This window comes from Synechococcus sp. KORDI-49 (assembly GCF_000737575.1).
Lineage (GTDB): Bacteria > Cyanobacteriota > Cyanobacteriia > PCC-6307 > Cyanobiaceae > Parasynechococcus.
The window spans coordinates 710,155-766,115 of the sequence record NZ_CP006270.1 but is presented as its reverse complement, the minus strand read 5'-3'; the positions used below and the strand labels follow the sequence as shown (position 1 = coordinate 766,115).

The 55,961-nt window shown below is 62.3% G+C and carries 56 protein-coding genes (2 of these 56 only partly in view); 30 read left to right on the top strand and 26 right to left on the bottom strand.

The features are described from left to right. From KR49_RS04115 to KR49_RS14260, 3 genes are all read right to left on the bottom strand, one after another. Positions 1–226, bottom strand: partial view of a hypothetical protein gene (locus KR49_RS04115; protein WP_043691929.1) — the 5' portion only. Its footprint begins 62 nt before the window's first position; the window shows 226 of its 288 coding nt (coding positions 1–226); it begins with the start codon at positions 224–226; its stop codon lies off the left edge, out of view. 124 nt (positions 227–350) lie between these two features. Further along, a complete protein-coding gene (locus tag KR49_RS04110; protein WP_043691928.1) occupies positions 351–563 on the bottom strand; it encodes a hypothetical protein in 213 nt (70 codons plus the stop codon). 61 nt (positions 564–624) lie between these two features. After that, positions 625–789, bottom strand: coding sequence for a hypothetical protein (locus tag KR49_RS14260; protein WP_173402126.1), 165 nt, complete (start codon positions 787–789; stop codon positions 625–627). 412 nt (positions 790–1,201) lie between these two features. On the opposite strand from KR49_RS14260, the gene KR49_RS04105 reads away from it, so the two are divergent. After that, positions 1,202–2,401: a hypothetical protein gene (locus KR49_RS04105; RefSeq protein WP_156957095.1), complete on the top strand. Its 1,200-nt coding sequence runs from the start codon at positions 1,202–1,204 to the stop codon at positions 2,399–2,401. Positions 2,402–2,427: 26 nt separating this feature from the next. Continuing rightward, entirely contained in the window at positions 2,428–2,721 is a 294-nt protein-coding gene (locus KR49_RS13770; protein WP_156957094.1) for a hypothetical protein, read from the top strand. 105 nt (positions 2,722–2,826) lie between these two features. Here the strand turns inward: KR49_RS13770 and KR49_RS14255 are convergent, their stop codons facing one another. The 5 genes from KR49_RS14255 to KR49_RS04085 all read right to left on the bottom strand — a co-directional run bounded on the left by KR49_RS14255 (position 2,827) and on the right by KR49_RS04085 (position 4,339). After that, positions 2,827–3,003, bottom strand: a complete 177-nt coding sequence (locus KR49_RS14255) for a hypothetical protein (protein WP_173402125.1) — start codon at positions 3,001–3,003, stop codon at positions 2,827–2,829. Further along, positions 2,984–3,196, bottom strand: coding sequence for a hypothetical protein (locus KR49_RS04100; protein ID WP_043691921.1), 213 nt, complete (start codon positions 3,194–3,196; stop codon positions 2,984–2,986). Before KR49_RS04100 ends, KR49_RS14255 begins: the two co-directional genes overlap by 20 nt. Positions 3,197–3,314: 118 nt before the next feature. Continuing rightward, the gene (locus KR49_RS04095) at positions 3,315–3,551 is read right to left on the bottom strand and encodes a hypothetical protein (RefSeq protein WP_043691919.1); all 237 of its coding nucleotides are present in this window, start codon (positions 3,549–3,551) and stop codon (positions 3,315–3,317) included. Between the two features lie 35 nt (positions 3,552–3,586). Continuing rightward, positions 3,587–3,856 (bottom strand): hypothetical protein, encoded by a 270-nt coding sequence (locus KR49_RS04090; RefSeq protein ID WP_253912814.1) that lies wholly within the window; start codon positions 3,854–3,856, stop codon positions 3,587–3,589. A gap of 21 nt (positions 3,857–3,877) precedes the next feature. Next, a complete protein-coding gene (locus KR49_RS04085) occupies positions 3,878–4,339 on the bottom strand; it encodes a L,D-transpeptidase (RefSeq protein ID WP_043691918.1) in 462 nt (153 codons plus the stop codon). An 82-nt stretch (positions 4,340–4,421) separates the two neighbouring features. Here KR49_RS04085 and KR49_RS04080 point away from each other — a divergent pair, with 82 nt between their 5' ends. Beyond that, positions 4,422–5,576 (top strand): hypothetical protein, encoded by a 1,155-nt coding sequence (locus KR49_RS04080; RefSeq protein WP_043691915.1) that lies wholly within the window; start codon positions 4,422–4,424, stop codon positions 5,574–5,576. Here the strand turns inward: KR49_RS04080 and KR49_RS04075 are convergent, their stop codons facing one another. Continuing rightward, a complete protein-coding gene (locus tag KR49_RS04075) occupies positions 5,577–6,050 on the bottom strand; it encodes a CBS domain-containing protein (protein ID WP_043691912.1) in 474 nt (157 codons plus the stop codon). It lies immediately after the preceding gene. A gap of 32 nt (positions 6,051–6,082) precedes the next feature. On the opposite strand from KR49_RS04075, the gene KR49_RS04070 reads away from it, so the two are divergent. After that, on the top strand, positions 6,083–6,619 hold the full coding sequence (locus tag KR49_RS04070) for a CDP-alcohol phosphatidyltransferase family protein (protein ID WP_156957093.1): 537 nt from the start codon (positions 6,083–6,085) through the stop codon (positions 6,617–6,619). Here KR49_RS04070 and KR49_RS04065 read toward each other — a convergent pair. After that, the gene (locus KR49_RS04065; protein WP_043696742.1) at positions 6,588–7,508 is read right to left on the bottom strand and encodes an NAD-dependent epimerase/dehydratase family protein; all 921 of its coding nucleotides are present in this window, start codon (positions 7,506–7,508) and stop codon (positions 6,588–6,590) included. The genes KR49_RS04070 and KR49_RS04065 overlap by 32 nt on opposite strands. A gap of 70 nt (positions 7,509–7,578) precedes the next feature. Here KR49_RS04065 and hisA point away from each other — a divergent pair, with 70 nt between their 5' ends. From hisA to fba, 19 genes are all read left to right on the top strand, one after another. Continuing rightward, positions 7,579–8,346, top strand: a complete 768-nt coding sequence (gene hisA, locus KR49_RS04060; RefSeq protein ID WP_043691906.1) for a 1-(5-phosphoribosyl)-5-[(5-phosphoribosylamino)methylideneamino]imidazole-4-carboxamide isomerase — start codon at positions 7,579–7,581, stop codon at positions 8,344–8,346. A 149-nt stretch (positions 8,347–8,495) separates the two neighbouring features. After that, the gene (locus KR49_RS04055; RefSeq protein WP_253912854.1) at positions 8,496–8,864 is read left to right on the top strand and encodes a transcriptional repressor; all 369 of its coding nucleotides are present in this window, start codon (positions 8,496–8,498) and stop codon (positions 8,862–8,864) included. Positions 8,865–8,909: 45 nt separating this feature from the next. Next, entirely contained in the window at positions 8,910–10,541 is a 1,632-nt protein-coding gene (locus KR49_RS04050) for a DUF3685 domain-containing protein (protein ID WP_043691904.1), read from the top strand. A 36-nt stretch (positions 10,542–10,577) separates the two neighbouring features. Beyond that, positions 10,578–11,123: a thylakoid membrane photosystem I accumulation factor gene (locus KR49_RS04045; protein WP_043691901.1), complete on the top strand. Its 546-nt coding sequence runs from the start codon at positions 10,578–10,580 to the stop codon at positions 11,121–11,123. Between the two features lie 66 nt (positions 11,124–11,189). After that, positions 11,190–12,365: a F420-0--gamma-glutamyl ligase gene (locus KR49_RS04040; protein WP_043691898.1), complete on the top strand. Its 1,176-nt coding sequence runs from the start codon at positions 11,190–11,192 to the stop codon at positions 12,363–12,365. 54 nt (positions 12,366–12,419) lie between these two features. Then, positions 12,420–13,445, top strand: a complete 1,026-nt coding sequence (locus KR49_RS04035; RefSeq protein WP_043691896.1) for a hypothetical protein — start codon at positions 12,420–12,422, stop codon at positions 13,443–13,445. Next, positions 13,445–13,948, top strand: coding sequence for a Holliday junction resolvase RuvX (gene ruvX / locus KR49_RS04030; RefSeq protein ID WP_043691893.1), 504 nt, complete (start codon positions 13,445–13,447; stop codon positions 13,946–13,948). Before KR49_RS04035 ends, ruvX begins: the two co-directional genes overlap by 1 nt. Continuing rightward, positions 13,941–14,492, top strand: coding sequence for a DUF3727 domain-containing protein (locus KR49_RS04025; protein WP_043691890.1), 552 nt, complete (start codon positions 13,941–13,943; stop codon positions 14,490–14,492). The genes ruvX and KR49_RS04025 overlap by 8 nt, the downstream gene beginning before the upstream one ends. Beyond that, positions 14,480–15,001 (top strand): YqeG family HAD IIIA-type phosphatase, encoded by a 522-nt coding sequence (locus KR49_RS04020; protein WP_043691887.1) that lies wholly within the window; start codon positions 14,480–14,482, stop codon positions 14,999–15,001. The genes KR49_RS04025 and KR49_RS04020 overlap by 13 nt, the downstream gene beginning before the upstream one ends. Next, positions 14,998–16,080 (top strand): glutamate 5-kinase, encoded by a 1,083-nt coding sequence (gene proB / locus KR49_RS04015; RefSeq protein ID WP_043691884.1) that lies wholly within the window; start codon positions 14,998–15,000, stop codon positions 16,078–16,080. The genes KR49_RS04020 and proB overlap by 4 nt, the downstream gene beginning before the upstream one ends. 43 nt (positions 16,081–16,123) lie before the next feature. Further along, a complete protein-coding gene (lpxD, locus tag KR49_RS04010) occupies positions 16,124–17,167 on the top strand; it encodes a UDP-3-O-(3-hydroxymyristoyl)glucosamine N-acyltransferase (RefSeq protein WP_043691878.1) in 1,044 nt (347 codons plus the stop codon). Positions 17,168–17,199: 32 nt separating this feature from the next. Beyond that, a complete protein-coding gene (gene leuB, locus KR49_RS04005; protein WP_043691877.1) occupies positions 17,200–18,273 on the top strand; it encodes a 3-isopropylmalate dehydrogenase in 1,074 nt (357 codons plus the stop codon). 64 nt (positions 18,274–18,337) lie between these two features. Further along, on the top strand, positions 18,338–19,240 hold the full coding sequence (locus tag KR49_RS04000; protein WP_043691875.1) for a phosphoribulokinase: 903 nt from the start codon (positions 18,338–18,340) through the stop codon (positions 19,238–19,240). A 147-nt stretch (positions 19,241–19,387) separates the two neighbouring features. Further along, the gene (locus KR49_RS03995) at positions 19,388–19,594 is read left to right on the top strand and encodes a hypothetical protein (protein ID WP_253912813.1); all 207 of its coding nucleotides are present in this window, start codon (positions 19,388–19,390) and stop codon (positions 19,592–19,594) included. Further along, on the top strand, positions 19,582–20,382 hold the full coding sequence (locus KR49_RS03990; protein WP_043691871.1) for an A24 family peptidase: 801 nt from the start codon (positions 19,582–19,584) through the stop codon (positions 20,380–20,382). The genes KR49_RS03995 and KR49_RS03990 overlap by 13 nt, the downstream gene beginning before the upstream one ends. 22 nt (positions 20,383–20,404) lie before the next feature. Continuing rightward, on the top strand, positions 20,405–21,286 hold the full coding sequence (accD, locus tag KR49_RS03985; protein ID WP_043691868.1) for an acetyl-CoA carboxylase, carboxyltransferase subunit beta: 882 nt from the start codon (positions 20,405–20,407) through the stop codon (positions 21,284–21,286). Further along, positions 21,283–21,657 carry a hypothetical protein gene (locus tag KR49_RS03980; RefSeq protein ID WP_156957092.1) on the top strand — a complete coding sequence of 125 codons (375 nt, stop codon included), beginning with the start codon at positions 21,283–21,285 and terminating at the stop codon, positions 21,655–21,657. Before accD ends, KR49_RS03980 begins: the two co-directional genes overlap by 4 nt. 1 nt (position 21,658) lies before the next feature. Continuing rightward, entirely contained in the window at positions 21,659–22,741 is a 1,083-nt protein-coding gene (locus KR49_RS03975) for a Gfo/Idh/MocA family protein (protein ID WP_043691865.1), read from the top strand. 57 nt (positions 22,742–22,798) lie between these two features. Then, complete coding sequence (gene fba, locus KR49_RS03970) at positions 22,799–23,872, top strand: class II fructose-bisphosphate aldolase (protein WP_043691862.1); 1,074 nt, start codon at positions 22,799–22,801, stop codon at positions 23,870–23,872. A 78-nt stretch (positions 23,873–23,950) separates the two neighbouring features. On the opposite strand, the gene KR49_RS03965 is transcribed toward fba, so the two are convergent. The 6 genes from KR49_RS03965 to purS all read right to left on the bottom strand — a co-directional run bounded on the left by KR49_RS03965 (position 23,951) and on the right by purS (position 44,498). Beyond that, positions 23,951–25,729: a tandem-95 repeat protein gene (locus KR49_RS03965; RefSeq protein WP_162176154.1), complete on the bottom strand. Its 1,779-nt coding sequence runs from the start codon at positions 25,727–25,729 to the stop codon at positions 23,951–23,953. A 631-nt stretch (positions 25,730–26,360) separates the two neighbouring features. Beyond that, entirely contained in the window at positions 26,361–37,385 is an 11,025-nt protein-coding gene (locus KR49_RS14525; protein WP_162176153.1) for a S8 family serine peptidase, read from the bottom strand. After that, positions 37,333–42,276, bottom strand: a complete 4,944-nt coding sequence (locus tag KR49_RS03955) for a cadherin-like domain-containing protein (RefSeq protein WP_162176152.1) — start codon at positions 42,274–42,276, stop codon at positions 37,333–37,335. The genes KR49_RS14525 and KR49_RS03955 overlap by 53 nt, the downstream gene beginning before the upstream one ends. A gap of 337 nt (positions 42,277–42,613) precedes the next feature. After that, positions 42,614–43,594, bottom strand: coding sequence for an LD-carboxypeptidase (locus KR49_RS03950; RefSeq protein WP_043691850.1), 981 nt, complete (start codon positions 43,592–43,594; stop codon positions 42,614–42,616). Further along, positions 43,594–44,247, bottom strand: coding sequence for a phosphoribosylformylglycinamidine synthase subunit PurQ (gene purQ / locus KR49_RS03945; RefSeq protein ID WP_043691846.1), 654 nt, complete (start codon positions 44,245–44,247; stop codon positions 43,594–43,596). The genes KR49_RS03950 and purQ overlap by 1 nt, the downstream gene beginning before the upstream one ends. Then, positions 44,244–44,498 carry a phosphoribosylformylglycinamidine synthase subunit PurS gene (gene purS, locus KR49_RS03940; protein ID WP_043696732.1) on the bottom strand — a complete coding sequence of 85 codons (255 nt, stop codon included), beginning with the start codon at positions 44,496–44,498 and terminating at the stop codon, positions 44,244–44,246. Before purS ends, purQ begins: the two co-directional genes overlap by 4 nt. A 198-nt stretch (positions 44,499–44,696) precedes the next feature. On the opposite strand from purS, the gene KR49_RS03935 reads away from it, so the two are divergent. Both KR49_RS03935 and KR49_RS03930 read left to right on the top strand, forming a co-directional pair. Continuing rightward, positions 44,697–44,966, top strand: a complete 270-nt coding sequence (locus tag KR49_RS03935) for a hypothetical protein (protein WP_253912812.1) — start codon at positions 44,697–44,699, stop codon at positions 44,964–44,966. Positions 44,967–45,002: 36 nt separating this feature from the next. Continuing rightward, positions 45,003–45,329 (top strand): hypothetical protein, encoded by a 327-nt coding sequence (locus KR49_RS03930; RefSeq protein WP_043696728.1) that lies wholly within the window; start codon positions 45,003–45,005, stop codon positions 45,327–45,329. Here the strand turns inward: KR49_RS03930 and KR49_RS03925 are convergent. From KR49_RS03925 to KR49_RS03915, 3 genes are read right to left on the bottom strand one after another with little or no spacing between them, the layout of a single operon-like run. Beyond that, on the bottom strand, positions 45,290–46,312 hold the full coding sequence (locus tag KR49_RS03925) for a mechanosensitive ion channel family protein (RefSeq protein WP_043691843.1): 1,023 nt from the start codon (positions 46,310–46,312) through the stop codon (positions 45,290–45,292). The genes KR49_RS03930 and KR49_RS03925 overlap by 40 nt on opposite strands. 37 nt (positions 46,313–46,349) lie before the next feature. After that, the gene (locus tag KR49_RS03920; protein WP_043691840.1) at positions 46,350–46,997 is read right to left on the bottom strand and encodes a DUF938 domain-containing protein; all 648 of its coding nucleotides are present in this window, start codon (positions 46,995–46,997) and stop codon (positions 46,350–46,352) included. 2 nt (positions 46,998–46,999) lie between these two features. Further along, the gene (locus KR49_RS03915) at positions 47,000–47,329 is read right to left on the bottom strand and encodes a helix-turn-helix transcriptional regulator (RefSeq protein ID WP_043691838.1); all 330 of its coding nucleotides are present in this window, start codon (positions 47,327–47,329) and stop codon (positions 47,000–47,002) included. 48 nt (positions 47,330–47,377) lie between these two features. Between KR49_RS03915 and KR49_RS03910 the strand changes: the two genes are divergently transcribed. The 3 genes from KR49_RS03910 (at position 47,378) to KR49_RS03900 (ending at position 49,957) form a co-directional block, all read left to right on the top strand. Next, on the top strand, positions 47,378–48,400 hold the full coding sequence (locus KR49_RS03910) for an ArsJ-associated glyceraldehyde-3-phosphate dehydrogenase (protein ID WP_043691835.1): 1,023 nt from the start codon (positions 47,378–47,380) through the stop codon (positions 48,398–48,400). Then, positions 48,397–49,650, top strand: coding sequence for an organoarsenical effux MFS transporter ArsJ (arsJ, locus tag KR49_RS03905; protein ID WP_043691832.1), 1,254 nt, complete (start codon positions 48,397–48,399; stop codon positions 49,648–49,650). The genes KR49_RS03910 and arsJ overlap by 4 nt, the downstream gene beginning before the upstream one ends. 88 nt (positions 49,651–49,738) lie before the next feature. After that, complete coding sequence (locus KR49_RS03900) at positions 49,739–49,957, top strand: hypothetical protein (RefSeq protein ID WP_043696719.1); 219 nt, start codon at positions 49,739–49,741, stop codon at positions 49,955–49,957. Between the two features lie 31 nt (positions 49,958–49,988). On the opposite strand, the gene KR49_RS12980 is transcribed toward KR49_RS03900, so the two are convergent. Together KR49_RS12980 and KR49_RS03890 are read right to left on the bottom strand one after the other, a co-directional pair. After that, positions 49,989–51,011, bottom strand: a complete 1,023-nt coding sequence (locus tag KR49_RS12980; protein WP_052378156.1) for a leucine-rich repeat domain-containing protein — start codon at positions 51,009–51,011, stop codon at positions 49,989–49,991. 197 nt (positions 51,012–51,208) lie between these two features. Further along, on the bottom strand, positions 51,209–51,424 hold the full coding sequence (locus tag KR49_RS03890) for a hypothetical protein (RefSeq protein WP_043696712.1): 216 nt from the start codon (positions 51,422–51,424) through the stop codon (positions 51,209–51,211). Positions 51,425–51,548: 124 nt separating this feature from the next. Between KR49_RS03890 and KR49_RS03885 the strand changes: the two genes are divergently transcribed. Beyond that, a complete protein-coding gene (locus tag KR49_RS03885; RefSeq protein ID WP_043691830.1) occupies positions 51,549–51,740 on the top strand; it encodes a hypothetical protein in 192 nt (63 codons plus the stop codon). A gap of 12 nt (positions 51,741–51,752) precedes the next feature. Here the strand turns inward: KR49_RS03885 and ppk2 are convergent, their stop codons facing one another. The 3 genes from ppk2 to KR49_RS03870 form a co-directional block, all read right to left on the bottom strand. After that, on the bottom strand, positions 51,753–52,640 hold the full coding sequence (gene ppk2, locus KR49_RS03880; RefSeq protein WP_371257654.1) for a polyphosphate kinase 2: 888 nt from the start codon (positions 52,638–52,640) through the stop codon (positions 51,753–51,755). A gap of 64 nt (positions 52,641–52,704) precedes the next feature. Continuing rightward, positions 52,705–54,072 (bottom strand): ATP-binding protein, encoded by a 1,368-nt coding sequence (locus KR49_RS03875; protein ID WP_052378294.1) that lies wholly within the window; start codon positions 54,070–54,072, stop codon positions 52,705–52,707. Between the two features lies 1 nt (position 54,073). Further along, positions 54,074–54,799, bottom strand: a complete 726-nt coding sequence (locus tag KR49_RS03870; protein WP_173402124.1) for a response regulator — start codon at positions 54,797–54,799, stop codon at positions 54,074–54,076. 148 nt (positions 54,800–54,947) lie between these two features. Here KR49_RS03870 and KR49_RS03865 point away from each other — a divergent pair, with 148 nt between their 5' ends. Next, positions 54,948–55,415: an EF-hand domain-containing protein gene (locus KR49_RS03865; RefSeq protein ID WP_043691825.1), complete on the top strand. Its 468-nt coding sequence runs from the start codon at positions 54,948–54,950 to the stop codon at positions 55,413–55,415. Here KR49_RS03865 and KR49_RS03860 read toward each other — a convergent pair. Continuing rightward, positions 55,400–55,786, bottom strand: coding sequence for a hypothetical protein (locus tag KR49_RS03860; RefSeq protein WP_043691822.1), 387 nt, complete (start codon positions 55,784–55,786; stop codon positions 55,400–55,402). The two genes, KR49_RS03865 and KR49_RS03860, sit on opposite strands and share 16 nt — an antisense overlap. Further along, positions 55,783–55,961, bottom strand: partial view of a hypothetical protein gene (locus KR49_RS03855; protein WP_043691820.1) — the 3' portion only. 67 nt of this gene lie beyond the right edge of the window; the window shows 179 of its 246 coding nt (coding positions 68–246); its start codon lies off the right edge, out of view; its stop codon occupies positions 55,783–55,785. Before KR49_RS03855 ends, KR49_RS03860 begins: the two co-directional genes overlap by 4 nt.

Here is a 55,961-nt window from a genome sequence, read left to right as displayed (position 1 = left end):
TCAGGGTGCGGCAGTCATCGCCCACCGTTCCGTACACCTCAATGCTGAAGCTGTCGCCCAGCTCGGCATGTTTCTGGAGATAAGCCTGAACCGGTGGATTGGACACATGCGCTGCGAAGGCTGCATCGGTCTCGCGGGCAAGCTCGAGGTAGTCGTCCACGCAACCCGTTTTCACATGGATGCGTGCCAGCAGCAGAAAGGGAGTGGCTGAATCGAAGGTCGCCATGGCTGGAGAGGGTTGTGGCTGGAGTCTTGCCGGAGCTGAACCATGCGTCTGTTCCCGCCGCCACGGCGGGGCCTGATTCAAGAAATCCGGCTGTCCACCCTTTCAGATGCTGCTTCTCTCAACTTCAGACGAATCCGAAGCGTTTTGCGGCTGCTGCGTCCAACTCCAATCGGATCTGTGCGGCTGCCTCCCGGGCAAAGGCCTTCTCATTCTCCTGAGCCGTGATGATCTGCTTGGTGAGTTCACGCAGCTGCTCAATGTCCTCGCAGGTATCGATCTCCCGGAAGGCTGCTTCAAGATGGAATCTCTGCTCCATCGACAGGTGATGGTTGGTCATAACGGAAAGAAGGGGATTGCCCCACCGAGGCACGGTGAGGCAGAGGCTGAATGACGCCGTCTCAGACGACTGAGATGCTGAAAGGTGCGGCTGGGAAGCTTGTTGGCATCGGGTCTGTCTGACCATCAGCCATGGCTCTGGCGCGGCGATACATGTCGCTGTTGGTGGCTCCCTGTTGCTCCATTGCTGAGGCAACGACGGCCCAGTTGCGGTGTTCGGTGGTCATGGGAAGTCAAGACCTCGGACGTCCAGAATCTCGCCACGAACCGCCTGCCGTCGTGAGCGCGGAAACCGCCCTCCGACCGAACAACGACTCGGGTCAAGCGTTGATCTCGGTGCTGTCGTCCAACAGTTTCTGAGCAACGCCTGGGGCTGCTTGATGCACCACGCAGACCGTGGTGTCCATGACATCGGACAACGCCGTCGTGACTCGAGCATCGGATCGCCGATCCCGACCGTTTTCTCCCTGATGACCTGCTGCCCTGGATCGACCCCGTCACGCACCAATTCCTACCGCCAAGGTAATTAAGAAAAGGTTATGGCGTCCTGTCAGAAGCCAGTGACAGGGTGCGGGTGAATCCTTAAAACATTCTGGATTCCTTTTACCCAAAATGAAAACACCTCTACTCCTGGCAGCGTTGCTGCTGACGGTTCCGGCCGCGGCAAACGCCCAGAACTCCAGTCGCGCTGGTTCCGATGACCCGAACATGTCTGGTACCACCCAGCGTATGTTCATCATCAACGCCACCACTCCTGGCGGACTGACCTTCTCCGGTGCGGGCACGGCGACGTTCAACAACGCGGTCGGCACCTCCAATCAGTTCAATGTGGGCTCGACGACCAGCATTGGGGTGGACGCCAACGTGTCCGCGACCCAGGAATTCGACGGGATGTCGATGGGTGTGATGCAGATGGGTGCAGGCAGCAACCTGATGCAGACCAATGGCACCTCCTCCTCTGCCGCTGCAACTCAGGCCGCTTCCGCTGCCGCCAACTCAGTGGCAACCGAAACGGCCAAGCGGGAGTCCCACTCACAAGGTTGGGAATATGCCACCACGGCCACCAATCTGTCGGCGACGGAGACAGGTAATTACGGCAGCTATGACCGTGATGGAGAGTGGAAGTGGTCGACCAATTACGACACTGCCTGGTCAGCTCTCGGTAGCGCGCAGTCTTCCTACGCAAGTGAAGCTGCTTATAAAACAGAGCAGAGCAACTTCAGAGAATTCAAGAATGCTTATACGACCTCTTATAACGAGAGTTATAACTCCAGTTACAGCTCTGCGTACAACAACGTCATCACAAACAGTTCTTCTACTGCGACTGAGTCATCTGCGACCGGAATTATCAAGGGTACCTTCAATACAACTGAAAATTCCGTCACCGCGATCGGCCAAGAGGCTCAGTTAGAAGCGATTGTGGCGTCCGCACTGACGGCGGCTGATTCAACAGGCGATACGACCGGTGGTGCATCCTGGACGGCTGCTTTCAATGCAGCCTATGAAGCCGGTTACGCTCAATCCATCGGAACAACCAGCACTCAGAGTGATAGCGAAGTCACGGTTGAGGGCTTGGGTGCCATCGCCAGCGTGAATGCCGACGACAATTCCAGTTTCACCGTGAGCCTGGATCGTCTGGATGCGTTCAAGCTTGTGAATACGCAGGATAACTCGTCTGCAACTGCCAACGGTTCAGCCCTAGCAACGCTGTCGACCAACTCCTTCGCCACTCAGAACAACCAACGCACGGCGTCTGCCTTCATGCAGGCCTTCGCTGCGACGGACACCTCCTCCTCCTCCTCCTCCTCTTCCTCCTCGGATCAGTACTCAGGGAGCTGATTCTGCTGCCTGAGTGCAGAGTTTGCGTGTCTGACTGGAACGATGTTCATCGGTTCAGTCAGGCTTTGATCCCGGTTGAGACTGATTCTTCAGAACTTGACTGGGATGCGTTCAAGTTGAACCAGCTTCAGCATTCAGGGATTTCCGACTCCGGCCGCAGGGATGTGACCGGAGTCTTTTCTGTTGCAGGGCAATCGAATCGCTGTGCTGATTTATCGGGGAATGAAGCAGTTGTCTGCGTTGTAGCCGATCAGGTTCATCACAACGATTGCAAAGAAGCAGCCGATGATAAATGCTCCGGCAACAATTTCATTTTTTAGATCAGCATCCACATGGAAGGTGAGCTGCTGGCGATATTGAACACATCAATCTTCCGCTCGGCTGTAACAGTCGTGGCAGTACGGCAGAGCTTACGCCAGCAAATGTCAGCGCCTTGATGACTCCTCGATGGAGAATTCACTGCGCAGGGATCGTGCGTCCTGGATTCTCTGCTGACGGGCCAGGTGTTTCAGGCGCGTATCGAGCCAGTAGCGCAGACGGGTCGTTGTCCGTTCCGGAGACGGATCATCCCAGCTGCCTGCCTCACCGAATGGCATCGTCATCGGTCTCCGGCGCGGCTTCACGATAACGAGGCTTGACCTTGGAATGCCTGTGCTTGGAAGACAGGTGGAGCAGAGCGGAGGCTCTGTCGTGCTCCTCCGTCTTGGAGAGTTGGCGCACCAGATTCCAGGTGTCCTGGGCCGACATCTCGCCGTCGTTTTCCCATTTGATGCTGGAGAGGTCGGATCCAGACACTGCTGCGGAACCATGCAGGCAAGAAGCTACAAGCTCTCAACAGGGCTCGGCCTCTCAACAACACAATTAATACTTAAGAGATTTGGAAACTGTCGCATTGGATGCTCTGGCGGCCGTTTCATCGTTTGACGAACCCTTTTTCATCAGCCTTCTCCTCGGTTCGCTGTGGAGGCGCCGGGTTGCCGAGCTTGCTGTCGATCCACCTTGAGAAGATATAAACACCAACAAACATCGGCGTGTACAGCAACCACATGTTGTCCAGTTGCAGTCCGCTGTTGTTCGTGATGGTCAGTGCCAGATAGCTCAAGACCATGTAAATAGAAACGCGTCGAAGTGCTGGAAATTTGCTGAACATCTTCTCGGCCTCAAGGAATTGATTCTACTTGACTTCTATTTTTTAAAGACGCCGTTGCAATCTCCGGGAGCTGGTGTGATGAAGCAGTGCCCCTCCGGTGACCAGTAGCCAAGTGCCGGGAACTTCAGCCCCTCAGCACGGGCCTTGGCGTTCACGTCACTGACGCCCTTTCCCTGCACAAGCACATTGCCCTTGCCGTCCACCAGGTCCAGGAAATCGTTCTCTTTGGTCTCCGTCGTGGGATTTGCGTTGGCTCCGAGGGGGAGCATCAGGATCGCGGAGGCAATCAGCAGGCAGCGCATCATGAAGACAGGAAATCGTGGATGTCAGTTCTTGGTGACGAGCACCGGGGTGCCCACCTTGATTCTGTTGAACACCTGAATCACATCATTGTTGAGCATGCGGATGCAGCCCAGGCTCACGGCAGCGCGAAGTTTCACCCAGCTGGGCCAGGCCGTGCCGTGGATGGCGTATTCATCGCGCCCGATCTGCACATAAGCCACATACCGAACCCCAACAGGGTTCTCCGGGCCCGGCGCGATCACCTTGCCTTTCTTGTGATAAACCGGCTGAGGATCCATCTTCGTGACCGCATAGCTTCCCTCCCGTGTCGGTGATTCAGGTGCCCCGATGGCCACCGGGTACTTGCCGATCTCCTTCCCGTCATCGAGAAGGGTGAGATAGCGATCCTTGAGGCTGATCCGGATCGAGGTCTCTGCCTGAGCCGGCGCCACCGAAACAATGCCGAGCCCCAGCAGGGCGGCCAGCAGGATCGGACGGATGGTCATAGGGGCCAAGAGGCTACCGGGAGCATTTTGACCTATTCGAAACGGGCTAGCGTCGATCCGTCGAAACGACTGTCCCCGGCCGATGCCCCGTCTTTCCGGACCCTGCCGTGCCCTGCTGGCTGCTGCTGCGGCGGTGGTGTCCACCTCCCTTCCAGCGATGGCCGGGTTCACCCCCGAACAGCTGGCTGGTTTCGAAGTCACCCATCTGCGCGGCACCGTCAGCACCGTGCTGCCGGATCAGAACGTGCTCGAGATCATCGATCCCGAGGGGCACAAGGAGATCGTCACCGTCGGGATCGACCTGAAGCCCCTGGGCCTCAGATCGGGAGACCGTGTTGATGTCTCGGTGCTGGACGGGCTGGTGGTGGATCTGGAGCGCAGCCGCGACAAGCAGTTGAGCTTCAACCGCGAAGACATCTACATGCCCACTGATATGGGTCCCCTCAAGAAGGGCATGCGGGTGGCTCTGGCCTCTGGCACCGCCAGGGTGATCAAGCTCTCCGAACGGGACCGCACGCTGAGCCTGATGGGGCCTCTCGGAGGCATCCACAACCTGGATGTGCTCGCCGACCCTGGTGACGATCTCTTCCCGAACCTGCGGGCGGGTGATGTGGTGAGCTTCCGTCTGATCCAGCCGGTGGCGGTGGATGTCGACAAGCTCGCTGCAGCCGCTGCCGCGCGTGGCACCACGGTGGAGCAGCCCCTGCTGGCCACTGTGGTGAACGACAGCGCCAGCCTCAAGGCCGAATTGCTGCGTTCCTTTGAGATCACCAAGCTGCAGGGCACGATCCAGCGGCTGATGCCGGCCGAACGGGTGATGGAGCTGCGCAGCCCCTACGGCCACGACATGCTGATCACCCTGGGCGGCCAGTTCAAGGCCCAGGGCCTCAAGGTGGGAGATGAGGTGATCGTCGACATCCTCGATGGTCTGGTCGTTGACCTCCGCAGGAGCCCGGTCAACCGTCTCACCTTCAAGCGGGAGGACGTGATCCTCTCCAGTGATTTCGGCGAGGTTCGCAAGGGGGCCCGGGTGGCGATGGCCACCGGCACCGCGGAAGTGGTGAAAGTGTCCGAGCAGGATCAGGAGCTGAGCCTTCGCGGCCCCTTCGGCGGGGTGCACAACCTGGATGTGCGTGGCGACATCAACGGCGATCCCGTGCAGACCCTCAAGGTGGGGGACTACGTGGAATTCCGGGCGATCAAGCCGATCGCCATCGCCGTGCGCGCATTGAACTGATCAGATCTCCCGGTGGGAGGCGAGTGCACGCACCACGTCTCCCCGGGTGAGCACCCCGATCGGGGCCCGTTTCTCATCCAGCACGAACAGCCGCTGGGTGCTGCGGTCATGCAGCTGGGACGCCGCCTTCGGCAGCGGCAGGTCGGCGGCACAGCAGTGGGTGTCCTTGCGCATCAGGTCTCCCACGGTCGTCCCCAGCACCTGATGCACCTGCTTGTCCCAGTTCAGTGGGTTGCGCAGGTAGATGACGCTGTCCAGAAGCATCACGTAGGGGCCGGCGTCCACGCCGCTCTCCCGCACCATCAGGTCCTGCTCGCTGAGTTCTCCGACCAGGGCTCCCTCGCCATCCACCACCGGCAGGCCACTGATGTGATGGTCGCTGATCAGCTGCACCGCATCCTGCAGAGCCGTCTCCGGAGAGACGCTGAGCACGGGCTGGGTCATCACATCCGCCACCGTCAGCTGCAGGACCATGATTTGCAGGAATCTGCCCGCATTCTGCGCCGTTGGCCTTCCCCTTCCGACAGCTCGCCGATGGACTCACCGTGGGACGGGCCGTCTCCGGTCTGCCGCTGATCCTGGCGCTGCAGCTCGGAGAGCGTCCGATCGCCTGGTGGTTGCTGCTGCTGGCGGGTCTCAGTGACGCCGCCGATGGCTGGTTGGCCCGTCGGGCCGGTGGGGGCAGCAGCTGGGGGGCCCGTCTGGACCCGTTGACGGACAAGGTGCTGATTGCCGCTCCGCTGCTGTGGCTCGCCTCCACCGGAGGCCTGCCGCTCTGGGCGGTTTGGTTGCTGCTGGCCCGCGAACTGCTGATCTCCGGCTGGCGCTCGCAGGCCTCCGACGGAGCCCCCGCGTCCCGGAGCGGCAAGCTGAAGACGATCCTGCAGTTCCTCAGCCTGCTGCTGCTGCTCTGGCCACCCGCCTGGGGTGGCCATGCGGCGCTGGTGATCCTGGGCTGGTGGCTGTTCTGGCCGTCCCTGCTGTTGGCGTTGACGTCCGCCGTCGGTTATCTCAGGCCCCGATCAGGGTCGCATCGGAGCTGAAGTCCGGCGCCGCGGTGGGTGAGAGGGCGTAGTCGTTGGCGTAGCTGTCCGCCAGGCCCGCCGCCAGATCGAAGCTCGGCTGCCAGGCCAGCTCCCGTTCCACCCGGCTGATGTCGGTGAGGAAGTGGTTCAGTCGCAGCGGGAAGGCCTTGCGGGCCTTCGGATCAAGACCGGAGGGATCGAAGCTGCGCAGCTCCACGGTGTCGGGATCCCTGCCGCAGGCCCGTGCCGCCGAGCGGATCAGGCCCAGGAAGGTGATCCCCAGCTTGCCCGAGCAGTTGTAGATGCGATTGGCGGCAGCCTCCACGTCGATGCAGCGGGCCATCGCCTCGGCCAGGTCCTCCACATGACCGAGCTGGGTGATGGTGCTGCCGTCGCCGGGCAGGGGCACTGGTCGGTTGTTGACGATCCGATCGAAGAACCAGCGTTCGATCGGGTTGTAGTTGCCGGGGCCGTAGATGTAGGTCGGGCGGAAGCTGGTGAAGGGGATGCCTTCCGAACGCAGCCAGGCCTCGGTGTCCGCCTTGCCGGCATGGCGGCTCTGCGGATCGGTGGGGCAGTCCTCATCCAGGGGCCACTGGTCTGAGCCGGCATAGACGCCGGCAGAGCTCACGTAGACGAAGCGGTGCTCGGGGGCGCCCGTGATGGTCAGCACCCGGCGGCTGTCCTCGAGCTTGCGGCCGGAGCTGTCGACGATCACGTCAAAGCGCATCCCCTGCAGGGCCTTGAGCCCCTCCTCCGTGCTGCGGTCCCCGCGCAGGTGGGTGACACCGTCGGGAACCGGATTCTTGCCGCGGGTGAACAGGGTCAGCGCATGGCCCTGGGCCTGCAGCCTGGCCACGAGCGGCTTGCCGACGAAACGGGTTCCCCCCATCACCAGGATCTTCACGGCCGTCCAGCGAAAAGCGCAGCCATTGAAGCGCGGAGCTGCAGGATGGACGCCGCCCCGGTTGTTCGCCATGGAGATCATCCCCGCCATCGATCTGCTCGACGGTGCCTGCGTGCGGCTGCATCAGGGGGATTACGACCAGGTGACCCGCTTCAGCGATGACCCGGTGGCCCAGGCCCGCAGCTGGCAGGCCCAGGGCGCCACCCGTTTGCATCTGGTGGATCTCGATGGGGCCCGGCGTGGCGAGCCGGTGAACGATGCAGTGGTGCGGGCCATCACCGCCAGTCTTGATATCCCGGTGCAGCTGGGTGGCGGTGTGCGGTCGCTGGAGCGTGCCGAGGATCTGCTGGCCTGCGGTCTGGACCGGGTCATCCTCGGCACCGTGGCCATCGAGCAGCCGCAGCTGGTGACGGAGCTGGCCGGGCGTCATCCCGGCCGCATCATCGTGGGCATCGATGCCAAGCATGGCCGGGTGGCCACCCGCGGCTGGATCGAGCAGAGCGACGTTCTGGCCACGGAGCTGGCGGAACGGTTGAGCAATGCCGCCATCGCTGCGATCATCTCCACTGACATCGCCACCGATGGCACCCTGGCCGGGCCGAATCTGCAGGCTCTGAGGGCCATGGCCGAGGCCAGCCGCGTGCCGGTGATCGCCTCCGGCGGCATCGGTTGCATGGCGGATCTGCTGTCGCTGCTGGCCCTGGAACCACTGGGAGTGAGCGGCGTGGTGGTGGGACGAGCGCTCTATGACGGCCGGGTGGATCTGGCCGAGGCCATCAGCGCCATCGGCGAAGGCCGTCTGCAGGATCCCGTCGAGCACATGGCCGATCTGGCCTGATCCAGCTCCTGGCGTCCAGTCCGGTCAGCACGCCTTAAGGTGATGTTAGAGAAACCGGCTCTGTGCTAACGCGCTCCCCACAAGACGCGTCTTCCTCATCCCCCCCCGGGGGGCTGCAGGACGTGTTCGAGCGTTGCCGCAGCCTTGGCATGCGACTCAGCCGTCAGAGACGCATGGTCCTTGATCTGCTCTGGTCTGAGCGCAGTCATCTCAGTGCCCGGGACATCTTTGAGCGCTTGAATGCCCGCGGCCGCAGCATCGGTCATACCTCCGTGTATCAAAACCTCGAAGCACTGCAGTCCGCTGGCGTGATCGAGTGCCTGGATCGGGCCAACGGTCGCCTGTACGGCTACCGCAGCGATCCTCACAGCCATCTCACCTGTCTCGAGACAGGATCGATCGAGGACATCGATGTGCAGCTGCCCGATGACCTGCTCAAGCAGATCGAGCGGCGCACCGGCTTCCGCATCGAGTCCTACACGCTTCAGCTGAATGGTCGCCGCACCCTGGAGGAATGAGCCAGGGCTCGTTACGTTGACGGTCAGCTCGTCGTCCGCCGCACCTTGGCTGTCACTTCTCCGGTGCGGATTCTGCTGCTGGCGCCGGATCTGCTTGCCGAAAGCCTCGCTCTGCAGCTGACCGCAGCGGACGAATCCCTGGAGGTGATGCTGCGTCCCGAGCAGCTGGCCGGTCACCCGGCCCTGGTGATCTGGTCGCTGGATCGCGTCATCAGCCTCACGGCCATCGAGCGCGAGGCACGTCGTTTGCAGGAACGCTGGCAACCGGCGCCGCTGTTGCTGCTGCTGCCTGCCGATCTCAGCCTCGATCGCGACCAGATCCTCTCGCTGCCCGCGGCGGGGCTGCTGCAGAACGCCGACCTGGCGACGCTGCAGCAGGCCGTGACCACCGTGCTGGGTGGTGGCCGGGTGGTGGATGTGAACCCGGTCGAAGCAGGGAGTTCAACAGCCGCGTCTGCTCCCATGGGACTGGGGCAGTGGTTGCTGGTGAGCGGCCTGCAGCAGATCAGTCAGGACCTGCAGATGATCGAGGCGCTGCTGATGCCGCCTCCGGCGGATCCATTGCTGCGGTTTCTGCTGGAGGGACGACGGCGAGAACTGGCGGCGGCCCGCTCGCTGCTGCTCTGGATCTGGGGCCCCCTGCAGCTCGGTCTGCAGGATGCGGTGCCTCTCACGACCACCCACGATCGCAGCGCTCCGGTGGAGTCCGCCTCCGTTGCAATCACGCTGAGAGAACGCAATGCCATCGCTGTCTGGGGTGCGATCCGCAGCCGTCTGGATGGTTCGGTGCAGGCCGGCCTGAGCAATGCCACCGGCAGTCTGCTGGCGCTGGAGGGCCTGAATCCGGAGCGTCGACGTCAGCTGTTGCTTGCACTTCTGCAGCAACTGGATCTGGTGCTCGCCAGGTTGCGCGGCAGCGATGGCGATCCGGTGCAGAGCGGAGCCTGGGCTGAACTGCAACCGGAACTGCGCCGCCAGGCCCTCACCGCGATGGCTGGCAGCTACGTCCGGCTCCCCAGGGAAGGCACGCTTCTGCCGGTGGCGGAGTCGCTGCTGGGGGAGGCTGATCTTTCCGCCGTTGATGAGGAGTTGCCGGATCCCTCCCGCATGCTCACCCCGCTGCTGGTGGATCAGCCGGTGCTGGTGAACGGTCAGCTGCTGCCGGCGGATGATCCCCGCGCTCTGCTGCAGCTGGAGTCGTTGGTGAGCAACTGGTTGGTGCGCACCGCCGAACTGATCAGCGCGGAACTGCTGGATGCCTGTGGTGCCTGGCCGGAACTGCGCCGTTATCTGCTGGGTGAGCGCTATCTGGCCACCCGGGAACTGGAGCGTCTGCGCAACCAGCTCAACACGCAGTGGCGCTGGGAGGCCTGGATCGAGCGGCCCGTGCAGCTGTATGAGAGCCGTCGGGTGCTGTTCCAGTTGCGACAGGGACGGATCGAACCGCTCCAGCTCACCGAGCCGCGTGATCGCGAGCTCAATCAGCTCGGCTGGTGGCAGCGGCAGGTGGCGCTGCTGCTGGAGACCCGTGATGCGCTGGCCCCGCAGGTTCAGGCTCTGGTGCAGCGCATCGGTGATCTGGCGGTGGTTCTGCTCACCCAGGTGGTGGGACGGGCGATCGGACTGATCGGCCGCGGCATCGCCCAGGGCATGGGCCGCAGCCTGGGACGGGGCTGAGCCGAGCGTCACAATGACGCCTGGTTCCGTCGTCTCATGGCATCCCTGCTCCGCCTGCTGCTCAGCCTGAGCGTCGCGCTGCTGCTGATCGTGCGTCCGGCCTACGCCGTGCTCAACGACGACAGTTACGACGGCAACATCTATGCCCTCTATGCCGGCAATGGATCCCTGGTGCCGCCGACCAGCACCCTGAAGGAATCACGGGCGGCCGGTCGCACCTCGGTTCTCATCTTTTACCTGGATGACAGTGCCGTGAGCAAACGCTTCGCACCGGTGGTCTCCGAACTGCAGCGGCTGTGGACCCGCAGCATCGATCTGCTTCCCCTCACCACCGATGAGCTGCAGGGACGCGAGAGCGGAGCCGCCGCTGATGAACCGGCTCGCTACTGGAACGGGCGGATCCCTCAGGTGGTGGTGATCGCCCCCGACGGGCGGGTGGTGCTGGATCAGGACGGTCAGGTGCCGCTGGCGGTGATCAATGGCGCCATCGCTGAGGCCACCGGTCTGCCGGCACCGGAACTCCCGTCCATCAACCCGGAAGGACGTTTCAACGAGGTGAACATCGAGGTCACGGCGAACTGAGTGCTTCGCCGTTGATCCGCCTACGCTGCCGCCGAGTTTTCCCGGTTTCGCGGCCGGAACCTGCGCGTGTCCGTGCTGATCGCCCCGCTTGCTCTCGGCCTTGGAGTGGGCTGGCTTGAGTTGCGCCATCGTCTGCGTCCGGCATCGCCGCTGCAGTTAAGGGCTCTGGAATGGCATGTCGAGCCCTCTGGTGCCGAGGTGCGCATCAGCGGTCTCCTGGAGATCAGCAACCCCCATCCGCGCATGGAGGTGTTCGTTCCGGAGCTGCGGGTGGACCCGGTGCTGCTGGGCAAGTCGGATCCTTCGGCTCTGGAGATCAGCACCCGCATCGAGGCGGATCATCCGGATGAGGAGACCCGCGAGGACGGCTACTGGGCGGCTTATATCGTCAAAGGGCGCAAGACCACCCGTGCACGGGTGAAGATCCGGCTGCGTGCCGCCGACGGACGCAACCCGCTTGATCTGGTCGACAGCCTCTGGGTGGATGTTCACTGGCTCAATTACGGCCCCTTCGGTCGTCTGCCACGGCGTCAGGGTGTGCTGGTGCCGCTGCGGCGTCCGCAGCCGCTCCGTGCTGAGGCCGCTGAGTTCCTGACGGGTGACGGCTGCCGGGTGTTGCCGTTGCGCACCCATCTGCTCGGTCCCCTCGACGATCCCATCGATGTGATGCGCACCTATGCCGCAGACCTCGTGCAACCCGGTGACGTGCTCACCATCGGAGAGACCCCCGTCGCCGTGATCCAGAACCGCTACCGCCATCCCAGTGAGGTGGAGCCGGGGATGGTGGCGCGTCAGCTCTGCCGTGTCTTCCATCCCACCAGCAGTCTCGCTACCGCCTGCGGCATGCAGACCCTGATCGATCTGGTGGGGCCGACCCGGGTGGTGGTGGCCTGGATCGGTGGGTTGCTGATGAAGCTGATCGGCATTCCCGGCGGGTTCTACCGACTGGCGGGGGATCAGGCCCGCCTGATCGACGACATCACCGGCACCACCCCTCCCTATGACCAGACGATCGTGCTGGGCCCCGATCAGCCGGAACGACTCTGCCGTGAGGCGGCTGCTGAACTCGGTGTCGATGTGGCGATCGTGGATGTCAACGATCTGGGACGGGTCAAGGTGCTCGCCGGCAGTGCCGGATGCGATGAGGCGTTGCTTCAGCGTGCGCTCAAGCCGAATCCCGCCGGCAATGCCAACCAGCGGACGCCCCTGGTGCTGGTCAGGCCAGGTCCAGCGTCGGCCTGAATTTCACACCGTGCGAGCGATAGATTGAAGCGAGGGTTACTGGAGGAGTTGTCCATGGTGGAAACCTCCCAAGCTCCTCTGAGGGTGGAATCCCTCAATCCGTTTCACCTGGCTCGCTTTCAGGCGATCAGCGATACCAGCCAGCTGCCCCGCTTCCAGGCGGCGCTTCTCGGGGATTGGATGGCCCGCCTCGAGCAGCGCTTTCCGGATCTGCTGCCCAGCCGTTCCCCCCGCTGCCTTCTGGCCATCGAAGCGGACCGTCCTCTGGCTGCAGTCGTCGCCAGGCCATACAACCGTCGCGGCAGCTGCTGGAGCCTGCAGCTGCCGCAACAGCTCGGTGAAAGCAGCCAATGGAGCTGCAGCAGCGTGCGCAGAACCCTGCTGCAGCAAGCGCTGCAGCTCGGCAGTCCCCAGGTGCTCAGCTGGGTGGTGCGCTGTCCGGCCGGTGATGCCGACGGCATCGCCCTGATGCGTGAGCTGGGTTTCCAGCCGCTGCGCCCCTTCCAGGCCTGGCTGCCCCCGGCGGCTGTCCCAGAGCCGGCGAGCCAGAGTTTGCCCAGGGGACTGAGCTGGCAGCCGATCAATCGGCGCACCGCACAGCTGCTCTGGCCGATCGAGCAGGGGGGCAATTTCAGCCACCTGCGACAGATCACCGATCGCCACTGGCTGGATCTGCTGGATCGCAACGGCCCTGGATCCGGCGTTCTCATGGACGGTGACCATGTGCTCGCGGGCAGCGTTCAGCTGTTCGAGAGCAGTGATGACCGCCAGCTGGAACTGATCCGCGATGTGGCCTGGGATCCACGGCTGGATGAGGCGCTGCCTGCCCTGCTGCAGTGCCTGCTGCGCGACGGGCGCCCGGATGCTCTGGTCACGGCTCAGGACGACGCTCCTCTGGCGCATCTGCTGCTGGCGCAGGGCTGGCGGCAGGGCGATGAACATCTGCTGATGGGCCGCAGCATGTGGAGGCGGCAGGTGTCCCCGCGCTCTCCCCTGCATACCCGGGCACTCGATGAGGTTCTCGGCAGCCTGCGGCCTCAGAGAACACCCCTGCCCACCCCCAGTCTCGGCCGCCGCTGATCGTGCCCCTGGTCTGTTCGGTGCTGAGTCTGGATGTGGGGCGACGGCGCATCGGACTTGCGGGCTGCGATCCGCTGGGCATCACCGTGACGGCGTTGCCGGCCCTCGCCCGATCCCGCTTCGATGCCGACCTCGCCGTGCTGCGGGACCATTGCGCCCGGCGCTCCGTGCAGGGCCTCGTGGTGGGCCTGCCCCTGGATTCCGAGGGGTCGCCGACGCCTCAGGCGGAGCATTGCCATCGCTATGGACTGCGCCTCGCATCGGCCCTCAACCTGCCGCTGGCCTGGGTGAATGAGCAGTGCAGCACCTGGGCCGCTGCCGAACGCCACGGTCTGCACGGCGACCGAAGCGGCCGTCTCGACAGTGCCGCCGCTGCGCTGCTGCTGGAACAGTGGCTCCAGGAGGGGCCGGAGCTCAAACCGGTCCAGCCGGGGGGTGTGATGCCGGGCATCAACAGCGGCGATGATGGATCCTTGGCCCATCGACCGACGGACCATGCGTGACCCCGGGCCCAGCAGCAGCGGTGATGTGCCCACCGTCCTCGTTCGCGATCGCGAGGGCCATGATCTGCTCTGCTTCCTCGAGCAGCTGATCCCGCTGGATGGCGAGGACTACGCCCTGCTGACCCCGGTGGACACCCCGGTGTCCCTGTTCCGCCTCAGCGATGGGGATTCGCCGGAGCCGATCACGACGGTCGCCAGCAGTGAGCCGATCCTCTCGGTGGCCGATGTCGTGCTGCAGGAGCACGACCTCACCCTGGTGCGCTCCGCCGTCACGCTCACCGTCAGCGGTGAACTGGACGAGCCGGATCCGGACGAACTCGAGGACGACGAGGACGATGAGGACGATGAAGAGACGGAAACCTATGAGCTGCTGGTGAGTTTCATGGTCGACCAGCAGGAGTACGGCCTCTACATCCCCCTGGATCCGTTCTTCGTGGTGGCCCGCATGGTGGATGGTCAGGCTGAACTGGTGGAGGGAGAGGATTTCGATCGGATCCAGCCCCGCATCGAAGCCGAGATCGAGGAGCGTGAATGGCCGGAGTGAGTCCCAGTCACTGGTTGCTGCCCGACTGGGATCCGGGCCTGACCATTGCCCATCTGCCGCTGCCTCACCTCACCGGACGCGACATCCAGGCAGCGGTCATCGATGTGGACCGCACCCTCCTGCCCGGGCGGGCGGTGCGCCTTCCCGACAGCGTGAGGGTTTGGCTCGAGGACGCGGGGCGGCGCCTGCAGCTGCATCTGTTCAGCAACAACCCCTCCAAGGCGCGGATCTCGGCGGTGGCCAGTCAGCTCGATCTCAGCTTCACCTGCGGAGCCGGCAAGCCGCGACGGGGCGCCCTGCGCCGCGTCATCGCGGATCTGGATCTGCCGCCGCGATCGATCGCCATGGTCGGTGACCGGCTGTTCACCGACGTGCTCTGCGGCAATCGGCTCGGTCTCTACACCGTGCTGGTGCGGCCGATCCGTGAGGACGGCGCCCCCTGCGACAGGGATCGGGTTCAGCGTCTGGAGCGGCGTCTGGCACGGGTTCTGGGAGCCCCTGCCGCGTGATGCTGTGGGTGGTGAAGCTGGGCACCAGCCTGCTGCGCGGTGACACGGCTGCCGTGATCGAGGGCTATGGAGCCGCGATCGCCGCTGCCATGGAGCGTGGTGATCAGGTGGTGCTGGTCACCAGCGGGGCGGTCGGTCTGGGGTGTCAGCGTCAGCAGCTGCCCCGTCGTCCCGACACCGTTGTGGCGCTGCAGGCGGCCGCTGCCATCGGCCAGGGACATCTCATGGCCCTCTACGAACGGGCGTTGTCCCGCCACGGGCGGTCGGTGGCCCAGGTGCTGCTGACCCGCTCCGATCTGGCGGATCGCCGCCGCTACCAGAACGCCTCCAACACCCTGCGGCAGCTGCTCAGCTGGGGGGTTCTGCCAGTGATCAACGAGAACGATGCGATCTCTCCGGCGGAACTGCGCTTCGGGGACAACGACACGCTGTCGGCCCTGGTGGCAGCCGCTGTCGATGCCGATCAGCTGATCCTGCTCACGGATGTGGATCGTCTTTATTCCGCCGATCCCCGCACCGTTGCGGATGCCAGGCCCATCTCCGATGTGCATCACCCGCGTGAGCTTCAGGCCCTGGAGGCGGGTGCCGGCGATGGTGGTCGCTGGGGCCGCGGCGGCATGACCACCAAGCTGGCGGCAGCACGGATCGCCACGGCCAGCGGCATCACCGTGCATCTGGCCGATGGTCGCGATCCCAGCCGTCTCGATCAGCTGCTGCAGGGCGACCGGGGCGGCACCGTGTTTCATCCCCATCCGGAACCGCTCGGCAACCGGCGCAGCTGGTTGGCCCATGTGCTGCAGGCGCAGGGCACCCTGCGCCTGGATCCAGGGGCCTGCGAGGCGCTGCTGGAGCGGGGAGCCTCGTTGCTGCAGGTGGGAATCACCGCGGTGGAGGGGGAGTTCGGGGCCAGCCAGGCGGTGAACCTGGTCGACCCTGACGGTCGGTTGCTGGGACGCGGACTCTGCTCACAGTCCAGCGCCGCGCTGCGGCAGGGTCTCGGTGCCGCAGCGGGCGATCGACCCTCTGCTGTGGTGGTGCATCGGGATGCCCTGGTGCTGAGCGATCGGCTTCTGCCCTGAGCGGTCCTGCGCGCCTACGATCCGGCCGCGGCATCGCTCAACCATGCGCTTCAGCACTCTGATCACGGCTCTGCAGCAGGGCCAGGCCGGTCTGAGGCACAGCGCGACAGCGACGGATCCGGAGCTGCGCAGCGCCGCATCGCTTGAGGCGGCAGCTTCGGATCAGCTCAGTTTTCTGGAGAAGGGCAACGCCCTGACGGCGGCACTGGCCGACAGCCATGCCGGGGCTGTGCTGCTGCCGGACCAGCAGGACCTGATCGATCTGGCCACCCAGCGCGGTATCGCCTTCGCCGTCTTCGCCGATCCCCGGCTGGCCTTCGCCGAGGCACTGGAGCGGTTGCATCCCCGTCGTCGCCCCCTGGCGGAGATTCACCCCACGGCCGTGATCGACGACCGGGCTCAGGTGGGACCCGGCACGGCCATCGGACCACGGGTCTGCATCGGTGCCGCCAGCCGGATCGGTGCGAACTGCATCGTGCATCCCGGGGTGGTGGTTTACGACGATGTCGTCGTCGCCGACGGCTGTGAACTGCACGCCAATGCCGTGCTCCATCCCGGCAGCCGGGTCGGGCGGGGCTGCGTGGTGCATTCCAATGCCGTGATCGGCTCCGAGGGGTTCGGTTTCGTTCCCACGGCCCAGGGGTGGCGCAAGATGCCCCAGACGGGACAGGTGGTGCTGGAAGACGGTGTGGAGGTGGGTTGCGGCAGCACCATCGACCGCCCCTCGGTGGGAGAGACGCGGATCGGCGCCGGCACCAAGATCGACAACCTGGTCCAGGTCGGTCATGGGGTGACCACCGGCCGGGGCTGTGCCTTCGCCTCCCAGGTGGGCATCGCCGGTGGTGCCCGCATCGGCCATGGCGTGATCCTGGCGGGGCAGGTGGGCGTGGCCAACCGCACCGTGATCGGCGATCGGGCCATCGCCAGCTCCAAGAGCGGTCTGCACGGTGAGGTGGCGGCCGGTGAGGTGGTGAGTGGGTATCCGGCGATTCCCAACCGGTTGTGGCTGCGCTGTTCCGCGGCCTTCAGCAAGCTGCCGGAGATGGCCAGGACGCTGCGGGAGCTCAAGCGGGACTCTGCTCAGTAATCTCAGCGGCTGTCCTGTCGCACCGGTCCTCCATGGCCCAGCACCGCGTCGTTCTTCTTCCCGGTGACGGCATCGGTCCGGAAATCACCGCCGTGGCCCGCCAGCTTCTGGAGACGGTGAGCGAGCGGCACGGGTTCCAGCTCAGCTTCGAGGAGCAGCCCATCGGTGGCAGCGCCATTGACGCCACCGGTGAGCCGCTGCCCGCCTCAACACTGGAGGCGTGCAGGCAGGCGGATGCCGTGCTGCTGGCGGCGATCGGCAGCCCCCGCTTCGACAGCCTGCCCCGAGAGAAGCGACCGGAGACCGGTCTGCTCGGTCTGCGGGCCGGCATGCAGCTGTTCGCCAACCTGCGGCCGGTGAAGATCGTGCCCGCGCTGATCGGGGCCAGCAGCCTGCGGCCCGAGGTGATCGAGGGCGTGGATCTGATGGTGGTGCGTGAACTCACCGGCGGCATCTACTTCGGTCAGCCCAAGGGGCGGATCGAGGCCGACGGCGAGGAGCGGGGCTTCAACACCATGACCTACTCCGCATCGGAGGTGGATCGGATCGCCAGGGTGGCCTTCGATCTGGCCCGCGAGCGTCGTGGTCGTCTCTGCTCGGTGGACAAGGCCAATGTGCTGGATGTGAGTCAGCTCTGGCGTGATCGCGTCGACACGATGGCCCCCGGCTATGGCGATGTGGAGGTGAGCCACATGTATGTGGACAATGCCGCGATGCAGCTGGTGCGGGACCCGCGCCAGTTCGATGTGCTGCTCACGGGCAATCTGTTCGGCGACATCCTCAGTGACGAGGCGGCGATGCTCACCGGCTCCATCGGCATGCTGCCGTCCGCGTCGCTGGGCAGTGATGGTCCCGGACTGTTCGAGCCCGTGCATGGCTCCGCCCCCGACATCGCCGGTCAGGACAAGGCGAACCCCATGGCGATGGTGCTGTCCGCCGCCATGATGCTGCGCATCGGCCTGAAGCAGTCGGCTGCGGCGGCGGATCTCGAGCGGGCCGTCGACACGGTGCTGGCGTCGGGTCTGCGCACGGGTGATCTGATGGCGGAGGGCTGCACGCCGGTGGGCTGCAGCGCCATGGGCAGGGCGCTGATTGAAGCGCTCTGATGTCTGTATTGGTGAAAACGGGCCTCGATCTGGCAAACTCGCCGAGCCCGTAGTCCCTGCGTCGATGTCGAAGCGTCACCCGGTAGTCGCTGTCACCGGTTCGTCCGGTGCTGGAACCAGCACCGTCAAGCGCGCCTTCGAGCACATCTTCGCTCGCGAAGGCATCACGCCGGCGGTGGTGGAGGGCGACAGCTATCACCGCTACGAGCGGATGCCGATGAAGCAGGCCATGGCTGACGCCCTGGCCCGTGGTGAGAACTTCTCCCACTTCGGTCCGGAAGCCAACCTGTTCGACAAGCTCGAGGAGCTTTTCCGGGTCTACGGCGAAACCGGCACCGGACAGAAGCGCTACTACCTGCACAGCCCCGAGGAAGCCACCGAGCACAACGCACGACTCGGTGTCGATCTGGGTCCCGGTCAGTTCACCCCCTGGGAGGAGATTCCCTCAGGCACCGACCTGCTGTTTTACGAAGGCCTGCACGGTGGCGTGCGGGGTGAGGGATACAACGTGGCGGCGCTGGCCGATCTGCTGGTGGGTGTGGTGCCGATCACCAACCTGGAATGGATCCAGAAGATCCATCGCGACAATGCCGAGCGCGGTTATTCCGCCGAAGCGATCGTCGACACGATCCTGCGCCGGATGCCGGATTACATCAACCACATCTGCCCGCAGTTCAGCGAGACGGACATCAACTTCCAGCGGGTTCCCACAGTGGACACCTCCAACCCATTCATCTGCCGCAACATCCCCACACCGGATGAAAGTTTCGTGATCATTCACTTCCGCAAGGGAGCTCGTGAGAAGTGGGGGATCGACTTCGGCTACCTGCTGAACATGATCCACGATTCCTTCATGTCCAGCCCCACCAGCATCGTGGTGAACGGCGGCAAGATGGGGTTTGCGATGGAACTGATCCTCACTCCGATCATTCACCGCATGGTGGAAGAGCAGAAGAATCTCAGCTGAGCTGATTCCTGTTCACAATTCATCTCTAATGTGGGTTCGTCTGAGTGATCAGGTGGGCCCATTTCCGTTTCAACGCCCTCCTTTGAGATCAGCGGAGCCTCCGGTGCCTCCCGCTCACCCCGCTGGGATCGTGTCGACAGCCGTGCGTTGATCGCCCGTGCCCGGGAGGTCTACTTCTCCTTCCTCAGCAATGCCGCTGCGGGGGCAGACCCCTGTGGTGTTGTGCTGAGCGCTGATCTCTGCGAGGGGCGGGTGGTGTTCGACCTGCCGGTGCTGCTGCCGGATGAGGAGTTCATCGCCTTGGATCTGATCCGCCGCCGCCCTTTCAAGCAACGACCGCGATGGAAGGTGTGATCCCGCCGCTCTGGGCAGCGCTGCTTGGAGCCTGCGTCGGAAGTTTCACCAACGTGGTGGTGTGGCGTCTGCCGCGGGACGAATCGGTGGTGTTTCCCGGCAGTCACTGCCCCCGCTGCGGTCATGCCATCCGCTGGCACGACAATCTGCCGTTGCTGGGCTGGCTGCTCCTGGCCGGGCGCTGCCGCGACTGCCAGGCCCCGATCAGCTGGCGATATCCAGCTGTGGAAGCACTCAGCGCAGCTCTTTGGCTGTCGGCTCTGGCGGTTGCCGAGAGTGGTGGCGGGGGACTGCCGCTGTGGTTGCTGCCGTGGGCGGGGCTGCCGCTGATCGCGCTGCTGCTGCCTCTGGTGCTGATCGATCTCGACCATCTCTGGTTGCCCGAGCCGCTCTGTCGCTGGGGGCTGGTGCTGGGCCTGGTGCTGTCGGCTGCTGCTGGCATCCCCGTTCTGGCGGATCATCTGATCGCCGCCTGTCTGGCTCTGCTGCTGATGGAGTCCATCAGCGCCCTGGCGGAACGGCTGCTCGGTCAGCCGGCGCTCGGCTTGGGGGACGCCAAGCTGGCGGCCATGGGTGGCGCCTGGCTCGGTGCTGCCGGCATCGCGGCAGCGATGGCCCTGGCCATCTTCGCGGGAGCCCTGTTCGGTGCAGCCGGGAGGCTGAGCGGTCGGCTGCAGCCACGGCAGGCCTTTCCCTTCGGCCCCTTCATCGCACTCGGCATCTGGCTGGTCTGGCTCACGGGCCCCCTCTGGTGGTGGCAGCAGTGGCTCCACCTGCTGGGTCTTTAATGGTCGGAACCGTGCGGTTCCCGTGTCTCTGTTCGACTGGTTCGCTGATCGCCGGAAAGGGCAGTTCGTCGGCAAGGTGAGCCAGGAGCCGGAGGAAGGTGATGGCCTCTGGAACAAGTGCCCCGAATGCGGCCAGGTCGTCTACCTGAAGGATCTCAAGGCCAATGCCAGCGTCTGTGCCGGCTGCGGCTACCACCACCGCATCGACAGCGGTGAACGCATCGAGGTGATCGCCGATTCCGGCAGCTTCCAGGAATTCGATGCGGATCTCGCCCCCATGGATCCCCTGGAGTTCAAGGATCGACGCGCCTACGCCGATCGCCTGCGGGAGAGTCAGGCGGCCACCGGTCTGAAGGATGGTGTGGTGAGCGGCTTCTGCCGGGTGGAAGGCATCGGTCTGGCCTTGGCCGTGATGGATTTCCGCTTCATGGGTGGCTCGATGGGCTCGGTGGTGGGCGAGAGGATCACCCGTCTGATCGAGCGGGCCACGGCCCAGAAGCTGCCGCTGCTGATCGTCTGCGCCTCCGGTGGTGCCCGCATGCAGGAGGGGATGCTCAGCCTGATGCAGATGGCCAAGATCTCCGGGGCGCTCGAGCGTCATCGCGAGGCGGAACTGCTCTACATGCCGCTGCTCACCCACCCCACCACCGGTGGGGTGACCGCCAGCTTCGCGATGCTCGGCGATCTGATCCTGGCGGAGCCGAAGGCGCTGATCGGATTCGCCGGCCGCCGCGTGATCGAGCAGACCCTGCGTGAAAAGCTGCCGGACAATTTCCAGACGGCTGAGTACCTCCGCGATCACGGTTTCGTCGATGTGATCGTCCCCCGCACCCAGCTGCGCAGCACCCTGGCCAGAGTGCTGCGTCTGCACGGCTGTGCCGCCCTGGAGCTCGCCAGCGCATGATCGTCCGTCTTCTGGCCACGCTTCTGGCCGTTCTCGTGCTGGGGGCGTCTCCGGCCTGGGCGGGGCCTGTTGAATGGGTTGAGGTTCCGGCGACTGAGGCCGGTCAGCAGTGGTGGGACAGCGGCAGTGTGCGGGAGAACCGCGAGGGGCTGCGCACCGTGCTGAGCCGGTTCACACCGGCTGCCGTGGATGGGGAGCCGCCCCGCAACGGCGAGCTGTTCGTGATGCAGATCGACTGTGCCCAGAAGCTGTACCGGGATCAGCAGGTGAACGGCATTCCCCGCTTCCGTGCCCAGTGGCAGGCCGCCGGCAGCGATGAGCTGATCGTGTCGGTGATCGGTGCCGTCTGTGACGCCCCCCTCGCCAGCTGAGATGACCGCTCGACCCATCGGTGTCGCCATCGCCGGCCTCGGTTTCGGTGAGAAGGTGCATCTGCCCGCTCTTCAGGCAAATGCGGATCTGACTCCCGTTGCGCTGTGGCATCCGCGCCCTGCCCGTCTCGAGCAGGCCTGCTCCACCCATGGCCTTCCCGGTCATTCGGACTGGGGGGCTCTGCTGGCGGATCCGGCCGTCGAGGCGATCGTGATCGCCACACCGCCGGCGCCCCGCCACGAGCTGGCGCGTCAGGCTCTCCTGGCGGGCAAGCATCTGCTGCTGGAGAAACCGGTGGCACTGCAGGCCGATCAGGCCAGGGATCTTCAGCGGCTGGCCATGGAGCGGCAGCTCTCTGTCGCTGTGAATTACGAGTACCGGGCCGTGCCCCTGTTCATGCAGGCGGAGCGGCTGCTGCGGGCCGGTGCGGTGGGCACCCCCTGGCTGGTGAAACTCGACTGGCTGATGAGCAGCCGGGCCGATGCCAGCCGCGGCTGGAACTGGTATTCCCAGGCGTCGGAGGGTGGTGGGGTGATCGGCGCGCTCGGCACCCATGCCATGGACATCCTGGCCTGGCTGATCGGACCGCTGAGCGGGGTGCAGGCTCTCAACGCCACCTCGATCCTGGAGCGTCCGCTTGGTGACGGGGGCATGGCAGCCGTCGATTCCGAGGATGTTTCCTTGATCCAGGCCCGCCTGCAGTGGCAGGGACGAGCCGACAGCACCGTTCCCGCTCAGATCAATCTCGCCTCCGTGGCACGCAACGGCCGTGGTTGCTGGCTGGAGGTGTACGGCTCGGAGGGCTGTCTCATCCTCGGCAGCCCGAATCAGAAGGATTACGTGCATGGCTTCGCGCTGCAGCATGCCGCTGCCGGTGAGGCGCTGAGACCGATCGAGGCCGATGCCGATCTGGCGTTCGAAACCACATGGGCGGATGGCCGGATTGCTCCGGTGGCGAGGGTTCAGGGCTGGTGGGCGGAGAGCATCCGCAGCGGTCGGCCGATGATTCCTGGCCTGGCCGAGGGTGTCGCCAGCCGGTTGGCCTGTGATCAGGCAGCCCAGACAGCGACGAGACACGCGTAACGCAGGGTAATATCGCCGCGATTCGTCTCAGACGACCCACCCTTCGAGGATTTCACCATGGCGCTCGTTCCGCTCCGGCTTCTGCTCGACCACGCCGCTGAGAACGGCTACGGCATCCCTGCGTTCAACGTGAACAACCTGGAGCAGGTGCAGGCGATCATGGAAGCGGCTGACGAGACCGACAGCCCCGTGATCCTGCAGGCCTCCCGCGGTGCCCGCAGCTACGCCGGTGAGATCTTCCTGCGCCACCTGATCCTGGCCGCCACCGAGACCTATCCCCACATCCCCGTGGTGATGCACCAGGACCACGGCAACGAGCCTTCCACCTGCTATTCCGCCGCCATCAACGGCTTCACCTCCGTGATGATGGACGGCTCCCTGGAAGCCGACGCCAAGACTCCCGCCAGCTACGAGTACAACGTGGCCGTCACCAAGAAGGTGGTGGATTTCGCTCACTCCGTGGGCGTGAGTGTGGAAGGCGAGCTGGGTTGCCTGGGCTCCCTGGAAACCGGCAAGGGCGAAGCGGAAGACGGCCACGGTTTCGAGGGTGAGCTGTCCAAGGACATGCTGCTCACCGATCCCGCTGAAGCCGCTGATTTCGTCGCCAAGACCAAATGCGACGCCCTGGCGATCGCCATCGGCACCAGCCACGGTGCTTACAAGTTCACCCGCAAGCCCACCGGTGAAGTGCTTGCCATCAGCCGCATCGCCGAGATCCACAAGGCCCTGCCCAACACCCACCTGGTGATGCACGGCTCCTCTTCCGTGCCCCAGGAATGGCTGGAGATGATCAACAAGCACGGCGGTGCCATCCCTGAGACCTACGGCGTTCCCGTCGAAGAGATCCAGGAAGGCATCCGCAACGGCGTGCGCAAGGTGAACATCGACACCGATAACCGCCTCGCGTTCACCGCAGCTGTGCGTGAAGCAGCCATGGCTGATCCCGCCAACTTCGACCCCCGCCACTTCAACAAGCCCGCCCGCAAGTACATGAAGCAGGTCTGCCTCGACCGCTATCAGCAGTTCTGGGCTGCCGGCAACGCCAGCAAGATCCAGCAGCAGAGCATCAACTTCTACGCCGGTCTGTACGCCAAGGGCACCCTCGATCCCAAGGCTGCCGTCGCCGCCTGATCACAGGTCGCCACGGATTCAAAAAAGGGGGCCTTCGGGCCCCCTTTTTTGATGGTCATGTCGAGCCTGGTCAATTGCTCAGAGCAAGGCCGCCAACTGCAGTGCCAGCTGGTCCGGAGAGGTCGCGATCTCAAGCCCCTCACTGAGATGGCTGCCTGGGAAGGTCCCGAAGCCGAAGCGAAGCAGCAGTTCAGCCTCATTTCTCTGGAGCAGCTTGTCCTGGTTGAAGTCCAGGTAGCCGCTGTTGATGCCGAGGGCCAGCTCTGCTCGGCTGCTGAGATTCGCTCCACTGGCGGGCAGGAAGTGTGACGCGATGGCGATGCCATCGCTGATGGGTGAGAACAGCTGATCTCCATCAAGGTCGGCCTTCCATGCGTCGGTGGTGGCCAAAGGAAGTTCGTCGATCACCGCCGAGATCGGCAGGAGCTCATCGGTGAACTGCAGTTGCTCGATGCCTGTGATCAGATCTGTGCCGTCCCGTTGGTGGATGCTGTCGCTGAGACGCAGAAGATCCTCCTGAAGCTTGTGGAGGGCGTAATCCGCTCTTGGACCTCGCAGGTAGAGCGTGTCCCAGCCGCTGCCACCATCGAGGTGATCGTCACCACCGAAAGCGAGCAGGCTGTCCGCTCCGGCTGCTGCGGTGATGGTGTCATCTCGATCGCTCCCAATGAGTTGCTCGTCGGCGCTGCTGCCATGGAGAGATGGCTCGGGATAGGGGATCAGCAAGGGGGCAGAGTTCACCCGCTCCTCGGTGCCTCCGCCATCGGTGTAACTGGCGCTGATGCGCAACCTCATCCCCAGATCGATGGGCTTGAGCACGTGAACAGTGGGTGACCAGGGATCGCTGAGGGACTCCCAGGTGTTGCTCCAGGCTGCCTTGCGATCCAGTCCGTAGCGGATCAGTTCGGGATCGACACCGTCAACATCAGTGATGGTGCTGTTCAGATTGAGTATGTCGTTAAGCGCTGTGGAGCCTGTGAAGTTGAGTTCCCCGCTTGGGACGTCATTGACCTGTGTGATGCTGATGTTGATCGCTTGTTTGGTGGTGCCGCCGAGGTCGTCGGTGATGGAGACGATGAAGGAATCGCTGCCGTTGAAGTCGGCGTTGGGTGTGTAAGTCCAGGAGCCTGTTGCTGCATCGATGGAAGCGGATCCATTGGAGGGATCGTTGGCGATGGAGAAGGGGGTGTTGCTGGTGAGGCCTTCTGTGTCGCTGGCATCAAGATCACCCGTGACACTGTTGTCTTCCTTGGTGTTGGCTGCGGTGTTCCCTGAGATGGTGCTGGGATCATTGACGATGCCGACACTGATGTTGATCGCCTGTTTGGTGGTGCCGCCGAGGTCGTCGGTGATGGAGATGATGAAGGAATCGCTGCCGTTGAAGTCGGCGTTGGGTGTGTACGTCCAGGCGCCTGTTGCTGCATCGATGGAAGCGGATCCGTTGGAGGGATCGTCGGCGATGGAGAAGGGGGTGTTGTTGGTGAGGCCTTCTGTGTCGGTGGCATCAAGATCACCGGAGATGCTGTTGTCTTCCTCTGTGCTGGCGGAGGTGTCGCCGGTGATGGTGCTGGGATCGTCGATCGGTTCGAGTTTTACGGAAATCACTGCCTGTTCCGGAGAACTGGATTTCCCGTCCCAACCTGACACGCTGAACAGCGCGACATCACCTGTTTGATTTGCTGGAGGAAGCCAGCGGATCTGTTCTTCGGGAACATCCAGAATCATCTCTTCCTCGAGATTGATCCAGTTGTTGTTACGGAAAAGCTCGAGGTTGGGAACAGTTCCTGAGACGAACTTCAGCGCTGGAGGATTGTTGTCAGCATCCGAAAAGCCAAGCTGTTGCAGGAGTTTGTCCACGCTGAAAAGCAAGGGCTGGTCTTCCGTTCCGCTCAGAATCAGTTTGTCGGAGTTTAGATTTGGTGCTGTATTGCTTCTGCCTTGCAGTAGTAAGGGCTGATCCAGAGAATCATCAATGGTGGCTATGATCGTGCCAATCTCTTTCGCGAGATCACCGGTTGGTGAGGGGCTTACTCCTGGAAAAAGTTGTTTGCTGGCTGCAACTGTCTGCAGCGAGATTGTTCCTTCTTCATTGCGACTATTGCCAACGGCTTGGAGCGTGATCTTCAGTGGTTGGTCCGCTGATGGGATCTGATCGAGTTGGATCAGAACCGAGCCGATGCGGAACAGATCATGGTCCTTGGAAGCAAAAGGACTGCCTGTGAAGCCGAAGCCTGAAATAACTGTTTTGTCTGAGGAGAGGTCGGCGTTGAAGTAGTCGTTTGCATAGGTGGAGGCTGGAATGATCTCATCAACTCGTGCTCCTGACCCTTCCAGAATCAGATCGGCATACCAGCTGAATAATGTCCAGTCCTGGGATTCATGATTTTCCCACGCAGAAATAACAAGTTCAAGGGTGGCAACGGAACTCCCAGGGGGAGTTGTGTTGATCAGTTGAATGGATGTGCGCAGTGGCATGGATCAGGGGGGATCATGCCGAAAGATCGGACTGGATCATGCCGATCCGGTTGACGACCTCCATGACCTCGGTCTGGTCGACAAAACCGTCGCCGTTGAGGTCATGCATGGGAGTGAGGTTGGTGGCGGCTGGAGTGGGGCCGATCCGGTTGACCATTTCCACGGCGTCGGCTGTGGTCACTTTGCCGTTGTCATCGACATCCCAAGGGAAGTATTGGATGGGTCTTGCTACGAGGTTATTGGACGCAAGAGCGTCAGCATCCTCCTGCTCAGGCTGGATGCGCAGGTGGAGCCAATCGCGGTGAATGCTCGATGTGCCAAAGATTTCCAGGAAGGCAGGATCTTCGCTGCGTGCATTTTCAAACAGCACGTCACGTTCAATGGCAACAGATTGGTTTGTGATTCCAGTGCTGCTGAGTCCTGTGATGGAGTCTGCGGCAAAGTATTGATTCCAGATCAGGGTGTCCTGCGTGAGCGGACGATTCAGATCGGTGGTGTGGTGCAATTCGATCCAGAAGGGCAGAGAGTCGACGTGCCCGTAGTTGGCGATGTCGTAGGTGAAGTTGGCGAGTCCCTGGCGGAGTCGCTGGTTATCCAGTTGGAAAGACTTGATCGCGATGTCGGGGCGCGGAGAACTGAAGCTCAGCGAGGTGGAATCAAAGCGGCTGTAGGGCCCTTGATCACCGTCGCTTTCGAACACAGTGGATTCAAGGAATTCCGATTGGGAGCGGCTCAGCGCGATCTCAGCTGTGCCCGGACTGATGACCTCAAATCGTATGGAGGCGATCTCAGTGCTTTGGGATGGAGAGAAGGAGGCAAGCGTGGCTCCCAGATCCTGGATGGTGCCAGCGATGGGATCAATCTCTCCGGAACGGAACAGTGGGAAGGCATCTTCGTAGGAGATGTCAATGGCCCGCAGGATTGCGGGGTCATAGGTGAGATCTGCGTAGGCGGAAAAAGGCGATCTTGGATTGTCTGGGTCAGTGATGTCAGCGACGTTGATGTCGATGGAGAAGATGTCGCCGACGCTCAGATCTTCTCCCACCTGGAGGCTGTCGGATGCGAGCTCAAGATTCCATGCGATAGCGAGTTCATCGTCTGTGGGCTCCGAAGACCCTGTCGTGCCGGTGCTGTGCTCAATGTTGAGCGAGAAGGATTGAGCCGTCACAGCACCAAGTGAGTCTGTGGCAAGGATTTCAAGCGAGTAGGTGCCAGAGGCGGCTGGGTGAGGTTCGCCTGTCAGAGAACCGGACGTGGGATCGAACTTGAGCCAGCCAGGAAGCTGGCGTCCATCGGTCATGCGAATGTCGTACGCGAGATCATCTGCGGAAGCGTTGAGATTGTCTGGATCGGTGAAGAGGTCGTTGGAGAAGGTGTGGGTAAAGACGACATCGGAGTCGAATGCGAGATCCTCAACAGTTCCGGCGAGCGTTGGTGGTTGATTGTTGGTGATGAGATCCTGCTGATGATCGAAGAAAACAATGCGCTCGATACTGGTCAGCAGGTCGGTGCCCGTGTGTCCATAGGTGGTGCTGGGACGTTGGTCTGTGATGGTCCAATTGCCGCTGCTGGTGTCTTCTGTCAACAGAAAGTCGCTGGCGTTGGCCTCAACAATGAGCTGGTCGAAACCTCGACCTCCATCGAGAGTGTCGGAGCCGGCTGAGAGGAAGAAGCGGTCATCACCACGGCCGCCTCTGAGACTGTTGTTGGAGGCGTTACCACGGATGACATCGTCGCCATCACCAGTGATGGCGTGCTCGATGACCGTATCGTCTCCGAGACTGAGGGGGCGCATGGCGACCCTGCTTTTGCTGCCGGGCGTCAGGTTGAGGAGCGTCGCCGTGGAGAGTGCGGCACCATTGAAGGTATCGATGCCCTTGTCGTTGTCGATGAGAAGAGAGCGGGTGGCGTCGCTGACGGTTTGATATTCATTTGTGTAGATGTAGGTGTCATCGTCTGATGGCTGTGAGCCATAGAGATTCAGCCCCCACTGGCGGAGAGTGCCCGTGATGTCCTTGTTTCTGTCAGAGACTTTGAGGGTCCAGTTTCCAAGGGACGATTCACCCCTGAACAGAGAGGCGCTGGTGGAGAAGACGATGCGATCAGGCAGGCCGTCTTGGGCGGAGTCTCCGGAAGGGTTGGTGGGACTGACCGTGGGTCTGTTGATCAGCCGTGCGACGGTGCCACTGGGAGAGATGAGTTCAACGACCAGGTCTGTGATGCGCGGATGGAGAATGTCGAGTTCAACTTCGGCCCATTCGAGATCAAGAGCACGATCGATGAGGGTGGAGAGGCTGACTCCAGAGACGCTGTTATCGGGGATTGCGGCGGAGCCCTTGATGCTCTGGATAGCTCTCTGTTCGTTGGCACTGGTGGACGGAGCCGCAGACCAGGATTCAGCCAGTCGAACAGCAGAATGGGCATCGACCAATCCAAACCCTTGGTCATGGCTGATGTGAAGCCCGCCCCCGTTCCAGTTCGAGGCGGCATTGAATTTGAAGCCGTCGTCGATGACCTGACGTGCTGAGTAGGCGAGGATGGTTTGAACGTCGCGGTAACCGAGATCAGGGTTGGCTTCAAGCATCAGGGCGATGACGCCGGAGACGAGGGGGGCGGCTGCGGAGGTGCCGTCGAAGTTGCCGTAACTCGCAGTGTTCTCCGCGCCGAGCAGGCTGGTGTAGAGGTCTTCTCCGAAGGCGCTGACGAGGATCGATGCACCGGGTGTCGAGAAGAAGGAGGTGTTGCCACGGCGGTCGGTGCTGGCGACTGTGGTGACGAAGCGGCTGCTTTGAAAACCGTGGTAATTGGTTGAATCACCGAGTGTTCGTGAGTTGCCGGCGGAGAAGACCCAGTTGATGCCGAGGGCATTGGTGCCGTTGTCGCGCCCCTGCTGGACACCATTGGTGAGAGCTTGGACAAGGGGTGAGAACTGGGGGGAGTCGAAGTCATCGGCGAAAGGCCTGAGAAATCCCCAGCTGTTGTTGGACAGGTCAACTCCACCGATGGAAGAGTCCAGCTGCTTCTGGAGCATGAGGGTGAGAGCCTGAGGCGTCCAGTCGACCTCGTAGCCGCTGATGGAGGCTCCGGGTGCGACACCGGATAGCCCTGCACCGTTGGCTGATCCAGCTGCGATCAGTCCGGCAACAGCAGTGCCATGGCCTGCTTCAGGCTTGGGTCCGACATTGAGGTTGGCATCCTCGAACAGGGATCCGACGTCAGGGAAGGAGAAGGACGCCCCGGCATCGTTGGTGGTGTCGAGCTGGGATGTGAGGTCGGGGTGGCTGTAGAGGATGCCGTCATCGATGACCCCGATGTTGATGTCGGATCCTGAGTAATCGCGCCAGACGGCATCGAGGTTGAGGTCGAGGCCGTTGCCAGTGGCATTGGAGAGATGCCACTGGCGTGCGATCAGGGGATCACCGGAAGAACTGACGAGGCGTCTGCGGTTCAGTTCGTAGGTGCCGTGGGAGCCGTCCTTGCTGGAGATGGCAAGGAAGACATGCCCATCCGAGCTGGGTCGGTAGAGGAGGCGAGCGGTCTGCCCTGGGGCGTTGTCACGGCTGGCGGCGAGGCGTGTTCCGTCGCTGTCGATGAGGTCGATATGCGGTGTCCAGCCGAGGCCGCCCTGGTTGATCCGCGGTGTGAGATCGAACTGATAGGACTCTCCAGCAGTGAGCTCCACACGGATCCAGTCGGTGTCATCTCCGGAATGCAGGGTGGATTCCACGGTCTGCTTGGCGAGCAGCTCAGCTGTTGTGTAGCGATCGGCGGGTAGATCGTTGAGGGGTGTGGTTTGGTCGCCTTGCGTGATGGCAATGAGATCAGCCGAATAGCTGCCGATGTCGGTGTTGCCCTCCTCAGCGGCCACTTCCAGGAAGAAGTCGCCGGAGGTGGCAGGGGTGAAGAGAAGTGATGGGTCAGGTGCGCCGACGCTGTCGAAGCTGGCCGAGACGGCTTTGCCCGCGGCATCCAAAATCCGGAAGCGCGGGTCGGTGAGGGTGCCGCCATTGCTGCTGACGCCGCGAAGCAGCAGCTGGTAGCTCTGATTGCCCTTGAGGGCGAGTCGGAAGATGTCCCGGTCCGTGGAGTTTTCGATCGTGCCGGTCCGTGACTGCCCAGGCAGGAGAGTCGGGGCTGAGCCGGAACTGGTGTCGGGGTGATCGTCGCGGTTGAGATCGCCGAGGTCGACGGCTTCGATGCGGTAGGCGCCCTGCCAGCGGTTGGCGACTGACGCTGCCTGGAGGTAAAGGGTGCCGCTTTGTTCGGCTGTATAGGTGATCGAACTATCGAGGCTGATGGCGTTTTCCCCGAGGAATCCCGGCAGCCTTCTGCGTCCTCTTCGGCTGGGAGGCGTTGGCGGCAGTTCGTCGGCCTCGAAGGCAACGGTCGTGAGAGAGGGGGCTACGAGCGGCGGGGTGATGCCGTCAACGTTGGCCTGCATCGTGAAGCGATAGGTGCTGCCGGCATCCACGTCGACACTGAACCAGTCCAGGTCGGAAGCGAGTTCGAGAACAGCTCGGTTGTCGCCGCCGATGGTGAGTGCAGCGGCGGTGTCCCGGGATTCCCCAATGAGGTCGGCCTGATTGCCCTGAGTGGCGGAGAGGGTGTAGGTGCCGGTATCGCCGCGGTAGCCACGGACGGCGAGGTAATGGGGGCCTGTGGACGTGGCCTTGAAGGCCAGGGTGGCCGAGCCGTCCGTGTGGCGTCCGTCAGCGGCGGAGATGGTGGTGCGTGTGGAATCAAACAGCTCGATCAGAGCTGTCTTGAGGGAACCGTCCTTGTCGGTGTCGGTCAGAGCGGAAAGGGTGTAGGTGTTGCCGGCCGTGACGTCGATGCGGAACCAGTCGGTGTCATCGGGCGACTGGATGCCGGCCTGGAAGGGAGCGTCGACGAGAAGAGGAGCAGCAGATTCGAAGCCAGCACCGGCTTCATCGGGCTCATAAGCGGTGAGGGTGTAGGACCCCGTCAGAGCACTGGTGCTGGCACGCGCCACGAGGTGGACGGTCTGATCGGAACTGGGCCTGTAGCCGAGGGCGGCGTCGCGGGTCAGGGTGCCGCCGTCGGCGGAATCGATCAGCGTGCCGTCGGCATCGCGCAGCTCAAGGAATGGATCGTCGAGGCTGCCGCTGTTGCTGTCCGTGCCACGGAGCAGGAAGCGGTAGTGCTGGTCTGCCTTGAGGGCGAGTTGGAACCAATCGGTGTCTCCGGCCGTGAGAAGCAGACCCTGCTGGCTGGTGCCAGGCGTGAGGGAACCGGCCTGGTCTGGTGAATCACCGAAGTCATCGGGCGGGAGCTGGGATTGTTCAATTTCGAGGGTGTAGGTGCCGAGCTGCCCTGCAGGAGCCGCGGCGGTGATGAGGATGGTCTGGGCGGTTGAGGAGGAGAGGTACAGACCTGCGTCATTGCCCTGGCCGCTGTTGTCGTCGTCGCTCAGCAGGGTGCCGTCGAGAGCATGGATGAGCAGGAGAGGGTCAGGTAGTGATCCGCCGTCGCTGCTCAGACCACGCAAGTCGATGCGGTAGGTCTGGTCAGGGGAGATGTCGATGGAGAAGAGGTCGATGTCCTGACGGAAGTCGAGACGCCCCTCAAGGACAACGGCGTCCTTGCCCGGTTGGGATAGGGCGTGGGCGGACAGGGTTGTATCGCCGAAGTCATCGACGGCTTCTTCCACGCTGAGTTTGTAGTGGCCGTCGCTTCGGTCGGTGGCGTCTTGAACGTCGAGGAAGAAGCGTCCCGTGCTGGCGGGTTGAAAGATGAGTTCAGCATCGAGGCCGACTCCGCCATCGTCATCAAAGGCGAGACGCTTTCCACCCGGGCCGCGGACGGTTACGGCTGGGTCGTTGAGGGGTTGGTAACCACTGGCAAGAGACTGCTCGCCGTCCAAGGCGATGCGGTAGGTCTTGGTGGCCTGAAGAATGGTCTGATACCAGTCACGATCACCGCTGACCTCCAGATCTCCGGAAAGGCTGGTGCCTGGCGTGATCAGGTCGTAGACGAAGGCAGAGCTCAGACGATCCGGGGCGTCGTCCTCCCGTTTGGACGACTGGAGGATGTAGCTGCCGCGACCCTGGTTTCCGAGTGCGGCGGCAGCGATGTAGTACGTGCCGGCGGTGGAAGCAGCCCAGGCGAGTCGTGCATCCAAGCCTTTGCCGTTGTTGTTGTCGGATGCGAGAAGCTGACCGGAGGCTGAGTAGAGACCAAGCCAGGGATCGTGGAGAGTGCCGTTGTTGCTGCTGTTTCCGAGCAGTTCCAGAACAAGGGCCTCGCCGGCATTCAGCGTGATGCGGAACCAGTCCTGGTCGCCGGGTTGGTTGATCACGCCCTGGATCGGCCGCTCGATCGTGAGAAGGCCATTGGTGTTGATGTCGCCGCCGAATTCATCAAGGCTGGAGCGCGTGACGGCATAGGAGCCGGTGGCCAGACCGGACTCGCTGGACACAGCGAGGTAATGGGCACCGGATTGCTCGGCGCGGTAGACGATGAGGGGGTCAGATCCGTTGGTGGATGAGGCGCCATCAACGAGCGGTTTGCCATCAGGGCTGTGCAGGGTGATGGCAGGATCGAGGAGGCGCTGGAGGTAGGGGTCGTTGAGGCCGGTGGAGGGAAGAGACGCAGCACCAAGGGCCTGGAATTCGTACTGGATGCCCTGAACGAGATCGACGCGGATCCAGTCGGAGTCGGCGGTGTTCCAGGAGCTGAGACCGTTCTCGGCGACTTGCTGGAAACCGATGAAGCCCCTGATGTGTTCAGAGCCGTTGGAAGTGTTGTCCTGAGCGTTCGCGAACGCTTTTTCAGTACTGGTGTCGGCGGAGCCGTCGTCGGCCATCAGGACGGTGAAGCTGTATTCAGCGCCGTCCTGACCGCGTACATCGAGGGTGTGGAGGCCGCTGGAGTCGACCGTGTAGGTGCGGTCCTGCTCCCAGTCGCCGAAGTTGTAAGTCCCTTCAATTCTCGCCCGGGTGTCGTGATCAGCGTTGGATCTGAGAATGCGGATCTTTGAATCTTCAGCAAGGGGGAGGGTCCAGGAATCACGATCGTCCTGATAATCGATGGTGCCTTGGATGGGTTTGCCAAGTTCCGCGTTGGGGCCGGCGATGAGATCAAATCGGTTGGTGACGTCGTCGAGCTTGAAGTCGGAGTCGGCGAAAATCAGCTTCTGGATGTCAATGAGTGTGTCGGTGCCGTCTGCTCCGCCATCAAGATGTTCAACGGTGACTCCACTGCCATCATTGTCGTTGAAGGAGACGGCGTAACGACTCTGGATGTCTGAAAAAACAGCGGAATTGAACCCGCTGCCACCATCAAGGCGATCGTTGCCGGGTCCCCCGACGAGCTGATCATCGCCGATGCCGCCGGCGAGCTGGTCGTCGCCATCGAGGCCGTAGAGATGATCAACGGAAGGATTGAGATCGGCCGTCCAGTAATTGAGACTGATCCGATTTTCTGGGGAGCCATCGGAGACCCACGTCAGTTCACTGGCGCGAATGAACAGTGCCTTGTCGAAGGCCCCAAGGATCATGATGACATCATTTTTATTTAGCCAATTGTGATTGTTGAATCTGTTGAATTTGTTTTCCTCGATCACATTGCTCAGGGGTATGTCGCCCCCTTGCAGTCGATAGGCTTGAATCTCATATCGGCGACCTTCGTGCCAGTCATCCCAGGCAAGGGAATAGTCGTCTTCGCTGGAAGGGTGGACCTGGAGGGTGATGTTCAGGTCGTCGCTGATGTCCACCCAGCTCCAGTTTGGGGTGGCCACGCTGCCTGAGCCTGAAGCTGTCAGACTGGTCAGGTCCACCTGAATTGAGCTATTGGCAGAGCGGTTGTCGCTGTCGGCTGTGCCGAAGTGGTGAATTGTCTCGATTCCAGGGGTTGGCTGATGGATAGTGATGCCGCTTGAAGTGTTGTCGTTGGCCCCGACGATCAGGTTGCTGTTGAAATGATCACTGTCGATCAGATGGATTTCACCAGATCCAACGATCTGTTCAAAGCTGTTGAATTGGGTTGATCCCATCTGAATGCTGAAATCATTGAGATTCAGGGTTTCAATGGAGTTGATCAGCCCTTGGCTGACATTGGAGTCGGCTTCGAGGGTGAGGGTATCGAGACCTTCTCCTCCTGTGATGTTGAAGGGGCCGAGAAGGCGCAGCTCAAAGTCATCGTCTTCAGCGGTTCCGTTGATCTCGCGAGACGCGAAGCTGGCTCGGCCAGGCTCAAAGATGATGCCGATGGGCCAGTCCTGGCTGTTGACGATGCCTTCGCCCTGAATGGCAATGATGGCTTTGGTGCCTGAGATTGACGAGAATTTGGCTGAGAACGCACGGAAGTTCTCACTGTTGATCTGATCAACAGTGAGGCTGAGGTTCAGTGTGGTATTGCTATCGCTGCTCCGGCTGAACTTTGAAAGATCGATTCCTTCAGTGCTGGTGAGTTTGATGGTTTTTCTGCCGCTCTCTTTGGCTTTGATGTTGTCAAAGGAGTTCCATTGTTCTGCTGTGAGGATGACGGTACCGCGCTGAATCTCGAGGATTTCAACGCCGGAGATCTGAGTGTTTGGATCACTGAGATCCACGGTGCCATCGCTGTTGATGGCGAGAGTGTCTGAGAAAGCTGAGTCGGCGCCAGAGATGTTGAGGGCGCCGGAGGCGGAGTTGATGCCAGCTGTGCGGGAGAAGCGGAGTTCTTCTCCAGGGCTGAGGTCGATGGCGAGGTTGGTGGCCCCTTCATAGCCGGCAATTTTGCTGACGCCGGATGAGAACTGGCTGTATTGAGATCCTGTGAGCCTGAGGATGGCGGATGTGCCGATCTCCAGTCGCTCGAAATTGGAGAGGGAGGCCTGGCGCAGGTCGATTACATCACCTTCACCGCGGTCGGCTTGGTTGTTAACTCCATCCCATAGAGCAGCCTGAATTCTGAGGGTGTCGACTCCTTCCCCTCCGTCGAAGCTGCCATACACAATCGGTGCTGGGTGATACCCGTAGCGCAGCCATCCAGTGCCGTCATCGATGCGGCCATAATTGAGTTCAACCGTGTCGTTGCCGGCTTCGCCATAGGCCTCTTCTCTCCAGGCTGTTTGTGACCTATCCCAATCAAAAGCCCTGCCACCACTGATCAGGCGGTCATCACCTTCTCCGCCGTAGAGCACATCGTGGCCAATGCCGCCCTCAAGGCGGTCATTCCCGCTGCCCCCTTTGAGGGTGTCATCGCCATCATCGCCCTGGAGGTGGTCATCACCCGCGCCACCAGCAATGCTGTCGTTACCAGCCCCTGCAGCGAGCCAATCTGGATTGGCTGACCCCAGGAGTGTTTGCTGGCCATCCTCCGTTTGAATGCGGAAATAGGTGTCTTTATCCCAGCGGATGTCGTTGAGATCGAGAGTGCCTTCACCGGCCACCCGCAGCCAGCGCCATGGGCTAGAAGCTGGCAGGTCTGAGGTTAAGAGAGTGGTGTTGAATTCATACAGTGGATGGCTCTCCCACTGAACTGAATATTGGCTGCCAATGAATTCAAAGTTCTCGAGTTGATCAATCGCGAAACGGCTTCCCCGCGCTGTGTAACGCTGATCGCGATTATTGAAAACATCAGCATGGTGCGTTGGCAGGAGTTCCAGGCGCTCGATGCTGCGTAGGGCGGCATCCACAAAGTTGCTTCCGCCTTCATCCCAAGAGCTCTTGGATCCGGCCAGCAGAGTGTCAGTGCCGTCGCCGCCATCAAAGATGTCATCGCTGACGGTGACGCCGATGGCGAGGAAAGTGTCGTTGCCAACGCCACCACGCTGGACGTCGCTGCCGGGGCCACCAATGAGCCAGTCGTCGCCGTTGCCGCCCTGGAGGATGTCATCGCCTTCTGCGCCATCGAGGAGGTCGTCGCCTTCTCCGCCGATGAGTTGATCGGAACCTGAACCGCCTTGGAGGGCATCACGACCCGAATCCCCGGTGGCGATGTCATCGCCGCTGCCGCCTTGCAGGAGATCGTCGCCGCGCGCGCCATAAAGCTGATCGGAGCCTGCGTCACCGGCAAGGTGGTCGTCGCCGCTGCCGCCTTGAAGGATGTCGTCGTGATCACCACCGGTGAGGGTGTCGTCTCCGGATCCGCCGCGGAGCTGATCGGAGCCTGCGGCACCATCGATGACGTCGTTGCCATCCATGCCATCGATGAGGTCGTCACCGCTGAGTCCTGAGAGGTTGTCGGGTTCGGTGGTGCCGATCAGGGAGTCGTTGTTCTCCGTTCCAGCACCACCGCTTCCAGAGCCGATGGAGAAGGAGGTGTGGTCGTTGACGGTGACGGTGCCGTCTGAGACGGAGAAGGCGAGTTCAACGGTGCCGATGAAGTCGGTGGCGGGAGAGAAGGTCCAGTCGTTGGTGGCATCACCGGTGAGTGACCCGGTGTCGGTGTTGACGAGGGAGACGGCGGTGATGGAGAGGGAATCGCCGTCGATGTCGGAGTAACCGGAGAGCAGATCTGCCGCGGAGAAGGAGACGGATTGCCCTGCGGCGGCACCAGCGAGAGGCGTGGAGCTGCTGGTTAAAGAAGGAGGATCGTTGAGCGGTGTGATGTTGATCGAAACGGCAACCGGATCAGCCAGGTTGGAGAGGCCGAGTGCTGCAAGATCCTGCAGCGGCCGGCCAAAGGAAATGACGCTGGGATGTTCTTGGTTGCTTGAGGTGTATGAGTTAACGAGGAACTCAGCGCCGTTTTTGGAGCCATCGGCGTTGAAGCGCTGGGCGTAGATGCCCCAGCCGTCGCGGTCCTGGTTGTAGGACTGCCAGGAGATGAGGAAGCCGCCATCGGCGAGGGAGACGACGCTGGACTGCTGTTGTTGGTCTGAGGTGTGTGAGTTGACGAGGAACTCAGCGCCGTTTTTGGAGCCATCGGCGTTGAAGCGCTGGGCGTAGATGCCCCAGTTGCTGCCGTCCTGGCTCAAGGACTGCCATGAGATGAGGAAGCCGCCACCAGTGAGGGAGGCGACGCTGGGTTGGTATTGATCAGATGAGGTGTGCGGTGTTGACGAGGAACTCAGAGCCGTTTTTGGAGCCATCGGCGTTGTAGCGCTGGGCGTAGATGCCCCAGTTGCTGCCGTCCTGGTTGTAGGACTGCCATGAGATGAGGAAGCCGCCATCAGTGAGGGAGGCGACGCTGGGTTGGTATTGATCAGATGAGGTGTGTGTATTAACGAGGACCTCAGCGCCGTGTTTGGAGCCATCGGCGTTGAAGCGCTGGGCGTAGATGCCCCAGCCACCGCCGTCCTGGTGGTAGGAGTGCCAGGAGATAAGGGTGGCTTGTTTGTTTCCATAGGGAACACCACCTTCTGCCCAGGGCAGATTTGCGGTGGTGAGCGGGCGGAGGTTGAGGGCACCTGGGGTGCCATGAAAATTCCGAGCGGGTGCAAAGCGCAGCAGTGCATCGGAAGGCAGCAGCAACGCCGCACTGCCGTCAGCCTCCAGGGTCGTGGGGATGCTGGTCCAACGTTTGCCTGCGTTTCTGCTGAACTGCCATTCACCCTGTTCAGCCGTTGCGGCGTTCCCGGTTAAGGCTGCACCGGTGAGGGTCGGTGTGGAGGCAAGGATGTCGGCGATAGACCGGGTGCCTGTGGGCCCTTGGGAGTTGGCTCCCTCCGGTTGTATTGGGAGCTTGGCGGTCAACCCATCACTGAGATGGAGCGCGCCATGTCCGTTGATGGTTGCGTCAGCGAGTTGTGCAGCGGTGAGCCGAAGACTCGCGCCATCGAGGTTGATGGCTTCGATGCTCTGAAGATCGAGTTCATCGAAGTTGGCGATGCCGGAGCCGGTGAGCTCAAGTGTGTCGTGGCCATCAGCACCATCGATGCGGATCGTGGCCGTTCTGGAGATATCGAGGCGGATGGTGTCATCACCACTGGTGCCAATCAGAGTGGTGGGCTCCTGAGCAAGGTGCAGGTCAAAGCTGCCCTGGTTGCGATCGGAGTAGACATTCCCACCGGTGCTGAGTTGAACGCTCCCAGATCCGGTGATGGAGGAGAAGCTGTTGAATTGTTCCGCGGAAAGGTGAACTGATGCACCATTGATGTCTAGAATTTCAAGATTTTTGAGCGTCTTCTGCGTGAGGTTGACGACTTCAGCGCTTGCAATCAATGTGTCGTCACCATTGCCTCCGTCGATAAAATCGTTGCCATCTGATGTCTCAATGTTGTCGTCTCCACCGCCGGCATCGATGGTGTCTTCCTGGGGTGTTCCCTTGATGTGATTGGCAGTGTCGGTGCCGATCAGTTTGTAGGTGGAGCTGCTGTCTAGGATTAGATCAAATTGGCTTTTATTTCTGAAGAGTTCTAACTGCCCGCCTCCTGTGATCCGAATCATCAGTTCGGCTGAGCCAGTTCCTTTGCGGAATAGATCAGAGAAATCCTCAAAATCTGATGTGTTGAATTGATCGGCGGTTAGATTGATGTCAATGGTTGTGTTGCTATCTGATGATCGGCTGAGTTTCGATAGATCAATGTTTTCTGTGCCTGTGAGAGATATCGTTTTTGGGCCGCTCCCTTTGGCTTTGATGTTGTCAAAGGAGTTCCATTGTTCTGCTGTGAGGATGACGGTACCGCGCTGAATCTCGAGGGTTTCAACGCCGGAGATCAGGGTGTTTGGATCACTGAGATCCACGGTGCCATCGCTGTTGATGGCGAGAGTGTCTGAGAAAGCTGAGTCGGCACCAGAGATGTTGAGGGCGCCGGAGGCGGAGTTGATGCCAGCTGTGCGGGAGAAGCGGAGTTCTTCTCCAGGGCTGAGGTCGATGGCGAGGTTGGTGGCCCCTTCATAGCCGGCAATTTTGCTGACGCCGGATGAGAACTGGCTGTATTGAGATCCTGTGAGCCTGAGGATGGCGGATGTGCCGATCTCCAGGCGCTCGAAATTGGCGAGGGAGGCATTGCGCAGGTCGATGGTCTGCCCTGCCCCACGCTGATCGGATCCAGACCATTGCATGGCCTGTATGCGGAGTGTGTCGCTGCCATCGCCACCGTCGTAGGTGCCAGAGATGCTGGTGCTGTTGTCGTACCAGTACCCAGCACCCCCGCCCCCAGTCAGCTCGATCTGTCCCCAGTTGAGTTCAACAGTGTCGTTGCCGGCCTCGCCGTAGACAAGGTCATGGCTGCCACCACCGATGAGGATGTCGTTGCCATCCCCGCCGTAGAGGGTGTCGGTGCCGGCGTTGCCCTCGAGGTGATCGTCACCGCTGCCGCCCACGAGGAGATCGTTGCCGAGCTCTCCGAGGAGGGAGTCGTCACCGCTGCGGCCGTGGAGGCTGTCCTGGCCGTCGCCGGATGCGAACCAGTCTGAATTGGTGGTGCCCAGGAGGGTTTGTGGGCCGGCTTCTGAGCTGATGCGGTAGAGGGTGTCGATGTCCCAGTTGGCGGCCGAAAGATCAAGAGAACCTTCGCCGGCGACGCGCAGCCAGCGCCAGCTTTTGGATGACCCGATGTCAGTGAAATCACGAACGGAGAAGGCGTGGAGTTCATTGCTCCAGGACGCCTCTGAGGTGGAGCCGATCCAGTTGAAACTGCCGAGCTGATCGAGTGAGAAGCGGCTGCCGCGGTTGGCGTAGTTGGTGAGGTCCCATTCCCAATAATTGAAACGGTCCGCATAGTGAGTGGGCAGGAGTTCAAGGCGTTCGATGCTGCGCAGTGAGGCATCGACGTAATTGGCCCCTCGTTCGCTTTGGGCACCGGTGATGAGAGTGTCAGTGCCGTCGCCGCCATCAAAGATGTCATCGCTGACGGTGACGCCGATGGCGAGGAAGGTGTCGTTGCCAACGCCACCGCGCTGGTCATCGCTGCCCGGTCCACCGATGAGCCAGTCGTCGCCGTTGCCGCCCTGGAGGATGTCATCGCCTTCTGCGCCATCGAGGAGGTCGTCGCCTTCTCCGCCGATGAGTTGATCGGACCCTGAACCGCCTTGGAGGGCATCACGACCCGAATCCCCGGTGGCGATGTCATCGCCGCTGCCGCCTTGCAGGAGATCGTTGCCGCGCGCGCCATAAAGCTGATCGGAGCCTGCGTCACCGGCAAGGTGGTCGTCGCCGCTGCCGCCTTGAAGGATGTCGTCGTGATCACCACCGGTGAGGGTGTCGTCTCCGGATCCGCCGCGGAGCTGATCGGAGCCTGCGGCACCATCGATGACGTCGTTGCCATCCATGCCATCGATGAGGTCGTCACCGCTGAGTCCTGAGAGGTTGTCGGGTTCGGTGGTGCCGATCAGGGAGTCGTTGTTCTCCGTTCCAGCACCACCGCTTCCAGAGCCGATGGAGAAGGAGGTGTGGTCGTTGACGGTGACGGTGCCGTCTGAGACGGAGAAGGCGAGTTCAACGGTGCCGATGAAGTCGGTGGCGGGAGAGAAGGTCCAGTCGTTGGTGGCATCACCGGTGAGTGACCCGGTGTCGGTGTTGACGAGGGAGACGGCGGTGATGGAGAGGGAATCGCCGTCGATGTCGGAGTAACCGGAGAGCAGATCTGCCGCGGAGAAGGAGACGGATTGCCCTGCGGCGGCACCAGCGAGAGGCGTGGAGCTGCTGGTTAAAGAAGGAGGATCGTTGAGCGGTGTGATGTTGATCGAAACGGCAACCGGATCAGCCAGGTTGGAGAGGCCGAGTGCTGCAAGATCTTGGAGAGGTGAACTGAAGGAGCCGACGCTGGGGTTGTTTTGATCTGATGATGTGTGCGTGTTAACGAGGAACTCAGCGCCGTTTTTGGAGCCATCGGCGTTGAAGCGCTGGGCGTAGATGCCCCAGCCACTGCCGTCCTGGTAAAGGGAGGACCAAGAGATGAGGAAGCCGCCGCCAGTGAGGGAGGTGACGCTTGGTTGGTCTTGGTGGCTTGCGGTGTGCGTGTTAACGAGGAATTCAGCGCCGTTTTTTGAGCCATCGGCGTTGAAGCGCTGGGCGTAGATGCCGCTGCCACTGTCGTCCTGGCCATTGGAGGTCCAGGAGATGAGGAAGCCGCCACCAGTAAGGGAGGTGACGCTGGGTTTGTTTTGTTCCGATGAGGTGTATGTATTGACCTGAAATTCGTTGCTATTTTTTGAGCCATCGGCGTTGAAGCGCTGGGCGTAGATGCCGTTGCTACTGCCGTCTTGGTTGTAGGACTGCCAAGAGATGAGGAATCCGCCGCCAGTGAAGGAGGTGACGCTGGGGTTGTTTTGTTCCGATGAGGTGTAGGTATTGACCTGAAATTCGTTGCCATTTTTTGAGCCATCGGCGTTGTAGCGCTGGGCGTAGATGCCCCAGCTACTGCCGTCCTGGTTAGAGGAGGACCATGAGATGAGGAAGCCGCCGTGAGTGAAGGAGGTGACGCTGGGTTGGTATTGGCTGTTTGAGGTGTGTGTATTAACGAGGAATTCAGCGCCGTTTTTTGAGCCATCGGCGTTGAAGCGCTGGGCGTAGATGCCGCTGCCACTGTCGTCCTGGCCATTGGAGGTCCAGGAGATGAGGAAGCCGCCGCCAGTGAGGGAGGTAGCGCTGGGTTGGTGTTGCCCGCCTGTGGTGTGTGTATTAACGAGGAATTCAGCGCCGTTTTTTGAGCCATCGGCGTTGTAGCGCTGGGCGTAGATACCCTCGTTCCAACCGTCCTGGTCAGTGGACTGCCAGGAGATGAGGAAGCCGCCGCCAGTGAGGGAGGTGACGCTGGCGTTGTATTTATCCGATGAGGTGTGGGTGTTAACGAGGAATTCAGCGCCATTTTTGGAGCCATCGGCGTTGAAGCGCTGGGCGTAGATGCCGTTGCCACCGCCGTCCTGGTTGTAGGAGTGCCAGGAGATGAGGGTGGCGTGTTTGTTGCCATAGGGAACACCACCTTTTGCCCAGGGCAGATTTGCGGTGGTGAGCGGGCGGAGGTTGAGGGCACCTGGGGTGCCATGAAAATTCCGAGCGGGTGCAAAGCGCAGCAGTGCATCGGAAGGCAGCAGCAACGCCGCACTGCCGTCAGCCTCCAGGGTCGTGGGGATGCTGGTCCAACGTTTGCCTGCGTTTCTGCTGAACTGCCATTCACCCTGTTCAGCCGTTGCGGCGTTCCCAGTTAAGGCTGCACCGGTGAGCCCATCACTCGAGCTCAGAAGGGTTGAGATGGGGTGCGAGCTCAGCGTTAGCGAATCTTCCGTCAGAGCGTTGAGACTGATCGGTTGGCTTGCCATCTCGCATTAGCTAGCAATTTATCATAAGACATGCCGATATTTCGGGTTATAGTTATCGATTTATTAAGCGGATTGCTTGAAAATTATAATAAGTTTTTGGTGTTTTTAAGAGGTGTTAAAAGTTGCCGAAGCTGTTCGTTAACTGGATGATGCCGGTGCGCCCGTCGATCCGCGCCTCCGCGCCCAGGGGCAGCGCCATGTTGGGCAGTCCATGGCCCACGGGAAGGTCGACGACTAGCGGTACGCCCAGATCCCCCAGCCGCTCCTCCAGAATCTCCTCCATTGTGAAGTCACCGGGAAGGATGTCGTCCTTCTCCCAGCTGAACCGCCCGCAAGCCACGCCGGAGAGTTGCTGAAGCAACCCGGCGCTGCGCCACTGGGTCAACATCCGGTCCACCCGGTACGGGGCTTCGCCAACGTCTTCGAGCACCAGGATCGCGCCGCGCAGATCCGGCATCCAGGGGGTGCCGATCAGATGCGTTGCCACGGTGAGATTGGTCACCACCAGCGGCCCCTTGGCTTGGCCGGGCCGTCTGCCGACCCCCTGCAGTGGTGCCACCGGGTGTCCGCTCAGCAGAGCCACCGTCCGTTGCCAGCGTTCATCCGGTCCGCCGCTGGAACCATGGATGGCCCCCGGCAGCCCGGCGGCCCACTGGGCCAGCAGCAGCGAGCTGGAATCGGAGAAGCCCACCGTCCAAAGGGCCCGATCTGGGAAGCGGAAGCCCGCTTCCAGCACCCGTGCACCACCCCAGCCACCACCCACATACAGCACGCCGTCCACGGTCGGGTCGTTCCAGGCTGCGTTCAGCTCGGCGATGCGCTGCTGATCTGTTCCGGAGAAGTAGCGCCACTGGCGCCGCACCGTGTCGGGGATCTCCAGCAGCCATCCTTCAGCGGCACAGCGCTCGATCAGGGGGGTGAAATCCATCTCCGGATCCATCCAGGTGCCTGGATTCACCGCCCGTAGCCGTGAGCCACGGCGCAGCGGTGCCGGTCGGTTGGCGCCACCGGCCTGCGCGGCGCTCTGCCGATGAGGCAGCAACGCTGCCATCGCCGCCGTCGCTCCTGAGATCAGCAGCGATCGGCGGTTCCACATCAGCTCAGCAGCGCCTCGAGCATGGCCCGTCCGTCGATGCCCCCGATGGCCTCATCACAGGCCCGTTCCGGATGTGGCATCAGTCCCAGCACGTTGCCGGCCGGGTTGGTGATGCCGGCGATGTCGGCCACGGAGCCGTTGGGGTTGCTGCCGTAACGCAGGGCAACGGCATCGTCGTCCTGCAGTTGGTGCAGGGTCTCGTCGCTGCACTGGTAACGCCCTTCCCCGTGAGCGATCGGGAGGGTCAGCGTGCCTCCGGTGCCGTAGGCCCGCAGCCAGGGGCTGCGGGCACTGGCCACCTGCAGCTGCGCGTCCTCGCAGATGAAGTGCAGATCGCGGTTGCGGGTGAGGGCCCCGGGCAGCAGTCCAAGTTCGGTGAGCACCTGGAAGCCGTTGCAGATGCCCAGCACCCTGCCGCCGCGGGAGGCGAAATCCAGCAGCGACTGCAGCACCGGTGCGAAGCGGGCGATCGCTCCGCAGCGCAGATAGTCGCCGTAACTGAAGCCGCCGGGCAGCACCACCGCCTCCAGTCCGCTCAGGTCGGTGTCTTCATGCCAGAGCCGACGGGTGGGCATGCCGAGACAGCCTTCGGTGGCCCACTGCACATCCCGGTCGCAGTTGGAGCCGGGGAACACCACGACACCGATGCTCATGGGTTCTGCAGCTCCAGAGACCAGTCCTCGATCACCGGATTGGCCAGCAGCCGATCGCTCAGCAGTTCCAGGCGTCGCCGTGCCTCGGCTTCATCGGGGGCCTCCACCTCCATCTCGACCGACTTGCCGATGCGCAGTTTGCTGATGCCTTCCACGCCGAGCCTGTTGGCCGCGCTGCGGGCGGCTTCGCCGGCTGGATCGAGCACGGAGGGACGCAGGCGCACCAGGACGCGGGCTTGATAAAGCGGCACGATCACCGGAGGAGCTGGTTGAATCCTGCCAGACACTGACCCCTTAAGACATTCGTTGATCCTGGGCTGCTGCAGGGTCATGGCTCTGCACGTTGAAGGGAGTGCTTCCCCTGAGCCGTGTTCAGCGTCTCGTTGGTTCGGCCCTTGCTGCCGCAGGCGTTCGCACTCGTCATGTTTTGGACTGTCTGCAGTCCTGGGTTGACGGCCGGCACCGTCTCCCGGTCGATGGAGTGCCGAAGCGGCCGGCAGCCGTGGGTGGTCTGCCGGATGGTCGCGTCATCCCCGGGAGAGCGCTGGGTTCTGGAGATGGATCCACTGCCGGTGGCGTTCCGTCATGACGGAAGCGGGCGCATGCAGATGCGCCAGGGAGAACGCGGGCCCTGGACCTCGGTTGAACCACGCTGGGTCGGAGAGCGCACCCTCTGCTGGGGATCGGTCTGCGCCCGTGGAGATCTGGCTCTGGACTGACCCGGTGGTAGACCGGAATCCCATGCGGTGGTGGTGATGGCTGTCTTCTCGCTTCCCTGTCGCAGTTGTGGTGAACCGGTTGATATTCCCGGCCGTTACGGCTTCAAACTCAAGAATGCCGGGATCAGTGCATCCCTGTGCAACAACTGCCGGCGAGGGGGGTTTCTGCAGGCACGGCAGGATGGACTCAGTGCGGCCGATGCCGCTGACGTGAAGCCGGCTACACGGCGACTGATCCCCGTGTTGGCGATCGTTCTGCTGGCCTTGATCACCACCGTCGGTCTGTGGCTGCAGCGCGGCGCAGGGGCGCCCCCTGCAGGCGGTCAGGATGCCGTTACCGGTCTTGACTCCCCTTCCAGATAGAGCGTCTGGGTGGGGAAGGCGAAGGTGATGCCTTCGGCGGCGAAGGCTTCCATGATTCCGAGATTCACCTCCTGTTGAGCATTGAGAGCCATGGTGTAATCCCGGGTGTCGATGGTGTACACCAGCTCGAAATTGAGGCTGGAGTCGCCAAATTCCGTGAAATGGCAACGATTGAATGTTGTGTTGGCAATGGTGTTGATCACGGCCTCCACGATCGCGGGGATCGCTTTCATCTGATCCACTCCGGTATCATAGGTGACGCCGAGGGAGTAAATCATCCGCCGTGTGTTCATGTCGGCGAAATTGAGGATGGTGGCATTGGTGAGTGCCGAATTGTTCATCACCACGGCTTCTCCTCTGAGGCTGCGCAGGTGGGTGGAGCGCACCCCGATCCGCTCCACCGTGGCTGATGTGGACCCCACCGTGATGAACTGACCCACGGTGAAAGGTTTATCAAGAAGGATCATCAGGTAGGCAAACAGTTCCTGAGCGGGATCCTTGAGAGCCAGACCGATGCCGATGCCGCCGGCGCTGAGCAGAGCCCAGATGGCGGCGAGTTTCACCCCGAGGCTTTGCGAGAGCACGAGCACTCCGACGATCCAGACGAGGGCCTGCACCAGGGGCTGAAGACTCCTGAACAGCTGCTCGAGATCGTCCCCGGCCCGTCGGGCCACCCCCTCCAGAAAACGGCTGCCGACGCGATTCACAAAGCGGACGATCACCACGGTGCCGATGATCCTCAGCACCACGTCGTAAGCCCGCTGGATGTCGTTGGGAAGCCCCAGATTCGTCTGGGTCAACAACAGCACCACGACGATGCCGAAGGGCAGCACCGACTGCGACAGAGCTTTCAGAACGAAATCATCAAAGTCACTCGCGGTGCGTCGTGTGAACCGCGGCAGCACCCGTCGCAACAGCAACGATGCCGTCAGCGTGATCGCAACCCCGATGACAAAGTTCGTCAGAAAGAGCGTCAGATTCACCGGCCATGGAGTCACCGTCGCGAGTCTGAGCGGCTCTTCAGCACTTGGCAATCGTCATCCGTCGCTGCAGCACAAGCGTGAGATTGTTCGCCGGCATGGTGTGGCAGCTGATGCGTTCCATGGGCAGGGGCTCCAGCAGGTCGTCGATCCAGGCCACATCCCGCACACCCCAGCGGGGGTCCCGCTGTCTGAGGGACGCATCAAAGGCGGCATTGCTGGCACTGGTGTGCTGACCATCGCGGCGGAACGGTCCGTAGATGATCAGCAGGCCATCGTCCGGTAGGCGCTCACAGGCCTCCAGCAACAGCGCCTCGCTGCAGCCAGCGGGGCTGATGTGAAGCAGGTTGATGCACACCATGGCCGCGAGACCGTCGGCAACCGGTCCGGGAAGGCGCCAGGGACGCTCCTGCACATCGAGATCCAGCGCTGCCGGCATCACGTCATCCAATCCGGCATGGCGGATCCAGGCGTTGATGCTGGCGCGGTGATCGGGGTTCGGATCGCTTGCCTGCCAGAGCAGTCCGGGGAAGCGTTGCTGGAACGTAATCGCATGTTCCCCGCTGCCGCTGGCCAGTTCCAGCACCACGCCTCTGTCGGGAAGCAGCGTGTCGAGCAGGGCACCGATCGCCGCTCTGTTGCGTTCGGTGGCCGGGAAGATCAGCCGCTGGTCAGAGCCCTGGGTCACGGTCAGTCGCAGCAGGGTGCAGCCGCCGTGCTGCAGTGACGGCGCAGATCACTGAGCCAGGTCTCGAGATCTCGGATCATCAGCGGCTCCAGGCGGTAGTAGATCCAGCGGCCGCTCTGGCGATCGGAGACCAGCCCCGACTCCTTCAGCACCCGCAGATGGAAGGACAGCTTGGACTGGGCGAGATCCAGATCGCTGGTCAGATCACAGACGCAGCGTTCACCCTTCCCCAGCTGCAGCAGGATCCGCTGCCGGGTGGGATCCGCCAGGGCCTTGAGCAGGCTGCTGGCCTGATCGGCGCTGAGCCGGGTGTCAGTGGCGTGTTGTTGCATCAATCAAGATTGATTGATCAAAATGAACCCGTCAATTTTCACAGCCCCATGCGCATCGGTATCAACGGCTTCGGTCGCATCGGTCGGCTGGTGTTCCGCGCACTCTGGGGCCGTCCGGGCATTGAGCTCGTGCACGTCAACGACCCTGCCGGGGATGCCGTCACCGCCGCCCACCTGCTGGAGTTCGATTCGGTGCACGGCCGCTGGGATCGGGGCATCTCAAGCGATGCCGATGGTTTCTCGGTGCAGGGATCCCCGTTGACCTGGTCGAGCAGCAGGGACATCACCGCCGTGCCCTGGAAGGAGCGTGGGGTGGAGATGGTGCTGGAGGCCAGCGGCAAGATCAAGACACCGGAGACGCTCAATCCCTATTTCGAGAGCGTCGGGCTGAAGCGGGTGATCGTGGGTTGTCCGGTGAAAGGTGAGGTGGCCGGCGAGGAGGCCCTCAACATCGTCTATGGCATCAACCATCACCTCTACGAACCGCACCGTCATCGCCTGATCACCGCGGCGTCCTGCACCACCAACTGCCTTGCACCGGTGGTGAAGGTCGTGCATGAGACCTTCGGCATCGAGCACGGAATGATCACCACCATTCACGACATCACCAACACCCAGGTGCCGATCGATGCCTTCAAGAGCGATCTGCGGCGGGCCCGCTCCGGCCTCACGTCCCTGATCCCCACGACCACCGGCTCGGCCAAGGCGATCGCGATGATCTTCCCCGAGCTGAAAGGCAAGCTCAACGGCCATGCCGTCCGGGTGCCGCTGCTCAATGGCTCCCTCACCGATGCGGTGTTCGAGCTCAAGCAGGCCGTCAGCGTCGAGCAGGTGAACGCCGCCTTCAGAGCCGCTGCCGAGGGTCCCCTGAAGGGAATCCTGGGTTACGAGGAGCGGCCTCTGGTGTCCTGCGACTACACCAACGACGATCGCAGTTCCATCGTCGATGCTCTGTCGACGATGGTGGTGGACGACACCCAGCTGAAGGTGTTCGCCTGGTACGACAACGAGTGGGGCTACAGCTGCCGCATGGCGGATCTCACCTGCCGCGTGGTGGAGCTGGACGCGTGAAGCTCTCCGCTCTCCAGCAGTACGGCATCGTCACCGTCAACTACTGGGCGTTCACGCTCACCGACGGTGCGCTGCGGATGCTCGTGGTGTTCCACTTCCACAAGCTGGGCTACAGCACCCTTGAGATCGCCTTTCTGTTCCTCTTCTACGAGTTCTTCGGGGTGGTCACCAATCTCTACGGCGGCTGGATCGGTGCGCGCTATGGCCTGCGCCTGACCCTCTGGGTCGGCACCCTGCTGCAGATCCTCTCCCTGGTGATGCTGATCCCGGTGGCAGCCAGCTGGCCGAAGCTGCTCAGCGTCGGCTACGTGATGGTGGCCCAGGCGATCAGCGGCATCGCCAAGGATCTCAACAAGATGAGTGCCAAGAGCGCCATTAAGACGGTGGTGCCTGAGACTCCTGACGATGCGCAGCGTGGGGAGAAGCAGCTGTTCAAATGGGTGGCGATCCTCACGGGCTCAAAGAATGCCCTCAAGGGGGTGGGCTTCTTTCTCGGAGCGGTGCTGCTCACGATGTTCGGGTTCAACGCGGCCGTTGGCTGGATGGCGGCCGGCCTGGCCATGGCCTTCCTGATCACCCTGGTGCTGCCGGGTGAGATCGGAAAGATGAAGGCCAAGCCGGCCTTTTCGTCGCTGTTCTCCAAATCCGAGGGGATCAACGTGCTCTCTCTGGCGCGGTTCTTTCTGTTCGGTGCCCGTGATGTGTGGTTCGTGGTAGCGCTGCCGGTGTTTCTGGAGGCGTCGCTCGGCTGGAACTTCGAGCAGGTCGGGGCCTTCATGGGCACCTGGGTGATCGGTTACGGCATCGTTCAGGGGACGGCTCCAGGTCTGCGGCGTCTCTGGGGGCAGACCACCACACCGGGGGTGTCGGCGGTTCAGTTCTGGAGCGCCCTGCTCACGGCCATCCCGGCCCTGATCGGCGTGGCGCTGTGGAGAGAGGCGAATGTGGGCGTGGCGATCACCGCAGGTCTGGCGGCCTTCGGCGTCGTGTTCGCAATGAATTCATCGATCCATTCCTACATGGTGCTGGCCTACACCGATGCGGAGAGCGTCAGCCTCAACGTCGGCTTCTATTACATGGCCAATGCCGCAGGACGTCTGGTGGGAACCCTGCTCTCCGGGGCCGTGTTCATGCTGGGACGCACCGCAGCCGGCGGCATGCAGGCCTGTCTTTGGTGTTCGTCTCTGCTGGTGCTGCTCGCCTGGATCAGCAGCCTGCGGTTGCCACCACCGTTGCGGGCGGCACCCTGAGGACAATCTGAGAAAGATCTCAGCGGTAGGCATTCATACAGCTCTAAATGAAGGGCAGAGCATGAATGGATCTGTCGCCCCGAATGTGATGTCTCACGAACCAGGAAGCCCGGATTGTCGCCTTGTGATCGATGCCAAGCGTTCCCTTGAGGATGTGCTCCGGGTTCTCGATGGGATGCCCCACACCGATCACATCCGTCGACAGCTGCTGTCGGTCTACAACCAACTGGAAGGGATGCACGATCTGAAACGGGCCGGTGGTGCGGATGTTTCCTTCCGTTCCACCGACTGGTGCTCCGCCAAGTAAGCAAGCAGCCGCTCTTCATCCGTAGGGGTGGTCATCCGTTGATCAGGGGAAGCGCCACAGTGGTGGTGATCGGGTCCAGGCCCACGATGGATCGCAGAACAGCGATCGCATCGCCGACACCGATGGCCCCGCTCTGATCGACATCCATCAGAGAGCTGGGGTTCACCCCTGGGAATTTGGTCATCGATTCCTCCAAGCCGACCACGGTTCTGAGGATTGAAATGGCATCGCTGACCCCAAGGTCTCCGCTGTTATCAACGTCTCCGATCAGAGCATCCGTCTGTCCGGTGATTCCATCGCGATGATTCAGGGTTGCGTCGGAGTCAAAGACGCTGGTGGTGGTCGACTCGGCGTCGAAACGCGTTGGGAGATACACGCTCAGATCACTGGATCCCTGAAAGGCTTCGTCTCCGATGGCTGTCACGGAGTCGGGAATCACAAGGTCTGACAGGTTGTTGTTGGCGAAGGCCCGCTCGCCGATCGACTCCACCGTGTTGGGGATCGAGACCCGCGTCAGCTGTGAGCCGTGGAAGGCATCGTCCCCGATGGACGTAACGCCATTGGGGATGGTGATGTCGGTCAGTTGTGTCTGGTAGAAAGCGAACGATTCGATCGAGCGTGTGGATTCGGGCAGCTCAATCGTCTGCAGCTGCGTGTCGGAGAACAGCGCCGGCGGAATGGTGGTGATCGCATCCGAGAGGGTTGCTTCGGTGATGCGGGATCCCCGGAATGCGCTTTCCCCAAGCTGTGTCACGGACTCTGGCAGCCGGATGCTGGTGAGGCCGGACGCACGGAAGGCGCCGATGTCAACCGTGGTGACTGATTCAGGAATGGCGATGGAGGTCAGCCGGCTGGCGCTCTGAAAGGCGTAGGAGCCGATCCGTGTAACCGTGCTTGGGATGACGACGGCGGTCAGGTTGGCTGGGCGGCCGATCTCCTCGCTCAGGTTGCTGAGGGTGTTGTCAGGGATCTCAGTGGAACCCTCAAGTATCACAAGTTCCGTGCCGTAGCGAGCCCCTTGCGGGTCGAAATTCAGCTGATAAGTGAAGCTCACAGCCTTGTGACATTCAACCCGATTTTACTTGGTTACCAGGCCTAAGATCGCATCAGTCGCTGCGATGCCATGTTTGAAAATGACCGCCGTCCGGCATGGTTGAACTGGTTGTTTTTGCTGATGTTTTTATATTCTTCCTGGCAATTATCAGCGTTCTGGTTTCAGCGATTTCACGGTTGATCCCGAAGGCGGCAGGCTCAGGCCATTCCGGCTCCGGTGAGCCGGATCGTGCCCCAAAGATCGAAGACGCAGAAGATCAGTCCGATGACGATCAGATCCCAGGCGCGATGGCGAACGGCCCAGGGGGCGAGGAACAGTTCGGCAACACCGTGAAGGGCCGTGCCGATGGCGATGTGTTCCAGCACCAGAAGGCCGTGAGCCAACAGGAAAAGCCCGCTGGCCACGCATCGCATCAGCACCTGCCAGGACCCGCCCAAATTCCTGTGAGGAAAGAAAGGTCCAGCACCTTAAGCGTGATGGGGCCACGGCTCAAGGTCCGACGTTGGCATGATGTAACGAAGTAGTTACATCACTCTCATGACCATCGGTGAGCTCTTCCTGGAGTCCCTGAACAGCGGTGTCATCACCGAAGGTGATGTGAACTGGCTGGCCCACCATCAGGATGATTTCAGCCGGGCGGAGGTGGCCACCGCCATCCGGCTCGGACGCCTGATGGACGAAGGCGAGGTGAACCTCGGCTGTCATCTGCCTGTGGCCGCTGCGGCTTGAGTCTGCTGAGGATCAGTCCCGGTAGGGGTAGTTGTTCGGAACGAAGAACTGCTCGTTGAAAGGGGGACGCTTGTAGTCCCCCTGCTCCGGGCGGCTCGGCATCTCGATCGGGTCCGGCGTCATGTCCTCATAGGGCACCTTGCTGAGCACGTGGCTGAGGCAGTTCAGGCGGGCACGGCGTTTGTCATTCGCCTCAACGGTGAACCAGGGAGCCTCGGGGATATGGGTCTTGGAGAACATGATGTCCTTGGCTCTTGAATATTCGACCCAGCGGTTGCGGGATTCGATGTCCATCGGGCTCAACTTCCAGCGCCGCTCCTCGCAATCGATACGCGCCTGGAAGCGCTTCTCCTGCTCCTCGTCGTTGATCGAGAACCAGTACTTCAGCAGCAGGATGCCGTCCTGGACGATCATCCGCTCGAACTGAGGGCAGGCCACGTAGAACTGCTCCACCTGCTCCGGGGTGGCAAACCCCATCACCCGCTCCACTCCGGCGCGGTTGTACCAGCTGCGATCGAAGACGACGATCTCGCCGGCGCTGGGGAAATGCTCCACATAGCGCTGGAAGTACCACTGGCTCTTCTGTTGATCGGACGGCGTGCCCAGGGCGACGACCCGGCATCCGCGCGGATTCATCGGTTCGGTGAGGCGTTTGATCGAACCGCCCTTGCCGGCGGCATCCCGTCCCTCGAACAGGATGATCATCCTGAAGCCTGTGGCCTTCACCCAGTACTGCATCTTCACCAGTTCGGACTGGAGCTTCGCCAGTTCCTTCTCGTAGGTCTTCTTCTCCAGGCGCTTGTGATCGCTGGAGAAGCCGTCCTGGAGTTCGATCAGCATTTCCTGGGGGTGATCGATATCGCCGTCACTGTGGTCCAGAGCGTCCAGCACAGATGCCATGTCGTGCTTCTGGTTTTTGCTCATCGGTCGCGGAACTCGATGGACTATTCATGCCACCGTCACGTTAAGAACGGATTTCAGATCGCGATTTCCGATCAGTTTCGGAGCCCGGCCTGCCGTTGGCCTCCGTGGCAGGAATCTCCAGCACGACAGCGAAGTGACCGGGTTCGGAACCGGAGGCGGCCTGCCGGAAACGGATGCGACCGCCGTGCTGAGTCACCACATGGCCGACGATCGCCAGACCGAGGCCGCAATGTCCCTGCTCGCCACGGGCCTCGTCGAGGCGCTGGAACGGTTGCTGGGCACGATCCCACTGTTCCGGGGGTATGCCGTCGCCCTGGTCCCAGACCTCGATGCAGAACCCCGGATCCCGATCCAGCAGACGCACCACAAGCGGAGGTCGGCCATAGGTGAGCGCGTTGTCGATCAGGTTGGAGACCGCTCGTCCGAGCGCCACCGGCCGCACGTCGGCCGTGATCGGCAGCAGGTCAAGCCGGAGTTGCTCCTGGGGATGGCCCGCCGCCACTTCCGCGAGCCATTGATCCAGCGGACAGGCCACCATCCGTTCCCGTTCTCCCCCGCCGGCATAAAGAAGAAACTGGCCGGTGATCCGTTCCAGTGCCTCGAGATCACTGGTGCAGCGTTGTCGCTCGTCCGCCCCGAGCCTCGGCAGCGAGAGGCGGAAGCGCAGCCGTGTGATCGGGGCGCGCAGGTCATGGGCAATGCCGGCGAGCATGGTGGCGCGCTCGCGCCGGTTCGTCGCCAGGCGCTGCACCATGGCATTGAAGCGACGGGTGATCCGCTGCACCTCGGGTGCCCCGCTGACGGGGACCGTGGCCGGATCGGAGCCTTCCCCCACCCTTGAGAGGGCCCGCTCCAGTCCGCGCAGGGGCCGTTCCACCTCCAGCAGCAGATAGAGAACCCCGGTGAAGATCACCGCTGCGACCAGGGCAACCACCAGCAGCATCGGCTCCGGTGGCCAGCCTCGTGCCGTCGGCAGTTCCACCCGCAGCCAGACCGGTTCCAGTGGAGAGATCAGCTCGATCCACACGCCCTGTTGGCGAGAGCTCCCCTGCGCCGGCAGCAGGGTCGGGCAATGGGAGAGGCGTGTGCAAAGTTCGTTCTGCAGTCCCTGCATGCGCCGGTGCAGTCCGGCATCCACCGGACCGGCCCGGGGTGGCCGCTCCATCACCGCCAGCTGCAGGCCCGTCAGTTCGTTGATGAGCACCGGTGGGTAGCGCTCCAGCGTCAGTTCCGTCAGCCGCACATTGAGCGCCAGTTCCCGGCCCAGCTGAACGGTCTGCACCCGTTCCAGCTGTCGGCCGAACAGCACCTGCAGCAGCAGAAGAGCCAGCACCCAGCCCCCCACCAGGAGGCCGCTCCAGCAGCTCACGCGCAGGATCAGCCGCCACCAGGAGACGGCCAGCCTCATCTCAGCGGGAGCGGGGCGTGCCATCCGGCACAAAGACGTAGCCGTATCCCCATACGGTCTGCAGGTAGCGAGGTCGTGTCGGGTCCGGCTCCACCAGCTTGCGCACCCTGGACACCTGCACATCCATGCTGCGACTGTCGGTCTCACAACCGGGTCCGCGGGCCAGCTCGATCAACCGTTCCCGGGACAGAGGGCGGTGGGGATGCTGAACGAATGCGGCCAGAAGACTGAACTCGCCGCTGGTGATCACAACGGGTTGATCGTTCTGGAGCAGTGTGCGGGCCGAGAGATCGAGCACGTTCTCCCCGAAGCTCACCTGGCCGCCTTCCGCCACCGGGGTTCCTGCCGGAACGGTGCTGCGGCGGCGCAGCACCGCCTCGATGCGGGCGGAAAGCTCCCGCGGCAGAAATGGCTTCCCGAGGTAGTCATCCGCTCCCTGTTCCAGGCCGATGATCCGATCCACGGCCTCTCCCCGGGCGGTGAGCATCACCACAGGCAGGTCATCTCCGGCATCGCGCAGACGGCGCAGAGCCGTCAGCCCATCGTCGCCGGGGAGCATCAGATCCAGCACCACAAGATCCGGACGCTGGAACTCCAGGCGGGCCTCCATCTGCTTCACATCGCAGAGGCAGCGCACGTCGTAGCCCTGATCGATCAGATAGGTCCCGACCATCTTGCGCAGCTCGGGATCGTCATCGACCACCCACACCATCGATGCACGGGTCATGGTCAGCTGTTCGGATTCCGTCGGATGAGCCGATCGTATGCAGAGGGGCCTGGACTGTCGTCGTTCAGGGGAACCCTGTCACAGCTGCCGCCACCCCGGTCACGTTTCAGACACCGCCAGGGCTTGATGGTCTCCATAGGCTGGATTCATGCCTGCTCCCTTGACTTCCGGGGCCCTTGCACTGGCCCTGTCCATCCTTTCGACGGCATCGTCCGCCATAGCCCAGTCCAACGGACAGCCGATGCAGGTGTACAGCACCCGGATGCAGGCTCTGTTCGTGAGGCTCGATGCGAACCGCGACGGGCGCCTTGATCCGGGGGAGCTCCAGGGCCGTCGGGCTCTCGAGCGGCGTCTGCGTCGCACGAAAGGTCGCACTTATCTGTTGATCGAAGATCTGAGCGTTCCCGCTGCCCAGCCGAGCGGCCAGCGGCTGAAGCGTCGCTTCCACAAGGCCGATCTCAACGGTGACAAGTCGCTCAGCCGAGTGGAGGCCGCTGCGATTCCCTGGATCGGCCGTCATTTCGACCGACTGGACGGTGACCGTGACGGGGGTGTCACGCTCGCGGAACTCTGGAATCTGCAGCGCTCCCTGGCGCCCCGTCAGCGTCGACCCTGATCGGGTGGCGACAGCATCAGGCGGAGCAGTCGCAGCAATCGCCACACACCGCCGAGGATCAGAACAGCGGCGAGCACCACAAGCGCTCCGATCAGCACCACGGCCGCCAGTCCCAGCAGAGCTTCCAGCAGTTGCTGGATGCCGCGGATCAGATCAGCGATGGCCTCGCTCACCAGCAGCACCACATCCACCTGCTCCGGCAGGCGTTGCAGCAGGACGACCACGCCGATCCCTCCACTGAGCATCAGCAGAACCGCCAACAGCTGACGCACGACCAGTCCGGTTGGAATGCGGCGACGGCGTCGGAAGACCTGCCGTGATCCCTCCCCTCGCTGGGGACCACGCTGGGGTCGGCGGGCCACCTTGCTCATAGAACCAGCGAGTGTCCGGCACCGCGCATCCAGCGCTCGAATTCGATCAACACCAGTTCATTCGGGCAGTCGATCAGGGTGAGGCTGCCCACGGTGCAGTCTCCGTATCCGCTGTGGTGGAGCGTCAGGTGGTATCCCGAGCCGCTGAGGCCGCACACCTCGGGATCACTGCGCA

What these genes read in the sequence shown, in the direction of transcription:
- fba (WP_043691862.1), top strand. Translation starts at nt 22,799, where the DNA reads ATGGCGCTCGTTCCGCTCCGGCTTCTGCTCGACCACGCCGCTGAGAAC.
- hisA (WP_043691906.1), top strand. Translation starts at nt 7,579, where the DNA reads ATGGAGATCATCCCCGCCATCGATCTGCTCGACGGTGCCTGCGTGCGG.
- KR49_RS03890 (WP_043696712.1), bottom strand. Translation starts at nt 51,424, where the DNA reads ATGCGATGCGTGGCCAGCGGGCTTTTCCTGTTGGCTCACGGCCTTCTG.
- purQ (WP_043691846.1), bottom strand. Translation starts at nt 44,247, where the DNA reads ATGAGCATCGGTGTCGTGGTGTTCCCCGGCTCCAACTGCGACCGGGAT.
- KR49_RS03885 (WP_043691830.1), top strand. Translation starts at nt 51,549, where the DNA reads ATGACCATCGGTGAGCTCTTCCTGGAGTCCCTGAACAGCGGTGTCATC.
- KR49_RS04080 (WP_043691915.1), top strand. Translation starts at nt 4,422, where the DNA reads ATGCCCCGTCTTTCCGGACCCTGCCGTGCCCTGCTGGCTGCTGCTGCG.
- KR49_RS03870 (WP_173402124.1), bottom strand. Translation starts at nt 54,799, where the DNA reads ATGACCCGTGCATCGATGGTGTGGGTGGTCGATGACGATCCCGAGCTG.
- leuB (WP_043691877.1), top strand. Translation starts at nt 17,200, where the DNA reads ATGGCCCAGCACCGCGTCGTTCTTCTTCCCGGTGACGGCATCGGTCCG.
- KR49_RS04055 (WP_253912854.1), top strand. Translation starts at nt 8,496, where the DNA reads ATGCGACTCAGCCGTCAGAGACGCATGGTCCTTGATCTGCTCTGGTCT.
- KR49_RS04000 (WP_043691875.1), top strand. Translation starts at nt 18,338, where the DNA reads ATGTCGAAGCGTCACCCGGTAGTCGCTGTCACCGGTTCGTCCGGTGCT.
- KR49_RS04035 (WP_043691896.1), top strand. Translation starts at nt 12,420, where the DNA reads ATGGTGGAAACCTCCCAAGCTCCTCTGAGGGTGGAATCCCTCAATCCG.
- KR49_RS14255 (WP_173402125.1), bottom strand. Translation starts at nt 3,003, where the DNA reads ATGACGATGCCATTCGGTGAGGCAGGCAGCTGGGATGATCCGTCTCCG.
- KR49_RS04025 (WP_043691890.1), top strand. Translation starts at nt 13,941, where the DNA reads ATGCGTGACCCCGGGCCCAGCAGCAGCGGTGATGTGCCCACCGTCCTC.
- KR49_RS03875 (WP_052378294.1), bottom strand. Translation starts at nt 54,072, where the DNA reads ATGAGGCTGGCCGTCTCCTGGTGGCGGCTGATCCTGCGCGTGAGCTGC.
- ppk2 (WP_371257654.1), bottom strand. Translation starts at nt 52,640, where the DNA reads ATGGCATCTGTGCTGGACGCTCTGGACCACAGTGACGGCGATATCGAT.
- KR49_RS03900 (WP_043696719.1), top strand. Translation starts at nt 49,739, where the DNA reads ATGTCTCACGAACCAGGAAGCCCGGATTGTCGCCTTGTGATCGATGCC.
- KR49_RS04045 (WP_043691901.1), top strand. Translation starts at nt 10,578, where the DNA reads ATGGCATCCCTGCTCCGCCTGCTGCTCAGCCTGAGCGTCGCGCTGCTG.
- KR49_RS04085 (WP_043691918.1), bottom strand. Translation starts at nt 4,339, where the DNA reads ATGACCATCCGTCCGATCCTGCTGGCCGCCCTGCTGGGGCTCGGCATT.
- KR49_RS03915 (WP_043691838.1), bottom strand. Translation starts at nt 47,329, where the DNA reads ATGCAACAACACGCCACTGACACCCGGCTCAGCGCCGATCAGGCCAGC.
- KR49_RS03990 (WP_043691871.1), top strand. Translation starts at nt 19,582, where the DNA reads ATGGAAGGTGTGATCCCGCCGCTCTGGGCAGCGCTGCTTGGAGCCTGC.
- KR49_RS03930 (WP_043696728.1), top strand. Translation starts at nt 45,003, where the DNA reads ATGGCTGTCTTCTCGCTTCCCTGTCGCAGTTGTGGTGAACCGGTTGAT.
- KR49_RS03975 (WP_043691865.1), top strand. Translation starts at nt 21,659, where the DNA reads ATGACCGCTCGACCCATCGGTGTCGCCATCGCCGGCCTCGGTTTCGGT.
- KR49_RS04090 (WP_253912814.1), bottom strand. Translation starts at nt 3,856, where the DNA reads ATGATGCGCTGCCTGCTGATTGCCTCCGCGATCCTGATGCTCCCCCTC.
- KR49_RS04075 (WP_043691912.1), bottom strand. Translation starts at nt 6,050, where the DNA reads ATGGTCCTGCAGCTGACGGTGGCGGATGTGATGACCCAGCCCGTGCTC.
- KR49_RS04110 (WP_043691928.1), bottom strand. Translation starts at nt 563, where the DNA reads ATGACCAACCATCACCTGTCGATGGAGCAGAGATTCCATCTTGAAGCA.
- KR49_RS04095 (WP_043691919.1), bottom strand. Translation starts at nt 3,551, where the DNA reads ATGTTCAGCAAATTTCCAGCACTTCGACGCGTTTCTATTTACATGGTC.
- KR49_RS04020 (WP_043691887.1), top strand. Translation starts at nt 14,480, where the DNA reads ATGGCCGGAGTGAGTCCCAGTCACTGGTTGCTGCCCGACTGGGATCCG.
- KR49_RS03865 (WP_043691825.1), top strand. Translation starts at nt 54,948, where the DNA reads ATGCCTGCTCCCTTGACTTCCGGGGCCCTTGCACTGGCCCTGTCCATC.
- KR49_RS14260 (WP_173402126.1), bottom strand. Translation starts at nt 789, where the DNA reads ATGACCACCGAACACCGCAACTGGGCCGTCGTTGCCTCAGCAATGGAG.
- KR49_RS03910 (WP_043691835.1), top strand. Translation starts at nt 47,378, where the DNA reads ATGCGCATCGGTATCAACGGCTTCGGTCGCATCGGTCGGCTGGTGTTC.
- KR49_RS03980 (WP_156957092.1), top strand. Translation starts at nt 21,283, where the DNA reads ATGATCGTCCGTCTTCTGGCCACGCTTCTGGCCGTTCTCGTGCTGGGG.
- lpxD (WP_043691878.1), top strand. Translation starts at nt 16,124, where the DNA reads ATGCGCTTCAGCACTCTGATCACGGCTCTGCAGCAGGGCCAGGCCGGT.
- KR49_RS03950 (WP_043691850.1), bottom strand. Translation starts at nt 43,594, where the DNA reads ATGTGGAACCGCCGATCGCTGCTGATCTCAGGAGCGACGGCGGCGATG.
- KR49_RS14525 (WP_162176153.1), bottom strand. Translation starts at nt 37,385, where the DNA reads ATGGCTCCAAAAACGGCTCTGAGTTCCTCGTCAACACCGCACACCTCA.
- KR49_RS03860 (WP_043691822.1), bottom strand. Translation starts at nt 55,786, where the DNA reads ATGAGCAAGGTGGCCCGCCGACCCCAGCGTGGTCCCCAGCGAGGGGAG.